47 protein-coding genes and 1 pseudogene are annotated in these 52,396 nt (G+C 68.1%); 21 read left to right on the forward strand and 27 right to left on the reverse strand.

All coding sequences use genetic code 11. The features are described 5' to 3' along the window. The 4 genes and pseudogenes from A5688_RS00020 to A5688_RS00035 all read right to left on the reverse strand — a co-directional run. On the reverse strand, nucleotides 1-286 hold a 286-nt coding region (locus tag A5688_RS00020; RefSeq protein WP_242663189.1), incomplete at its 3' end, for an AAA family ATPase. Nucleotides 287-447: 161 nt separating this feature from the next. Further along, a complete protein-coding gene (gene ripB, locus A5688_RS00025) occupies nucleotides 448-1,185 on the reverse strand; it encodes an NlpC/P60 family peptidoglycan endopeptidase RipB (protein WP_067909391.1) in 738 nt (245 codons plus the stop codon). A 25-nt stretch (nucleotides 1,186-1,210) separates the two neighbouring features. Further along, nucleotides 1,211-2,659, reverse strand: coding sequence for an NlpC/P60 family peptidoglycan endopeptidase RipA (gene ripA, locus A5688_RS00030; protein ID WP_067909388.1), 1,449 nt, complete (start codon nucleotides 2,657-2,659; stop codon nucleotides 1,211-1,213). 250 nt (nucleotides 2,660-2,909) lie between these two features. Continuing rightward, nucleotides 2,910-3,448 (reverse strand): annotated as a pseudogene (locus A5688_RS00035) (DUF6676 family protein); the annotation flags it as partial. A 263-nt stretch (nucleotides 3,449-3,711) separates the two neighbouring features. On the opposite strand from A5688_RS00035, the gene A5688_RS00040 reads away from it, so the two are divergent. Together A5688_RS00040 and A5688_RS00045 are read left to right on the forward strand one after the other, a co-directional pair. Next, nucleotides 3,712-6,543: an aconitate hydratase gene (locus A5688_RS00040; RefSeq protein ID WP_067836165.1), complete on the forward strand. Its 2,832-nt coding sequence runs from the start codon at nucleotides 3,712-3,714 to the stop codon at nucleotides 6,541-6,543. A gap of 9 nt (nucleotides 6,544-6,552) precedes the next feature. Continuing rightward, nucleotides 6,553-7,134 (forward strand): TetR/AcrR family transcriptional regulator, encoded by a 582-nt coding sequence (locus A5688_RS00045; RefSeq protein ID WP_067836162.1) that lies wholly within the window; start codon nucleotides 6,553-6,555, stop codon nucleotides 7,132-7,134. Between the two features lie 38 nt (nucleotides 7,135-7,172). Here the strand turns inward: A5688_RS00045 and A5688_RS00050 are convergent, their stop codons facing one another. From A5688_RS00050 to trxA, 4 genes are all read right to left on the reverse strand, one after another. Continuing rightward, the gene (locus tag A5688_RS00050) at nucleotides 7,173-7,370 is read right to left on the reverse strand and encodes a helix-turn-helix domain-containing protein (RefSeq protein WP_120312426.1); all 198 of its coding nucleotides are present in this window, start codon (nucleotides 7,368-7,370) and stop codon (nucleotides 7,173-7,175) included. 103 nt (nucleotides 7,371-7,473) lie between these two features. Next, nucleotides 7,474-9,111: an ABC-F family ATP-binding cassette domain-containing protein gene (locus A5688_RS00055; RefSeq protein ID WP_067836158.1), complete on the reverse strand. Its 1,638-nt coding sequence runs from the start codon at nucleotides 9,109-9,111 to the stop codon at nucleotides 7,474-7,476. Nucleotides 9,112-9,135: 24 nt separating this feature from the next. Next, complete coding sequence (locus A5688_RS00060; RefSeq protein ID WP_067836156.1) at nucleotides 9,136-9,945, reverse strand: enoyl-CoA hydratase; 810 nt, start codon at nucleotides 9,943-9,945, stop codon at nucleotides 9,136-9,138. Nucleotides 9,946-10,000: 55 nt separating this feature from the next. Then, on the reverse strand, nucleotides 10,001-10,354 hold the full coding sequence (gene trxA / locus A5688_RS00065) for a thioredoxin (RefSeq protein WP_067836154.1): 354 nt from the start codon (nucleotides 10,352-10,354) through the stop codon (nucleotides 10,001-10,003). A gap of 194 nt (nucleotides 10,355-10,548) precedes the next feature. Here trxA and A5688_RS00070 point away from each other — a divergent pair, with 194 nt between their 5' ends. The 3 genes from A5688_RS00070 to A5688_RS00085 all read left to right on the forward strand — a co-directional run bounded on the left by A5688_RS00070 (nucleotide 10,549) and on the right by A5688_RS00085 (nucleotide 14,104). Next, nucleotides 10,549-12,375 (forward strand): acyl-CoA dehydrogenase, encoded by a 1,827-nt coding sequence (locus A5688_RS00070; protein WP_067909381.1) that lies wholly within the window; start codon nucleotides 10,549-10,551, stop codon nucleotides 12,373-12,375. A 74-nt stretch (nucleotides 12,376-12,449) separates the two neighbouring features. Next, nucleotides 12,450-13,229, forward strand: coding sequence for a DUF5666 domain-containing protein (locus A5688_RS28380; protein ID WP_207546572.1), 780 nt, complete (start codon nucleotides 12,450-12,452; stop codon nucleotides 13,227-13,229). A gap of 128 nt (nucleotides 13,230-13,357) precedes the next feature. After that, the gene (locus A5688_RS00085) at nucleotides 13,358-14,104 is read left to right on the forward strand and encodes a DUF5666 domain-containing protein (RefSeq protein ID WP_067836146.1); all 747 of its coding nucleotides are present in this window, start codon (nucleotides 13,358-13,360) and stop codon (nucleotides 14,102-14,104) included. Nucleotides 14,105-14,234: 130 nt separating this feature from the next. Here the strand turns inward: A5688_RS00085 and A5688_RS00090 are convergent, their stop codons facing one another. Genes A5688_RS00090 through A5688_RS00120 form a run of 7 tightly spaced genes read right to left on the reverse strand, consistent with a single transcriptional unit; the run spans nucleotide 14,235 to nucleotide 20,615 of the window. Next, a complete protein-coding gene (locus A5688_RS00090) occupies nucleotides 14,235-14,582 on the reverse strand; it encodes a metal-sulfur cluster assembly factor (RefSeq protein ID WP_067909373.1) in 348 nt (115 codons plus the stop codon). Continuing rightward, nucleotides 14,557-15,057: a Fe-S cluster assembly sulfur transfer protein SufU gene (sufU, locus tag A5688_RS00095; RefSeq protein ID WP_120312420.1), complete on the reverse strand. Its 501-nt coding sequence runs from the start codon at nucleotides 15,055-15,057 to the stop codon at nucleotides 14,557-14,559. Before sufU ends, A5688_RS00090 begins: the two co-directional genes overlap by 26 nt. Beyond that, a complete protein-coding gene (locus tag A5688_RS00100) occupies nucleotides 15,054-16,316 on the reverse strand; it encodes a cysteine desulfurase (protein WP_067909370.1) in 1,263 nt (420 codons plus the stop codon). The genes sufU and A5688_RS00100 overlap by 4 nt, the downstream gene beginning before the upstream one ends. A 1-nt stretch (nucleotide 16,317) precedes the next feature. Next, nucleotides 16,318-17,100 (reverse strand): Fe-S cluster assembly ATPase SufC, encoded by a 783-nt coding sequence (sufC, locus tag A5688_RS00105; RefSeq protein WP_067836138.1) that lies wholly within the window; start codon nucleotides 17,098-17,100, stop codon nucleotides 16,318-16,320. Further along, nucleotides 17,097-18,296, reverse strand: a complete 1,200-nt coding sequence (sufD, locus tag A5688_RS00110; RefSeq protein ID WP_067836136.1) for a Fe-S cluster assembly protein SufD — start codon at nucleotides 18,294-18,296, stop codon at nucleotides 17,097-17,099. The genes sufC and sufD overlap by 4 nt, the downstream gene beginning before the upstream one ends. A 49-nt stretch (nucleotides 18,297-18,345) precedes the next feature. Then, complete coding sequence (sufB, locus tag A5688_RS00115; protein WP_067836134.1) at nucleotides 18,346-19,794, reverse strand: Fe-S cluster assembly protein SufB; 1,449 nt, start codon at nucleotides 19,792-19,794, stop codon at nucleotides 18,346-18,348. Further along, nucleotides 19,791-20,615, reverse strand: coding sequence for a helix-turn-helix transcriptional regulator (locus A5688_RS00120; protein ID WP_120312419.1), 825 nt, complete (start codon nucleotides 20,613-20,615; stop codon nucleotides 19,791-19,793). The genes sufB and A5688_RS00120 overlap by 4 nt, the downstream gene beginning before the upstream one ends. A gap of 161 nt (nucleotides 20,616-20,776) precedes the next feature. On the opposite strand from A5688_RS00120, the gene mptB reads away from it, so the two are divergent. The 4 genes from mptB (at nucleotide 20,777) to A5688_RS00140 (ending at nucleotide 25,336) form a co-directional block, all read left to right on the forward strand. After that, nucleotides 20,777-22,483: a polyprenol phosphomannose-dependent alpha 1,6 mannosyltransferase MptB gene (gene mptB / locus A5688_RS00125; protein ID WP_067909366.1), complete on the forward strand. Its 1,707-nt coding sequence runs from the start codon at nucleotides 20,777-20,779 to the stop codon at nucleotides 22,481-22,483. After that, nucleotides 22,480-23,451 (forward strand): ABC transporter ATP-binding protein, encoded by a 972-nt coding sequence (locus A5688_RS00130; protein WP_067836128.1) that lies wholly within the window; start codon nucleotides 22,480-22,482, stop codon nucleotides 23,449-23,451. The genes mptB and A5688_RS00130 overlap by 4 nt, the downstream gene beginning before the upstream one ends. 77 nt (nucleotides 23,452-23,528) lie before the next feature. Then, nucleotides 23,529-24,239, forward strand: coding sequence for an ABC transporter permease (locus A5688_RS00135; protein ID WP_242660234.1), 711 nt, complete (start codon nucleotides 23,529-23,531; stop codon nucleotides 24,237-24,239). A 161-nt stretch (nucleotides 24,240-24,400) separates the two neighbouring features. Continuing rightward, nucleotides 24,401-25,336, forward strand: a complete 936-nt coding sequence (locus A5688_RS00140) for a COX15/CtaA family protein (protein WP_120312433.1) — start codon at nucleotides 24,401-24,403, stop codon at nucleotides 25,334-25,336. On the opposite strand, the gene A5688_RS00145 is transcribed toward A5688_RS00140, so the two are convergent. After that, entirely contained in the window at nucleotides 25,286-25,948 is a 663-nt protein-coding gene (locus tag A5688_RS00145; RefSeq protein WP_068268007.1) for a hypothetical protein, read from the reverse strand. The two genes, A5688_RS00140 and A5688_RS00145, sit on opposite strands and share 51 nt — an antisense overlap. 19 nt (nucleotides 25,949-25,967) lie before the next feature. Between A5688_RS00145 and A5688_RS00150 the strand changes: the two genes are divergently transcribed. Next, complete coding sequence (locus A5688_RS00150; protein WP_067836120.1) at nucleotides 25,968-26,942, forward strand: quinone oxidoreductase family protein; 975 nt, start codon at nucleotides 25,968-25,970, stop codon at nucleotides 26,940-26,942. Nucleotides 26,943-26,957: 15 nt separating this feature from the next. Here A5688_RS00150 and A5688_RS00155 read toward each other — a convergent pair whose 3' ends face one another. Both A5688_RS00155 and A5688_RS00160 read right to left on the reverse strand, forming a co-directional pair. After that, nucleotides 26,958-27,359, reverse strand: a complete 402-nt coding sequence (locus A5688_RS00155) for a hypothetical protein (protein WP_067836118.1) — start codon at nucleotides 27,357-27,359, stop codon at nucleotides 26,958-26,960. A 112-nt stretch (nucleotides 27,360-27,471) separates the two neighbouring features. Further along, nucleotides 27,472-28,398: a heme o synthase gene (locus A5688_RS00160; RefSeq protein ID WP_067836116.1), complete on the reverse strand. Its 927-nt coding sequence runs from the start codon at nucleotides 28,396-28,398 to the stop codon at nucleotides 27,472-27,474. A gap of 255 nt (nucleotides 28,399-28,653) precedes the next feature. Here A5688_RS00160 and tkt point away from each other — a divergent pair, with 255 nt between their 5' ends. The 7 genes from tkt to A5688_RS00195 all read left to right on the forward strand — a co-directional run bounded on the left by tkt (nucleotide 28,654) and on the right by A5688_RS00195 (nucleotide 36,605). After that, the gene (gene tkt / locus A5688_RS00165) at nucleotides 28,654-30,753 is read left to right on the forward strand and encodes a transketolase (RefSeq protein WP_067836114.1); all 2,100 of its coding nucleotides are present in this window, start codon (nucleotides 28,654-28,656) and stop codon (nucleotides 30,751-30,753) included. 16 nt (nucleotides 30,754-30,769) lie between these two features. Next, a complete protein-coding gene (tal, locus tag A5688_RS00170) occupies nucleotides 30,770-31,891 on the forward strand; it encodes a transaldolase (protein ID WP_067836112.1) in 1,122 nt (373 codons plus the stop codon). Beyond that, a complete protein-coding gene (gene zwf / locus A5688_RS00175; RefSeq protein ID WP_067836110.1) occupies nucleotides 31,888-33,432 on the forward strand; it encodes a glucose-6-phosphate dehydrogenase in 1,545 nt (514 codons plus the stop codon). Before tal ends, zwf begins: the two co-directional genes overlap by 4 nt. 51 nt (nucleotides 33,433-33,483) lie before the next feature. Then, nucleotides 33,484-34,395 carry a glucose-6-phosphate dehydrogenase assembly protein OpcA gene (gene opcA / locus A5688_RS00180; RefSeq protein ID WP_067911656.1) on the forward strand — a complete coding sequence of 304 codons (912 nt, stop codon included), beginning with the start codon at nucleotides 33,484-33,486 and terminating at the stop codon, nucleotides 34,393-34,395. Next, nucleotides 34,392-35,147 (forward strand): 6-phosphogluconolactonase, encoded by a 756-nt coding sequence (pgl, locus tag A5688_RS00185; protein WP_067911659.1) that lies wholly within the window; start codon nucleotides 34,392-34,394, stop codon nucleotides 35,145-35,147. The genes opcA and pgl overlap by 4 nt, the downstream gene beginning before the upstream one ends. Nucleotides 35,148-35,257: 110 nt before the next feature. Beyond that, nucleotides 35,258-35,656: an ATPase gene (locus A5688_RS00190; protein WP_067836104.1), complete on the forward strand. Its 399-nt coding sequence runs from the start codon at nucleotides 35,258-35,260 to the stop codon at nucleotides 35,654-35,656. Between the two features lie 19 nt (nucleotides 35,657-35,675). Next, nucleotides 35,676-36,605, forward strand: coding sequence for a histone deacetylase family protein (locus A5688_RS00195; RefSeq protein WP_067911662.1), 930 nt, complete (start codon nucleotides 35,676-35,678; stop codon nucleotides 36,603-36,605). A gap of 34 nt (nucleotides 36,606-36,639) precedes the next feature. Here the strand turns inward: A5688_RS00195 and A5688_RS00200 are convergent, their stop codons facing one another. The 9 genes from A5688_RS00200 to A5688_RS00240 form a co-directional block, all read right to left on the reverse strand. Then, a complete protein-coding gene (locus A5688_RS00200; protein WP_068268010.1) occupies nucleotides 36,640-37,431 on the reverse strand; it encodes a DUF4239 domain-containing protein in 792 nt (263 codons plus the stop codon). Between the two features lie 74 nt (nucleotides 37,432-37,505). Then, nucleotides 37,506-40,313: a phosphoenolpyruvate carboxylase gene (ppc, locus tag A5688_RS00205; RefSeq protein WP_067911303.1), complete on the reverse strand. Its 2,808-nt coding sequence runs from the start codon at nucleotides 40,311-40,313 to the stop codon at nucleotides 37,506-37,508. Between the two features lie 52 nt (nucleotides 40,314-40,365). Next, nucleotides 40,366-40,599 (reverse strand): preprotein translocase subunit SecG, encoded by a 234-nt coding sequence (gene secG / locus A5688_RS00210; protein WP_067132831.1) that lies wholly within the window; start codon nucleotides 40,597-40,599, stop codon nucleotides 40,366-40,368. 30 nt (nucleotides 40,600-40,629) lie between these two features. Next, nucleotides 40,630-41,415, reverse strand: coding sequence for a triose-phosphate isomerase (tpiA, locus tag A5688_RS00215; RefSeq protein ID WP_067836096.1), 786 nt, complete (start codon nucleotides 41,413-41,415; stop codon nucleotides 40,630-40,632). 14 nt (nucleotides 41,416-41,429) lie between these two features. Beyond that, nucleotides 41,430-42,659 (reverse strand): phosphoglycerate kinase, encoded by a 1,230-nt coding sequence (locus A5688_RS00220; protein WP_067836094.1) that lies wholly within the window; start codon nucleotides 42,657-42,659, stop codon nucleotides 41,430-41,432. Nucleotides 42,660-42,662: 3 nt separating this feature from the next. Continuing rightward, nucleotides 42,663-43,682 (reverse strand): type I glyceraldehyde-3-phosphate dehydrogenase, encoded by a 1,020-nt coding sequence (gap, locus tag A5688_RS00225; RefSeq protein ID WP_067836092.1) that lies wholly within the window; start codon nucleotides 43,680-43,682, stop codon nucleotides 42,663-42,665. A gap of 125 nt (nucleotides 43,683-43,807) precedes the next feature. Next, nucleotides 43,808-45,232: a phytoene desaturase family protein gene (locus A5688_RS00230; protein ID WP_067911300.1), complete on the reverse strand. Its 1,425-nt coding sequence runs from the start codon at nucleotides 45,230-45,232 to the stop codon at nucleotides 43,808-43,810. Then, complete coding sequence (locus tag A5688_RS00235; protein WP_067836088.1) at nucleotides 45,229-47,043, reverse strand: DUF3556 domain-containing protein; 1,815 nt, start codon at nucleotides 47,041-47,043, stop codon at nucleotides 45,229-45,231. Before A5688_RS00235 ends, A5688_RS00230 begins: the two co-directional genes overlap by 4 nt. Nucleotides 47,044-47,192: 149 nt before the next feature. After that, entirely contained in the window at nucleotides 47,193-47,678 is a 486-nt protein-coding gene (locus A5688_RS00240) for a hypothetical protein (protein ID WP_067911297.1), read from the reverse strand. 245 nt (nucleotides 47,679-47,923) lie between these two features. Here A5688_RS00240 and A5688_RS00245 point away from each other — a divergent pair, with 245 nt between their 5' ends. From A5688_RS00245 to A5688_RS00260, 4 genes are all read left to right on the forward strand, one after another. After that, nucleotides 47,924-48,664, forward strand: coding sequence for a lysophospholipid acyltransferase family protein (locus A5688_RS00245; protein WP_120312434.1), 741 nt, complete (start codon nucleotides 47,924-47,926; stop codon nucleotides 48,662-48,664). Nucleotides 48,665-48,667: 3 nt separating this feature from the next. Beyond that, on the forward strand, nucleotides 48,668-50,299 hold the full coding sequence (gene fadD12 / locus A5688_RS00250; RefSeq protein ID WP_067911665.1) for an acyl-CoA ligase FadD12: 1,632 nt from the start codon (nucleotides 48,668-48,670) through the stop codon (nucleotides 50,297-50,299). Continuing rightward, the gene (locus tag A5688_RS00255) at nucleotides 50,299-51,573 is read left to right on the forward strand and encodes an alpha/beta hydrolase (RefSeq protein WP_067836080.1); all 1,275 of its coding nucleotides are present in this window, start codon (nucleotides 50,299-50,301) and stop codon (nucleotides 51,571-51,573) included. Before fadD12 ends, A5688_RS00255 begins: the two co-directional genes overlap by 1 nt. A gap of 104 nt (nucleotides 51,574-51,677) precedes the next feature. Further along, on the forward strand, nucleotides 51,678-52,396 hold a 719-nt coding region (locus A5688_RS00260; protein WP_120312435.1), incomplete at its 3' end, for a DUF222 domain-containing protein.

Raw genomic sequence — 52,396 nt, forward strand, 5'->3', positions numbered from 1 at the left:
CGCCCACCACCTTGGCGAACGTCTCGACGGCCAGCGTCTTGGCCACCCCGGGGACACCCTCGAGCAGCACGTGTCCCTTGGACAGCAGGCCGACCAGCATGCGCTCCACCAGCTGGTCCTGGCCGACGATGATGCGTTTGACCTCGAAGATGGCGCGTTCCAGGGTCTGAACCTCGGCGGCCAGTCCATTGCCGCCGCCCGCCGGCGCTTCGTGAGCCGGGCCGGATTGCCCGCCCGGGCCCGAGTAACCGCTGGCGCCTGGCGGCGGCCCACCTGCTGCTGTCATGAACTGCTACCTTCCACCGCTCTACCAATCGGACACGACTGCTGGCACGACCAATGTCGTGGGGCAGCGACGTGCCCGCGTCCAACTATTCCAGGCCCGCCGAGTTCCGTCGACGCTGGTGCACCCGCCGCGGGCCCGCGCCCGCCCGAACGCACCCGGCGTCAGTACTCGATGATCCTGGTCAGGAACGGCGTCATGCCGGGCTTACGCACCGGGCTGACCGTCACCTTGGCGGCGCTGCCCGATGCCTCCAGCATCTGGCCGTTGCCCAGGTACATCGTGACGTGCTGGCTGCCGCCCGGGCCGTAGAAGATCAGGTCGCCGCGCCTGGCCTGGTCCGGCGGGATGTGGCGCCCGGCGTTGTACTGGTCACCGGAGAACCGCGGGATCAGCACGCCGACGCCGGCGAAGCCGTAACGCATCAGACCCGAACAGTCGAAACCGGTGATGTTGGCGCCGTCGCCGACGCCCTTGCTGGGACCGTCCAGCGAGCCACCGCCCCACGAGTACGGCACGCCCATCTGCGATCCCATCCGCTTGATCACGTATTCGATCGCCTGCCGGCCGTAGACCCGCGGGATCTTGCCGCCGGGGTTGGTGGGCGTGGCGGCGGTGGGGGCGGGATCACCCAGGATGTTGATGCCGAGACCGCCGAGGAACTGCCGGCCCAGATCCATCGTGGTCTGGGTGGCCTGGGCGGTGGCCTGCAGCGAGGCGTTGGCGACGGCGAGCGGATCTCCCGGCGCGCCGGCACTGATCTGGGCCGGCAGGGTGGGGTCCCACGCGCCGGGGTCGGCCGCGGCAAGGGGAGCCGGGCCGGCAGGAGAAAACATCAGCCCGGCGGTCACCACAGCGGTGATCCAGGCGAGGTTGATCAGACGAAACCGATTGCGGCGCATGGCTCCTCGTTCAGTACTCACTCGATCACCACTCGATGTATCGGACCACGTAGGGCGTCATGCCGCTGGTGCGCACCGGGGCGACACGGACCTTCAACCCGATGTCGGGGGCCTCGAGCATCTGGCCGTCGCCGAGGTAGATCGTCACGTGCTGGGACCCGCCCGGTCCGTAGAAGATGACGTCGCCGCGGCGCATCTGCGAGGACGGGATCTTGCGGCCCAGGTTGTACTGCGAACCCGAGTAGTGCGGCAGCTTGATGCCCACCCCGGCGAACGAGTACAGGACCAGACCCGAACAGTCGAAACCGGTGATGCCGGCCCCGGAGTCGATGCCCTTGCTCGGGCCGGCCGCGTTGCCGCCGCCCCAGGAGTAGGGCACGCCGATCTGCGACATGCCGCGCCGGATCACGTACTCGGAGGCCTGCCGCCCATAGACGCGGGGAATGCGTCCCCCGACCCCGCCCGGCGCCGCGTTGGTGATGCCAGTGTCGTCGGGCTTGAGGATGCCCATCTGCTGCAGGAAGTTTCGGCCCAGGCCGGCGGTGACCTGCGTCGAGGTGGCCGAAATGCCCAGCACCTGGTTGATCACCGCGATCGGGTCGCCGGGAACGTTGGCGCTCGGGATCATCGGCAACGTGGGGTCCCAGGCGCCGTCCCACTGACGGCCCCCGCCCGACGACGCCGGCGCGCCCGGCGATCCGGTCTCCCACCGGTCACCCGACGCCGGGGCCGCGGGCCCACCCGGACTTGTGGACCATTGCCGCGCGGCCTCGCGCTTGGCCGCCTCGAGCTTGATCTGAGCCTGATCCCGTTCGGCGGCAAGGCGAATGATGTCTTCGCGTTGCTGGTCGAACTTCTGCTTGGAGTTGGTCAGCGCCGCCACGGCGGCATCCTGGCTGGACTTGGCGTCGGCGGCGGCCTTGTCGGCGTTCTGCTTGGCCAGCCGCGCCGCCGACTCCTTGTTCACCTGCTCGGTGCGGGCCTGCCGCAGCTTGGCCATCACGGTCTGCGAGCTCGTGGTCAGGTTCTTGGCGGCGGCTTCGGTGGCGATGATGTCGTCGGGGCTGCTCGCCGTGAGGTAGCTGTTCGACGGACCGTTCATATAGGTGGCGGCGGCGAACGTGTCGAAGCGGCGCTGCGCCCCGGCGATGGCGATGTTGGCGTCCTTGACCGCCTGCTGGCTGGCCTCCAGGTCGTGTTGGGCGGTGGCCGCGTTGTCCCGCGCGGTCTCCACGTCGACGAGGGCCTTGTTGACACTTTCCTGCTCGGTCTGGATTTCGGCGCTCAGATTCTGCAACCGCTGGTTGGCCTTGGCGACGTTGGCGATGAGTCCGGCCAGGTTGTCGGCAGTGGTATCGGCCTCCGCAAGCCCGGACGTCCCGATCAGCAGGGCCAGGCTCAACACGGATGGGACGACGGGCCGCACCAGCCTTGCGGCCGGTCGCGCAGAAGACCCCCAGCGTGTGCGTCTCATTCGACTCAGGTCTCCTACGGCTCAACACGACGGGTGGCGCCAGCCACAGATTCCCCGAAAGGCGCCAAAGACAACACCAGCATCATTTGCACCGTACGTCACACCGATGGGCGTGCAAACGCTCCATCGAAATCGCACTCTCTACGTGCGTTTAATGTGACCGAACGGTGACCTGCCGTGTTTGCCGCGAAGCCGAAGCGATACCGCCCTCAGCCACCCGAAGGTTGGGATGCCGCGTGGCTAGGCCGTGTTGGTGGGCGTCACTTCCTGCGCCCCCGCCGACTCGGCCGAGGTTGCTGCGCGCTTACTGCGCACCTGCAACAGCCGGGTGCCGACGGCCGCCGCGAAGACGGCGATCAACAGGAAAATCGTCAGCCCGGTCCAGGGAAACTCGGGCGTGTCCAACTCGTGCAGAAAATGCTGCGCGGAGACCACCGGGTTGCCCGTCTTGGCGTTGTCCTCGCCGGCCTCGAGAGTGACGCGCGGGAATTGCGTGCTGTAACTCCCGACATAGCTCGGGCTGAGTGTCAGCACGGTCGCGTCGTGATAGTCGGCGCCGACCACCGTCGAGATGTCGCGCAGCGGGGTGTCGTTCGGCGGGTTGTGGTCGAGCAGCACGATCTTGAGGTTGATGCCCTCGGCGTGCGCGTGGTTGACCACGTCGAGCAGGCCCGGCATCGCCGCCGGCGCGGCGCTCACGCCGTCCGCGGCCACCTGTGCCTTGATCACGGACATGTCAACGTCCTGCGGAATGTAGAGCGGCAGGACGAAGGAATCGTGCCCGGTCATTTCGCGGTCCTTCCTGCTGCGCGGTCACGCTGGCGTGTCCCCCGCAAGCGGGCGGTACCCCCAGCTCGGTCCACGGCGGTCACTCTAGCGTGACTGTCGGCGCGCATTCGGGGTACGCGAGGGGTTTGAACCGGGGGGCCACCGCGATAAGACTGAAATCAGGTGTGCCCGCCGTAATGCAGGACAAACGTACTGTTAAAGTTGGCACGGCACCGCCGACACGGCCCGTCGCGGTGGGAGAACTAAAGACTCTGGGAGTTGAAGTGACTGATTCTGTGAATTCGTTCGGAGCCCGCGACACCCTCAAGGTCGGCGACCAGAGTTACCAGATCTATCGTCTCGACGCCGTTCCCAACACCGAAAAACTCCCCTACAGCCTCAAGGTGCTGGCGGAGAATCTGCTGCGCAACGAAGACGGCAGCAACATCACCAAGGACCACATCGAGGCAATCGCGAACTGGGATCCCAAGGCGGAACCCAGCATTGAGATCCAGTACACCCCCGCCCGCGTCGTGATGCAGGACTTCACCGGCGTGCCGTGCATCGTCGACCTGGCCACGATGCGCGAGGCCATCGGCGACCTGGGCGGCAAGCCGGACAAGGTCAACCCGCTCGCGCCCGCCGACCTGGTGATCGACCACTCGGTGATCGCCGACCTGTTCGGCACCGCCGACGCGTTCGAGCGCAACGTCGAGATCGAGTACCAGCGCAACGGCGAGCGCTACCAGTTCCTGCGCTGGGGCCAGGGAGCATTCAAGGACTTCAAGGTGGTGCCGCCGGGCACCGGCATCGTGCACCAGGTCAACATCGAGTACCTGGCCAGCGTGGTGATGACCCGCGCAGACGCGCACGGAACAGTGTCGGCGTACCCCGACACCTGCGTGGGCACCGACTCGCACACCACGATGGTCAACGGCCTGGGCGTGCTGGGCTGGGGCGTCGGCGGTATCGAGGCCGAGGCCGCGATGCTGGGTCAGCCGGTGTCGATGCTGATCCCCCGCGTCGTCGGCTTCAAGCTGACCGGCGAGATCCAGGCCGGCGTCACGGCCACCGACGTCGTGCTGACCGTGACCGAGATGCTGCGCAAGCACGGCGTGGTCGGCAAGTTCGTCGAGTTCTACGGCAAGGGCGTGTCGGAGGTGCCGCTGGCCAACCGCGCCACGCTGGGCAACATGAGCCCCGAATTCGGTTCCACCGCAGCGATTTTCCCGATCGACGAGGAGACCATCTCCTACCTGAAGTTCACCGGCCGCACGGACGAGCAGCTGGCACTGGTCGAGGCCTACGCCAAGGAACAGGGCATGTGGCACAACCCCGACCACGAGCCGGCGTTCTCCGAGTACCTCGAGCTCGACCTGTCCACGGTGGTGCCGTCGATCGCCGGGCCCAAGCGTCCGCAGGACCGAATCCAGTTGTCGGAAGCCAAGTCCACGTTCCGTGATCAGATCCTCAGCTACGTCGAGGGCGGCGACGACGGCCAGCAGGGCTATTCGAAACTGGACGAGTCGGTGGACGAGACCTTCCCGGCCAGCGATCCGGGGGCGGTGTCGAACGGACACGCCGACGACCGGCCCGTCGTGCAATCGGCCGCCACACACGCCAAGGGCCGGCCGAGCAACCCGGTGACGGTGCGCTCCGACGATCGCGGCGAGTTCGTGATCGACCACGGCGCCGTAGTGATCGCCGCGATCACCTCGTGCACCAACACCTCCAACCCCGAGGTGATGCTGGGCGCTGCGCTGTTGGCCCGCAACGCCGTTGAGAAGGGTTTGGCGTCCAAGCCGTGGGTGAAGACCACCATGGCTCCCGGCTCACAGGTGGTCAACGACTACTACGACAAGGCCGGCCTGTGGCCCTACCTGGAGAAGCTCGGCTTCTATCTGGTCGGCTACGGCTGCACCACCTGCATCGGCAACTCGGGTCCGCTGCCCGAAGAAATCTCGAAAGCGATTAACGACAACGACCTTTCGGTGACTGCCGTGCTGTCGGGCAACCGGAACTTCGAGGGCCGCATCAACCCGGACGTGAAGATGAATTACCTGGCGTCCCCGCCGCTGGTGGTGGCCTACGCGCTGGCCGGGACCATGGACTTCGATTTCGACGAGCAGCCCCTGGGCAAGGACAAGGACGGCAACGACGTCTTCCTCAAGGACATCTGGCCGTCGCAGAAGGATGTCTCGGACACCATCGCCTCGGCGATTAACTCCGAGATGTTCACCAAGAACTACGCCGACGTGTTCAAGGGCGACGAGCGGTGGCGCAACCTGCCGACGCCGAGCGGCAACACCTTCGAGTGGAATGCGGATTCGACCTACGTCCGCAAGCCCCCGTATTTCGAGGGCATGCCGGCCGAGCCGGAGCCCGTGGCCGACATCACCGGCGCCCGGGTGCTGGCGCTGCTGGGCGATTCGGTGACCACCGACCACATCTCCCCCGCCTCCAGCATCAAGCCGGGCACCCCGGCGGCGCAGTACCTCGACGAGCACGGCGTGGAGCGCAAGGACTACAACTCCTTCGGCTCGCGGCGCGGCAACCACGAGGTGATGATCCGTGGCACGTTCGCGAACATCAGGCTGCGCAACCTGTTGCTCGACGACGTGTCCGGCGGCTACACCCGCGACTTCACCCAGGACGACGCACCGCAGGCGTTCATCTACGACGCGGCGCAAAACTATGCGGCACAAGACATTCCGCTGGTAGTGCTGGGCGGCAAGGAGTACGGATCGGGCTCATCACGCGACTGGGCCGCCAAGGGAACGCGACTGCTGGGCGTTCGCGCGGTGATCGCCGAGTCGTTCGAGCGGATCCACCGCTCCAACCTGATCGGCATGGGCGTCATCCCGCTGCAGTTCCCCGACGGCAAGTCGGCCAAGGATCTGGGACTGGACGGCACCGAGGTGTTCGACATCACCGGGATCGAAGAGCTCAACGACGGCAAGACGCCGAAGACGGTGCACGTCAAGGCAAGCAAGGAATCGGGCGATCCGGTCGAGTTCGACGCCGTGGTGCGCATCGACACCCCGGGGGAGGCCGACTACTACCGCAACGGCGGCATCCTGCAGTACGTGCTGCGCAACATGCTCAAGTCGGGCTAACCCCAACCCGTGCCCAAGGTCAGCGAGGACCATCTGGCGGCTCGACGCCGCCAGATCCTCGACGGCGCCCGCCGTTGCTTTGCCGAATACGGTTACGACAAAGCCACGGTGCGCCGGTTGGAGAAGGCGATCGGGATGTCGCGCGGCGCGATCTTCCACCACTTCCGGGACAAGGACGCGCTGTTCTTCGCCCTGGCCCACGAGGACGCCGAGCGGATGGCCGACGTGGCTTCCCGCGAGGGACTCATCCAGGTGATGCGCGACATGCTGGCCGCGCCCGAGCAGTTCGACTGGCTGGCCACCAGATTGGAGATCGCCCGCAAGCTGCGCAACGATCCCGCGTTCAGCCAGGGATGGGCGGAGCGGTCGGCGGAGCTGGCGGCGGCAACCACCGATCGGTTGCGCCGGCAGAAGGAGGCGCACCGGGTGCGTGACGATGTGCCCGGCGACGTTCTGCAGTGCTATCTGGAATTGGTGCTAGACGGCCTGGTGGCCCGGTCGGCCTCGGGCGAGGACCCGCAGCGGTTATCCGCGGTTCTCGATCTGGTGGAAAACTCGGTGCGCCGCAACGACTCTGAGAAGCGGTCGTAACGTCACTGCGAACAAGGGGACGTGATTTCGCAGTGACGCTACGCCCGCGCGGTTTTAGCGGTCCGGTTCGGGCCGCCGCGGCTGCGCATCGTGGTGCCCGACTCCCGCAGCAAGCTGTGAATCGAGCCGTACGACCTGCCGGTCGCGGCGACCAGACTGCGGATGCTGGCGCCGCCTTCGTAGGCGTGGCGCAGCTCGTCCAACATCTGGTCGCGTGTCTTGGCCGACCCTCGCAGTGTTCTCTTCATGGCTCCTCCGACGCCGGGACACGATCGCAAGCACCCAGAGTAAGAAGCCGCTGTCGGCCGCGGGACCGATTTCGCCAAATCGCGTACGAAATCAGGCGAGCTCGATGAGGTCCCGGTACTCGTCGGACCAGAAATCCTCGGTGCCGTCGGGCAACAGCACGACGCGCTGCGGGTCGAGCGCCTCGGCGGCACCCGGGTCGTGCGTGACCAAGACCACTGCTCCCTGGTAACTGCGCAGCGCGTCGAGCACCTGCTCGCGCGAGGCCGGGTCTAGGTTGTTCGTCGGTTCGTCGAGCAACAGCACGTTGGCGGTGGAGGCCACCAGACCGGCCAGCGCGAGCCGGGTCTTCTCGCCGCCGGACAGCGTGCCCGCCGGCTGGTCGAGCTGGGGACCGCTGAACATGAACGCGCCCAGCAGGCCACGCAGATCCTGCTCGCCCGAATCCGGTGCGGCGTGGCGGATGTTCTCCCACACGGTCGAATCGTTGTCGAGCGTGTCGTGTTCCTGCGCGAAGTAGCCGATCCGCAACCCGTGCCCGGGCTCGAGCCCCCCGGTGTCGGGGTCCTCGGTGCCGGCCAGAATCCTCAGCAGCGTGGTCTTGCCGGCGCCGTTGAGGCCCAGCACCACCACCCGCGAGCCGCGGTCGATCGCCAGGTCGACGCCGGTGAACACCTCCAGCGACCCGTAGGACTTGCTCAGCCCGGTGGCCACCAGCGGCGTGCGCCCGCACGGGGCCGGGTTGGGGAACTTGATGCGGGCCACCTTGTCGGCCACCCGCTCGTCGTCGAGCGCGGCCATCATCCGGTCGGCACGACGCAACATATTCTGTGCGGCAACGGCTTTGGTGGCTTTCGCGCCGAGCTTGGCGGCCTGCGAGCGCAGCGCGGTGGCCTTGCGTTCGGCGTTCGCGCGTTCCCGCCGGCGGCGTTGCTCGTCGGTGGCGCGGGCGTCGAGATATTTCTGCCACGTCATGTTGTAGACGTCGACCTCACCGCGCACGGCATCCAGGAACCACACCCGGTTGACGACGTCGGCGAGCAGCTCGACGTTGTGGCTGATGATCACCAGCCCGCCGGTGTGCGCCCGCAGGAAATCCCGCAGCCAGCCGATGGAATCCGCGTCCAGGTGGTTGGTCGGCTCGTCGAGGAGCAGCGTGGTCGACGAACCCGACATGCCCGCGCCGCCCTCCGACGCGGCGAACAGGATGCGGGCCAGTTCCACCCGCCGCCGCTGCCCGCCGGACAGGGTGCGCAGCTTCTGCGTCAGGACCCGTTCCGGCAGGCCAAGACTCGCGCAGATGCGGCTGGCTTCGCTTTCCGCGCCGTAGCCGCCCAGGGCGACGAAACGCTCCTCCAGCTGCCCGTACCGACGGATCGCGCGGTCGCGGGCGTCGTCGTCGGCGACCTCGGCCATCAGCGCCTGCTGCTTTTCCAGGTCCGTCAGCAAAACGTCGAGCCCGCGGGCCGACAGGACCCGGTCGCGGGCCAGCACATCGAGGTCGCCCTCTTTGGGATCCTGTGGCAGATAACCGATTTCGCCGACGCGGTTGATCGCGCCGGCATACGGTTCGGTCTCCCCCGCCAGGATGCGCAGTGTGGTGGTCTTACCGGCGCCGTTGCGGCCCACCAGCCCGATCCGGTCGCCGGGCTGGATGCGCAGGTCGGGACCGTCCGGTGAGAGCAGGATGCGCGCACCAGCGCGGACCTCGAGGTCCGTGGCCGTGATCACGATCGCTCTCCTTTGAAAAGACGCCTATTTGTCGTCGGTGAACACCGGTGGTCGTCGTTCTGCGCGCGCGGCAACCGCTTCTTCGAAGTTGGCGGTGAGCAGGCGGACGAAAAGCTGTCCCAAGCCCTCGGCTTGCATGTGCCCTTCCAGGCTACCGGCGTCCAGTCCACTCCACAGCGTGCGCTTGGTCAACTCGATGCCCGGCCGCGAGAAGGCCGCGATCCGCGCAGCGATGGCGTAGCAGGTGTCCAGCAGCTGCTCCTCGGGCACCTGGCAGGACACCAGCCCGATGCGCTCGGCCTCCTCCGCGGTGATGTCGCGGCCGGTCAGCATGATCTCGAACGCGCGTGACGAGCCGATGGCCCGCGGCAGCAGGTAGGACAGGCCCAGTTCGCTGGCGGTGAGCCCGTTGTTGATGCCCGCGGCCCGAAAGTACGCGCTGGTGGAGGCCACCCGGATGTCGGCGGCCAGGGCCAGGCACAACCCGCCGCCGATGGCGGGGCCGTTGACCGCGGCGATCACCGGTTGGTGCAGCTTGCGCAGCGCCAGGATGACCTCGTCGAGGATCTCCATGGAGCGCAGCGCGTAGGTGGGGCGGGTCAGCCCCTCGACGTGGGGCACCGAGCCCGCGGACTTGTGGTCGGCGCCGGAGGAAAAGCCCCGACCGGCCCCGGTGAGCACCACCACCCGCACCGAATTGTCGTAGGTGACCTCGTCCAGGGCCTCCTTGAGCGGGAGCATGACGTCGAACGCCATCGAGTTCATCCGCTCGGGCCGATTCAGGGTTATCAGCGCGACGCCGGGCCGCGGGTGGTCTACCAGTACCAAACTCACCCATGCAACCTAGCGCGTAGCCGACCGAGGCTTTGCGCGCAGCGCGGCGCGGTGCTTATTCGCCCTGCCCGGCCTCGGCGGCGTCGACGTCGAAGGCGCGGACTTGCTGGACCAGGTCCTCGAGGGCCGCCGGCGGCAGGGCTCCGGGTTGGTTGAACAGCAGTTTGCCCTTCTTGAAGGCCATCAGCGTGGGGATGGACCGGATCTGGGCGGCCGCCGCCAACTGTTGTTCGGCCTCGGTGTCGACCTTGGCGTGCACGATGTCGGGGTGCTTGTCCGACGACGCCTGGAAGGTGGGACCGAACTGGCGGCACGGACCACACCAGGACGCCCAGAAGTCGACGAGCACGATGTCGTTGCCCTCGATGGTTTCGTTGAACTTCTCAGCGGTGAGATCAAGTGTTGTCACAGTTTGCTCAACGCCCGGCGCCGACGCGATGTTCCCCGATCCGCGAGCGGTTCGCCCCGTGGCTATCGCCGGACGGGTCCCGTTCGCTGTAGCGTCCGTCACGACCGTCGCTGGTTACGGTTGCGTACGTTTTCCCGCGTCCGACAGACTGGGCCTGACGATCCGCCGCCTCGAGGACCAGTGAGGGAATCGCGTTGGGCCACTACATCGCTAACGTCCGTGATATCGAGTTCAACCTCTTCGAAGTTCTCGATGTCGGCGCCGTCCTGGGCACCGGCGGCTACAGCGACCTCGACGAGGACACGGTCCGAACGATCTTGGCCGAAGCCGCCCGCCTCGCCGAAGGTCCGGTGGCCGAATCCTTCGCCTTCGCCGACCGCAATCCGCCGGTATTCGACCCGGCCGAGCACAAGATCAGCGTGCCCGACGAACTGGCCAAGACGGTGGCGGCGCTCAAGGAGGCCGGCTGGTGGCGGCTGGGCATGGCCGAGGAGATCGGCGGCATGCCCGCCCCACCGCCGCTGGCGTGGGCCGTCAACGAAATGCTCATCTGCGCCAACCCCTCGGCGAACTTCTTCTGCCTGGGCCCGTTCATGTCTCAGGCGTTGTTCGTCGAGGGCAACGAGCAGCAGCGCCGGTGGGCCGCCGAGGGTGTGGAGCGGGGCTGGGCGGCCACCATGGTGCTCACCGAACCCGACGCGGGCTCCGACGTCGGCGCGGGCCGCGCCAAGGCCGTCGAACAGCCCGACGGCACCTGGCACATCGAGGGCGTCAAGCGCTTCATCTCCGGTGGCGACGTGGGCGACACGGCCGAGAACATTTTCCATTTGGTGCTGGCCCGTCCCGAGGGCGCCGGTCCGGGCACCAAGGGGCTCAGCCTGTTCTACGTGCCCAACTTCCTGTTCGACCCGGACACCTTCGAACTCGGGCCCCGCAACGGGGTTTTCGTCACCGGGGTGGAGCACAAGATGGGCATCAAGTCCTCCCCCACGTGCGAATTGACTTTCGGCGCAACGGATGTGCCCGCTGTCGGTTACCTGGTCGGCGACGTGCACCGGGGCATCGCGCAGATGTTCACCGTAATCGAGCAGGCGCGCATGACGATTGGCGTCAAGGCCGCCGGCACCCTTTCCACGGGCTACCTGAACGCGCTGGCCTTCGCCAAGGAGCGGGTGCAGGGCGCGGACCTGACGCAGATGTCCGACAAGACCGCGCCGCGCGTCACGATCATCCACCATCCCGACGTGCGTCGCAGCCTGATGACCCAGAAGGCCTACGCGGAAGGCCTTCGCGCGCTCTACATGTATGCCGCCGCCCATCAGGATGACGCGGTGGCCCAACGGGTTTCGGGTGCCGACCCCGAGATGGCGCACCGGATCGACGATCTGCTGCTGCCGATCGTCAAGGGGGTGAGCTCGGAGCGGGCCTATGAGGTGCTGACCGAGTCGCTGCAGACGCTGGGCGGTTCCGGCTTCCTGGCCGACTATCCGCTCGAGCAGTACATCCGCGATTCCAAGATCGATTCGCTGTATGAGGGCACCACCGCGATCCAGGCCCTCGACTTCTTCTTCCGCAAGATCGTGCGCGACCGGGGTCAGGCCCTGCAGTTCCTGACGACGCAGATCACGGCGACCATCGACGACTGTGACGAGGCGCTCAAGCCGGTCGCGCAACTGGTGCAGACCGCCTACGACGATGTCACGGCGATGACCGGTGCGCTGACCGGCTACCTGATGTCCGCGGCGCAGCATCCCACCGAGATCTACAAGGTGGGGCTGGGATCGGTCCGTTACCTGCTCGCGGTCGGCGATCTGCTGATCGGTTGGCGGCTGCTGGTGCAGGCCGTCATCGCGCACCGCGCGCTGGCCGATGGAGCCGGCGACGACGAACCGTTCTACCGGGGCAAGATCGCGACCGCGCAATTCTTCGCCAAGAACATGCTGCCGAAGCTGACCTCGCTGCGCGGGGTCCTCGAGGGCCTCGACGACGACATCATGAAGGTGTCCGAACAGGCGTTCTGAGAACACACAGGTTGGACACAGTTTAAACGGGTAAACCAGGACGTTGGCTTTAACCGACGAATGGAGAAACGTTGATGTCTGCCAGCGTGCCCCGGCTCACTCGCTTCGCGGTATTCGCGGTCGCGGGAGCCACCGCCTTGTCCCTGTCTGCCTGTGGCTCTTCGAACAAATCCAGCCCCACGTCCACCTCGACCTCGACCTCGACGTCGGTCGTGACGTCGACGACCACATCGTCCACCCCTAACGCCGAAGCGCGGGTCAGCGGTCTGATCGCCTCGGTGGCGGGCAATTCCATTCAGGTCACCAAAGAGGACAACGCGACCGCGTCGGTGAACTTCACCTCGACCACCAAGATCACCGAGGCCGTTCCGGCCGGGCTGCCGGACGTCACCCCCGGCAGCTGCGTCAGCGTGAAGCCGACGGAGGGATCGGCGCCCGGCCAGGCCGTCACCGCCGCGTCGGTGAAGATCAGCGAGTCCGTCAACGGCGCCTGCCCGAAGCCGAAGTCCGCGCCGGGCGCTTCGACCACCACGCCGCCGTCGCTCCCGCCCACGCAGGCACCCGCCAAGCCGGCCATGGTCCGGGGCTCGGTGGCGTCGGTTTCCGGTAACACCATCAACGTGACCAACACGGATCCCAGTGGCAACACCACGCAAACGACCGTGACGGTCGATGACAAGACCAAGTACAGCAAGCAGACGCCCGCCAACACCGACGCGATCACGCCGGGCAAATGCCTGTGGGCGCGCGGAACCCAGGACAAGGGCGGCGCGCTGCAGGCGACGAGCATCAACGTACGACAGGCCGTCGACGGCAAGTGCGGCAAGCCCAAGCAGCCCGGCCACGGTGGCTGACCCCGGCCGGGGCTGACTGAGATTGCCGTCACTCCCGTGGGGCGCGGCGTGAAAACCGCGCCCGACGGGGGTATTTGCTGGGGACGGCGAGCGTGTGATCGGAGATGAGTTCTGTGCCTGCCTTATCGTTGAAGACCCGGCGGACACAGATCGCGCTCGGCGTCGTGATCGCCTTCATCGCGCTGTGCGTCGCCATGTGTGGCCCCTCGCACGACTCGTCGAACAGCAGCGCGCCACACGCAATCACCGCGGTCCCGCCGAGCGCGGCACCCGGCGCCCCGCCTAGCGCGGCGCCACCGCCGGGACCCCCGCCACCTCCGGTCGGCAAGGACTACGTCGAGGGCATGGTGCAGTCGAATTCGGATGGCACGATCGCACTTCGAACGCGGACCGGCTCGGCGACGGTGAGCTACACACCCCAAACCAGGGTCGTCGACGTCACCCCGGCGAAGCTGACCGATGTGACGCCCGGCAGTTGCGTGAATGTCCGCGCCACCCCGCAGAGCGCGCCACCTCCCGGTGCGATCACCGCGCAGGCGGTGACGGTCACCCAGTCCACGGACGGCAAATGTCCGCCGCCCGCCGGCTTCTACGGCACGGTCGCCTCGGTCTCGGGCAACACCATCGCCGTCAACGGCCTGGGCCCCGGCGGACCGGGCGCCTCCACCAACGTGACCGTCGCCGACTCGACCTCATATCAGCGGCAGACGCCCTCGGACACCCAGGCGATCACGAACGGCAAATGCATTGGGGCACAGGGAACTCAAGACGGCGGCGTACTGCACGCGACGATGATCAGCGTGGAGACGTGCCCGCCCATGGGGCACCCGCACCACCACCTGCATCTGCCCCATCTCCCCCACATCCACCTCTAGTGGGGATCGCCAGCGCGGCGGAGCCGGGCGCAGCGGGTCGCCACCATCTGGTCTAGTGGGGATCGCCAGCGCGGCGGAGCCGGGCGCAGCGGGTCGCCACCATCTGGTCTCGTGGGGATCGAGCCCTGGCTCAGACGGTGAAGCCGAGGGCGCGCAGTTGTTCGCGGCCTTCCTCGGTGATCTTGTCCGGGCCCCACGGCGGGTTCCACACCCAGTTGATCCGCAGGTCGTCGACCAGGCCGGCGCCCACCAGCGCGCTGCGTGACTGGTCTTCGATGACGTCGGTCAGCGGGCAGGCCGCCGAGGTCAGCGTCATGTCGATCAGGGCGACGGTCCCGTCGTCGCCCGCCTCGACGTTCAGCCCGTAGACGAGCCCCAGGTCGACGACGTTGATCCCGAGTTCGGGATCGACCACGTCGCGCATCGCCTCCTCGAGGTCGGCGAGGAATTCTTCATCCTGCGCGGTGGTTTCGCTCATCTGTAGCCTCCTCGAAGTCCGCTTCTTTGCCCGAATAAGCCTTGGCCAAAGCATCTTTGAACGCCATCCAGCCCAACAGCGCACATTTGACCCGTGCCGGGTACTTGGCCACCCCGGCGAAGGCGATCCCGTCGCCCAGCACGTCCTCGTCGCCCTCGACGGTGCCGCGCGAGGACACCATTTCGGTGAACGCGGTGATGGTCTCGAGCGCCTCGCCGACGCTTTGGCCGATCACCTGCTGCGTGAGCACCGAGGTCGCCGCCTGGCTGATCGAGCAGCCCTGCCCGTCGTAGGAGACGTCGGCGACGGTTTCGCCGTCCTCGGACAGCGCGACCCGCAGGGTCACCTCGTCACCGCAGACCGGGTTGACATGAAAAACCTCGGCGCCGAACGGCTCCCGCAGCCCGCGATGCTGCGGGTGCTTGTAATGGTCCAGGATCACGTCCTGATACATCTGCTCGAGACGCAAGGTCAGCCTCTCCCAAAGAAATCCAGCGCGCGGCGCACGCCGCCCACCAATCGCTCGACCTCTTCGGCGGTGTTGTACACCCCGAAGGACGCCCGAGCGGTGGCCGCCAGACCGAACCGGCGGTGCAGCGGCATGGCGCAGTGGTGACCCACTCGTACCGCGACCCCCGCGTCGTCGAGCACCTGCCCGACGTCGTGCGCGTGCACGCCGTCGACGACGAAAGACACCGGCGAGGCGCGGTTCTCCATGGACGTCGGTCCGATGATGCGCACGGCATCGATGCCGGACAGCCCGTCGATGGCCGCGGCGACCAGCGCATGCTCGTGGGCCTGCACGGCTTCCATGCCGATGGCGGCGAGATAGCGGGTGGCCGCGCCTAATCCGACCACCTGGGACGTCATCGGAGTGCCCGCCTCGAACCGCTGCGGCACCGGTGCGTAGCTGGATGACTCCATGGTCACGGTCTCGATCATCGAGCCGCCGGTTAAAAACGGTGGCAGCGCCGACAACACCTCGCGGCGTCCGTACAGGACACCGATACCGTTGGGGCCCAACATCTTATGTCCCGAGAACGCGGCGAAGTCTACGTCGAGGGCGTGGAAGTCGACAGGCTGGTGCGGCACCGACTGGCAGGCGTCCAGCACGGTGAGCGCGCCCACGGCCCGGGCCCGGCCGACCAGTTCGGCCACCGGGGCCACCGCGCCGGTCACGTTCGAATGATGGCTGAAGGCAACGATTTTGACGCGTTGGTCGAGTTCGAGCGAGTCCAGGTCGATGCGCCCGTCGTCGGTGACGCCGTACCAGCGCAGGGTCGCCCCGGTGCGCCGGGACAGTTCTTGCCAGGGCACCAGGTTGGCGTGGTGTTCGAGCTCGGTGGTGACGATAACGTCGCCCGGCCCGACGGCACGCTCGAAACGCTTGTCCCCCAGCACATATGACACCAGGTTGAGCGCCTCGGTGGCGTTCTTGGTGAACACCAGTTCGTCGGGGTCGGCCCCGACGAATGCGGCGACGTCGGCACGCCCCTGCTCGTAGGCGTCGGTCGCCTCCTCCATCAGCTGGTGCGCGCCGCGGTGCACGGCGCCATTGGAGGTCAGCAGGAACTCCCGCTCGGCGTCGAGCACCTGCAGTGGCCGCTGCGACGTCGCGCCGGAATCCAGGTACGCCAACGGGTTTCCGCTGCGCATGACGCGCTTGAGGATCGGGAAGTCGGCGCGGATGGCCACGACGTCCAGGGGTGAGACCGCCGCCGAAGGTGTAGCCATGTCAGGCCCCGGTTGCCGCCGCTTGAGTGAAGCGGACGTAGCCGTTCTGCTCGAGTTCGTCGGCCAGCTCAGGACCGCCGGATTCGGCGATCCGGCCGCCGACGAACACGTGCACGTATTCGGGGTGGATGTAGCGCAGGATGCGGGTGTAGTGCGTGATCAGCAGGATGCCGCCGTGCTCGGCCTCGGCGTAGCGGTTCACGCCCTCGCTGACCACCCGCAGCGCGTCGACGTCGAGCCCGGAGTCGGTCTCGTCGAGGATGGCGATCTTGGGTTTGAGCAGTTCCAACTGCAGGATCTCATGGCGCTTCTTCTCACCACCGGAGAAGCCCTCGTTGACGCTGCGCTCGGCGAACGCCGGGTCGATTTCCAGCGAGCCCATGGCCGCCTTGACCTCTTTGACCCAGTGCCGCAGCTTCGGGGCCTCACCGCGCACGGCGGTCGCCGCCGAGCGCAGGAAGTTCGACACCGAGACGCCGGGCACCTCGACGGGATACTGCATGGCCAAGAAGATTCCGGCGCGGGCGCGCTCGTCGATGCCCATCGCGAGCACGTCCTGACCGTCGAGCGTGATGGAGCCGGAGGTCACCGTGTACTTGGGGTGGCCGGCGATGGCGTACGACAGCGTCGACTTGCCCGAACCGTTGGGACCCATCAAGGCGTGTGTCTCACCGGATTTCACCGTCAGGTCGACCCCGTTGAGGATGGGGATCTCGCGCTCGGACTCGGCGGCGTTCGGGTTGACGACGCTGACGTGCAGATCTTTGATTTCCAGAGTGGTCATGAGGCTGTTGTTTCCGTCTTTTCGGTTAAGGCCAGTTCGTGTTCGATGGCTGCGGTCAGGCGTTCCCGTATCTCGGGCACCGCGATCTTGGAGATGATTTCGGCGAAGAAGCCGCGGATGACCAGGCGGCGCGCCTGCTCCTCGGGGATGCCGCGGGAGCGTAGGTAGAACAGTTGCTCGTCGTCGAAACGTCCGGTGGCACTGGCGTGCCCGGCGCCGACGATCTCGCCCGTCTCGATCTCCAGGTTGGGCACCGAGTCGGCGCGCGCGCCGTCGGTGAGCACCAGGTTGCGGTTCACCTCGAAGGTGTCGGTGCCGGTGGCGTCGGCGCGGATCAGCACGTCGCCGATCCAGACCGTGTGCGCGTCGGGCAGTGAAGAGCCTGGATCGCCTTGCAGCGCACCCTTGTACAGCACGTTCGACTTGCAGTCGGGCTGGGCGTGATCCACCAGCAGCCGCGACTCCAGGTGCTGCCCGTCGTCGGCGAAGTACAGGCCGAGCAGCTCGGCGTCGCCCCCGGGGCCCAGGTACCGCACGTTGGCGGTCATCCGCACCACCTCGCCGCCGAGCGTGACGGCGACGTGACGCAGCACCGCGTCCTTGCCCAGCCTGGCGTGCTGCATGCTGACGTGCACGGCGTCGTCGGCCCAGTCGGCCAGCCACACCACGGTGAGCCGGGCGGCGTCCTCGACGACGAATTCGACGTTGTCGGCCAGCGTTCCGCTGCCCCGGTTGTCGATGACGACGACGGCCTCGGCCAGCTCGGAGACCCGGATCTGCAGGTGTCCGTAGGCCACCGCGCCCGCACCGGGGCCGGTGACGGTGACGGCAATCGGCTCGGCGATGCGAGTGTCGCGCTCGACGGTGATCAGGGTTGCGGAGTTGAACGACGAAAACGCTTGCGCGGCAACACGGTCGGTCGGCACGCCGCCCTGGCCGAGGCGCTCGTCGCCGCGGCGGACGGACTCGACCCGCAGACCGGGCTGCTCACTGACGCTGATCTCGACCTTGCCGGTGGCGCGCGCCGACCCGTCGTGCAGGCCACGCAGCCGGCGCAGCGGGGTGAACCGCCAGATTTCGTCGCGACCGTGCGGGACCTCGAACGCGTCCACATCGAACGAGGAGAACAGCTCCCCTTTATTCAATGCGGTAAGCGAACTCCCCTCGACGGCCGAAGTCAGATTGTCGGCGGTCATTGGCGCCGCTCCTCCTCATCGCTACGCTCTGCATCGTCGCTGGCGCGGGTCATCCGACAGCGCCCTCCATCTGCAACTCGATCAGCCGGTTGAGCTCCAGCGCGTACTCCATCGGCAGCTCTTTGGCGATCGGCTCGACGAAGCCCCGCACCACCATGGCCATCGCCTCGTCCTCGGTCAGGCCGCGGCTCATCAGGTAGAAGAGCTGGTTCTCGCTGACCTTCGACACGGTGGCCTCGTGGCCCATGGTGACGTCGTCCTCGCGGATGTCGACGTAGGGGTAGGTGTCGCTGCGGCTGATCGTGTCGACCAGCAGCGCATCACATTTCACACTGGAACGCGATCCGTGCGCGCCCTTGTTCACCTGCACCAGTCCGCGGTAGGAGGTGCGGCCACCGCCGCGGGCCACCGACTTGGACACGATGTTGCTCGACGTGTTCGGCGCCAGGTGCAGCATCTTCGCGCCGGTGTCCTGGTGCTGGTCCTCGCCGGCGAAGGCCACCGACAGCACCTCACCCTTGGCGTGCTCGCCGGTCATCCAGACCGCCGGGTATTTCATGGTGACCTTGGACCCGATGTTGCCGTCGATCCACTCCATGGTGGCGCCGGCCTCGGCGCGGGCCCGCTTGGTGACCAGGTTGTAGACGTTGCCCGACCAGTTCTGGATCGTCGTGTAGCGAACGCGCGCATTGGGTTTGACGATGATCTCGACCACCGCCGAGTGCAGCGAATCCGACTTGTAGATCGGAGCGGTGCAGCCCTCGACGTAGTGCACATAGGAACCCTCGTCGGCGATGATCAGCGTCCGCTCGAACTGGCCCATGTTCTCGGTGTTGATCCGGAAGTAGGCCTGCAGCGGGATGTCGACGTGCACGCCCGGCGGGACGTAGATGAACGAACCACCCGACCACACAGCGGTGTTCAGCGCGGAGAACTTGTTGTCCCCGGCCGGGATCACGGTGCCGAAGTACTCCTGGAAGATCTCGGGGTGCTCGCGCAGACCGGTGTCGGTATCGAGGAAGATAACCCCTTGCGCCTCAAGGTCTTCCCGGATCTGGTGGTAGACCACCTCGGATTCGTACTGGGCCGCGACGCCGGCGACCAGGCGTTGCTTCTCGGCCTCCGGGATGCCCAGCCGGTCGTAGGTGTTGCGGATGTCCTCGGGCAGGTCCTCCCAGGAAGCCGCCTGCTTCTCGGTGGAGCGCACGAAGTACTTGATGTTGTCGAAGTCGATGCCGCCCAGGTTCGAGCCCCAGTTCGGCATCGGCTTGCGATCGAAGATGCGCAGCGCCTTCAACCGGGTCTGCAGCATCCACTCGGGCTCGTTCTTCTTCGCCGAGATGTCGCGCACCACCGCCTCGGACAGGCCGCGCTGGGCGCTGGCCCCCGCGACGTCGGAGTCGGACCAGCCGTAGCCGTATTTGCCCAGCGAGGCGATCGCCTCTTCCTGGGTCAACGGCGCGGTAACCGTCTTGCTGGCCTCGGGTGTGAGGGTCATCGAGACGCTCCTTTGATGCTCGTGGTGTCGCGGCGCGGGCTGGGCGCCGTGCTGGTTGCCTGAGTCAGGGGTACGTGCGTGGTGCAGGCACAGTTGCCGTTGACGATGGTCGCCAACCGCTGGACGTGGGTGCCCAGCACCTCGGCCATGGCCTGCTGTTCGGCGTCGCACAGCTCCGGGAATTCCTCGGCGACGTGGGACACCGGACAGTGGTGCTGGCAGATCTGCACGCCGTGGATCGGCCCGCCGACCTGCGTGGTGGTGGTGACATAGCCGGCCTTGGTCAACGCGGTGGCGATCCGGCCGGCGGCCGCCTCGACGTCTTCGTCGGCCGCGCTGTCGGCCGCGGGAACGTCGGCCAATATGGTGTCGATGCGCTGCCGGGCGAACGCCTGCACCGCCTCTTCACCACCGATTTCACGCAACTGCCGCATGGCCGCCGCCGCCAGGTCGTCGTAGGCGTGGTCGAGCTTGGCCCGGCCGGCCGCGGTCAACCGATAGCGCTTGGCGGGACGCCCGCGTCCCGCCTGTTGCCACGCCGCGGGCGCCGTGGACTCGGCATCGCCGGCCTCGATCAGTGCGTCGAGGTGGCGTCGCACGCCGGCGGCCGCCAGGCCCAGCCGGTCACCGATCTCGCCGGCGGTGATCGATCCGGATTCCAGCAGCAGGCGCACGATCGCGCGGCGGGTGTGGCCATCCGGCACCGGCGCGCCGACGTCCGCCACGCCGGCAGCGGCGACGCCGCCCGCGGTGGCCCCATCGAGGCTGGTTCGGATTTTCACAACACCAGTGTGACGCAATTCCGGGGATCGGTCTACCAAGGGTCCCCTGTCTAGGCGTTGCGCTGCTCACACTCGGTGGAACGCGCGGGCCCGGCTGCGCCGCGCTTGCGATCGCGCCGGAACGCGCGGCGACCCGCTGCGCCCGGCTGCGCCGCGCTTGCGATCGCCGCCGGCTCGGGCCGGGCGGCTACGCTGCTCTGATGGCAGCCCGCCACCACACGCTGAGCTCATCGATCGCGAGTCTGCACGGCGACGAGCAAGCAGTGGGCTCGCCGCTGAACGATACCGAGCTCACCGCGCTGCGCCGCATCCGCCTGTTCGGCGCCACCGGCACCGTGGTGATGGCGATCGGCGCGCTGGGCGCCGGCGCCCGGCCCGTCGTGCAGGACCCCACCTTCGGGGTGCGGCTGCTCAACCTGCCGTCGCGAATCCAGACGGTGTCGTTGACCATGACGACGACGGGCGCGGTCATGATGGCGCTGGCCTGGTTGATGCTGGGCCGCTTCGCGCTGGGAAACCGGCGGATGTCGCGCGGCGACCTGGACCGCACCCTGCTGCTGTGGGTGCTGCCGCTGCTGATCGCCCCGCCGATGTACAGCAAGGACGTCTACTCCTATCTGGCGCAGAGCCAAATCTCCCTAGAGGGCCTCGACCCGTATCGGGTGGGCCCGGCCTCGGGGCTGGGCCTGTCCCACATCTTCACGCTGTCGGTGCCGACGCTGTGGCGCGAGACACCCGCACCGTACGGGCCGCTGTTCCTGTGGATCGGGCGCGGCATCTCCGCGATCACCGGGGAGAACATCGTCGCCGCCGTGCTGTGTCACCGGCTGGTGGAGCTGCTGGGCGTGGGACTGATCGTGTGGGCGACACCGCGGCTGGCCCGGCGCTGCGGCGTCGCCGAGGTCAGCGCGCTGTGGCTGGGGGCGGCCAACCCGCTGCTGATCATGCATCTGGTGGCCGGCGTGCACAACGAGGCGCTGATGCTGGGCCTGATGCTGGCCGGGGCGGAATTCGCGCTGCGCGGCATCGATGCACCCCGGCTGCTGCCCGCGTCGTGGAAGCGGCCGGGGCCGGACTGGGAACCGCTGGGGATGCTGGTCGCCGGCGCCGTGCTGATCGTGTTGTCGTCGCAGGTGAAGCTGCCGTCGCTGCTTGCGCTGGGCTTCGTGACGATGGCGCTCGCCTACCGCTGCGGTGGCACCCTGCGTGCCCTGCTGCTGACCGGCGGCGGCATGGCAGCGTTGTCGCTGGCGGTGATGGCGCTGGTGGGCTGGGCCAGCGGCCTCGGCTTCGGCTGGATCTACACCCTGGGCACCGCCAACGTGGTGCGCAGCTGGATGTCACCGCCTACCCTGCTGGCGCTCGGCACCGGACAGGTGGGCATCCTGCTGGGCCTGGGTGATCACACCACCGCGGTGCTGGGGCTGACCCGCGCGATCGGCGTGATGATCATCACGATCATGGTGGCCTGGCTGCTTTTCGCGGTCTTCCGCGGCCGGCTGCACCCGATCGGCGGCCTGGGTGTCGCGCTGGGCATCACGGTGCTGCTGTTCCCCGTGGTGCAGCCCTGGTATCTGCTGTGGGCCATCATCCCGCTGGCCGCCTGGGCGACCCGTACCGGCTTCCGGGTGGCCGCCATCGTCATCAGCCTGGTCGTCGGGATCTTCGGCCCGACCGCCAACGGCGACCGCTTCGCGCTGTTCCAGATCATCGACGCCACCTTGGCCAGCACCGTCATCGTCGTCGCGCTCATCGCGTTGACCTACACCCGCCTGCCATGGCGCCGACCGCCGGTCCAGGCCAGCGACTCCAACGGCCAACCGGTCGCCGATCCGGCGGCAACGCCGCAGACTCCGCCGACCCCCCGGCCGGCCCCGGCACATGACGCCTACGCTGATTCCACGTGAGCTCGGCCTTTCCCGCGCGCGATGCGCGCGAATCCCCTGAAACAGTGGTGCGGCTGCGCGGGGTCACCAAGAAGTACGGGTCCGGGGCGACCGCCGTCGAAGCCGTCTCCAACCTCGATCTCGAGGTGCACGCCGCCGAGGTGCTGGCCCTGCTCGGCCCCAACGGCGCCGGGAAGACGACGACGGTCGAGATGTGCGAGGGCTTCACGCGCCCGGACGCGGGCACCATCGAGGTGCTCGGTCTGGACCCTATCGCCGACAACGCGCGGCTGCGGGCGCGGATCGGGGTGATGCTGCAGGGCGGCGGCGGCTACCCCGCGGCCCGGGCGGGAGAAATGCTGAACCTGGTGGCCGCCTACGCCGCCGACCCGCTGGACCCGGCGTGGCTGCTGGACACGCTGGGTCTCACCGACGCCGCCCGGACCACCTACCGGCGACTCTCCGGCGGCCAGCAGCAGCGGCTGGCGCTGGCCTGTGCGCTGGTCGGCCGCCCCGAACTGGTGTTCCTCGATGAGCCCACCGCGGGCATGGACGCCCACGCCCGGCTACTGGTGTGGGAGCTGATCGACGCCCTGCGCCGCGACGGCGTGACGGTGGTGCTGACCACGCATCAGCTCAAGGAGGCCGAGGAGCTCGCCGACCGGCTGGTGATCATCGACCACGGGGTGACGGTGGCCTCGGGCACGCCGGCCGAGCTGATGCGCAGCGGGGCCAAGGACCAGTTGCGGTTCAGCGCACCGCCGCGCCTCGATCTGTCCCTGCTGTCCTCCGCCCTGCCGGAGGACTACAAAGCCACCGAGGTGACGCCGGGCGAATACCTGGTCGAGGGGCCCGTCGACCCCCAGGTACTGGCGACCGTCACGGCGTGGTGCGCGCGGATCGACGTGCTGGCCACCGACATGCGCGTCGAGCAACGCAGCCTCGAGGATGTGTTCCTCGACCTCACCGGCAGGAAGTTACGGTCTTGACGGACAACGAGATTCAATCGAACGTCTTCCCCGCGGGCACCTTCGCTCCCGATCCGCGGCCCAGCGCGGTGCCGAAAATGCTTGCCGCGCAATTCGGCTTGGAGCTCAAGCTGCTGCTGCGCAACGGCGAACAGCTGCTGCTGACCATGTTCATCCCGATCACGCTGCTGGTCGGGCTGACGCTGCTGCCGCTCGGTTCGTTCGGCCAGCACCGCGCGGCCACCTTCACCCCGGTCATCATGGCGCTCGCGGTGATCTCGACGGCGTTCACCGGGCAGGCGATCGCGGTCGCCTTCGATCGGCGCTACGGCGCGCTCAAGCGGCTCGGGGCCACCCCGCTTCCGGTGTGGGGAATCATCGCGGGCAAGTCCCTGGCCGTGGTCACCGTGGTGTTCTTGCAGGCAATCCTGTTGGGCGCCATCGGTTTTGCGCTCGGCTGGCGACCGGCGCCGGCGGCCCTGGTGCTGGGCGCGGCGGTCATCGCGCTGGGCACCGTGGTGTTCGCCGCGCTGGGGTTGCTGCTCGGGGGGACGCTGCGCGCCGAGATCGTGCTCGCGGTCGCCAACCTGATGTGGTTCGTCTTCGCCGGACTGGGCGCGCTCACCCTGGAAACCGGCATAACGCCGACGGCGGTCAAGCTGGCGGCCCGGCTGACCCCGTCGGGCGCGCTCACCGAGGCGCTCTCGCAGGCCATGACCATGTCGGTGGACTGGTTCGGGGTGGTCGTTCTGGCGGCGTGGGGCGCGGTGGGCGCGCTGAGCGCGCTGCGCTGGTTCCGCTTTACCTGACGGTTTGCAGTAGCCGGGTTCGCGACACGTAAACCACGCACACGACACGCCGCGGCGAGTGTGCGTGGCTTACGTCTCGGCGCCGGCTCGGTGCGACCCGGGCGTACTACGGGCCGTAGTTTTCGGTGCCTTAGGATCGGGCCGTGGTTGGACGGATGCTGATGCGAGTGGTGGACCTGCTCCCCAACCCGAGCCGGCGCGTGCAGCGCCTGATCGCCGCGGCCGTCATCCTCACCCAGGGCGGCATCGCCATCACCGGCGCGATCGTTCGCGTCACCGCCTCGGGACTGGGTTGCCCGACCTGGCCACAGTGCTTCCCGGGCAGCTTCGTCCCGGTGGCCCACGCCGAGGTGCCGCGCATTCATCAGGCCGTCGAATTCGGCAACCGGATGGTCACCTTCGCCGTGGTGATCACCGCCGCGCTGGCGGTGCTGGCCGTAACCCGGGCGCGGCGACGCCGCGAGGTACTGGTCTACGCCTGGCTGATGCCGGTGTCGACCGTCGTGCAGGCGGTGATCGGCGGCATCACCGTGCGCACCGGGCTGCTGTGGTGGACGGTGGCCATCCACCTGCTGACGTCCATGACGATGGTGTGGCTGGCGGTGCTGCTCTACGTGAAGGTCGGCGAGCCCGACGACGGGGTATTGCGCCGGCGCGTGGTCAGGCCGCTGCGCGCCCTGACGGCCCTGTCCGGCCTGAACCTGGCCGCGGTGCTGGTCACCGGCACGCTGGTGACCGCCGCCGGCCCGCACGCGGGGGATCGCAGCCCCACCCGGACCGTGCCACGGCTGAAGGTCGAGGTCGACACCCTGGTGCACATGCACTCGTCGCTGCTGATCGCCTACCTGGCGCTGCTGGTGGGGCTGGGCTTCGGGCTGCTCGCGGTCCGTGCCGCCCGGCCCGTCCTGGCGCGGCTGGCGGTGCTGCTGGTGCTGGTGTTCGCACAGGCCGCCGTCGGCACCGCCCAGTACTACACCGGGGTTCCCGCCGTGCTGGTCGCCCTGCACGTGGCCGGGGCCGCGGCGTGCACAGCGGCCACCGCGGCGCTATGGGCGTCCATGCGAGAGCGGGCCGAGCCCGAACCGCTCGCAGGCTGACTCCACCGCCACGGCGAACCGCCGCTGGGCGAGGTCGCGGGCCGCGGGGTCCAGTCGCCGCCAGCCCAGCGCCGGCGCGACCAGGTCGAGCCCGACCAGCCGCCCGCCGGCCACGTCGGCCCGCGCATAGAGCAGCTCCCGGGCGGGGACGCCGGTGCGGCCGGCGGCCGCGGCCAGCGCGGCGTAGCCGAGGTCCCACGCCTCGAAATCCGGCTCGGCCGGCCAGGCGTGCGACCGCTCTCCGCCCAGAAAGACCAACGCCGCCTCGGGCGCCGCGTCCGGCGCGGTGGGCACCCCGTCGTCCTCCAGGTCGCGCAAACACCGCTCATCGAGGTTCCAGGCGAGCGCGTCGGGCGGGTTGAGCAGGTGGGGCACGCGCCGGGTCCAGGCCAGGAATTCGTCGCGCCGAGCCGGGTAGTCGGCGACGGCGCGCAGTATCACCAGATCGGCGTCCAGGGTGTCCCGATCGTCCCAGGACAACCGGCGCGCATGCAGACCCCGCGTGCGCAGCGCGGCCACCAGACCGGCATCGTCGGCCGTCCGGGCCGCATCGTCGCCGGACCCCGCGAGCACGATGCGGGGATGGAAGACGTCCGGGCGAGCGAGTTTCATGCCCGGGCATGATAAGCACATGCACGCAATCGAAGTCAGCGAAACCGGCGGCCCCGAGGTGCTGCGCTACGTCGAGACGGCCACGCCCAAGCCCGGGCCGGGCGAGGTGCTGATCAAGGCCGAGGCCATCGGCGTCAACTACATCGACACCTATTTCCGCTCCGGGCTCTACGAGCGGGAGTTGCCGTTCATCCTCGGTTCGGAATTGGCCGGCACCATCGAGGCGCTCGGTGACGGCGTGGACGGGTTGCGCGTCGGCGATCGCGTGGTCAGCGCCGCGGCGTCCGGTGGCTATGCCGAATACGCCACGGCCCCAGCGCATCTGACCGCCACCGTGCCCGACGGCGTGGCCGCCGACGTGGTGGCCTCGGCGCTGCTGAAGGGGTTGACCGCCCATTACCTGCTCAAGTCCGTGTATCCGGTGCAGGCGGGCGACACGGTGCTGGTGCACGCGGGTGCGGGCGGTGTCGGCCTGATCCTGACCCAGTGGGCTCACCTGCTCGGCGCGCGGGTGATCACCACGGTCTCGACCCCGGAGAAGGAGCGGCAGTCCCGGCGGGCGGGCGCCGACGAGGTGCTCCCCTATCCTGACGACGCGGCGGCGTTCGGCGAGCGGATTCGTTCGCTGACCGACGGCGCCGGGGTGGCCGCGGTCTACGACGGCGTGGGCGCGACGACGTTCGACGCCAGCCTGGCCAGCCTGGCCATCCGGGGCACGCTGGCGCTGTTCGGCGCGGCCAGCGGACCCGTTCCGCCGTTCGACCCGCAGCGCCTCAACGCCGCCGGGTCGGTGTTCTTGACGCGGCCGTCGCTGGCGCATTTCGTCCGCACCGGCCAGGAATTCAGCTGGCGGGCAGAGGAATTGCTCGCCGCGATCGCCGGCGGCGACATCACCGTCGAAGTCGGCGGACGCTATCCCCTGGCCGACGCGGCCCGTGCCCACCAAGACCTGCAGGGCCGCAAGACCACGGGCTCGATTGTATTGCTGCCCTAAGTAATTCGAGCCGCGTTAGGCGTGCGGGCAGAAGATTCCGAGGATCTGCTGGCAATTGTCTCTATTGATCAGGCCCGGCGGCGGTGGTGGTGGCGGCGCCGGCGGGTTGTCGCCGTCCCAGATGTTCTGCGCGACATTGCCCTGCCCGAACCAGACGTAATAGTAGGTGTGGCAAATGTTGTTGTCCCAGACGACGGGGTTGGTGACATGGTTGCCGGTCGGCGGCAACGGTTGCCCGGGGCACCAGCGGCACGGCCCCTGCGGGTGGTCGTTCGGACAGCCGGGCCAGGCGTCCAGCGGCATCGGCCCGGGGTGAGCTTCGGCGACACCCGTGGTGATGCCCACGTCGCAGAAGGCCAGTCCGGCCGAGAGCAGCGCCCCGGCGACCAACGTCCTGACGATGCGGTGATTTGCCATGCCTGAAGTGTGATCCCGTGGACCGGCTACCGATCCCATATCCGAAATCACTTCTCGAATTCGCAGAACGACGCGTTCTGCGCCACCGCGGTGACGTGACTCGGCGACCGGCTCAGAACAGGTGCGGCAACCCGATGGCCGAGTCGACGGCCAGCGCGCAGAACACCACTGCCAGGTAGTTGTTCGACTGGAGGAACAACCGCAGCGGCTTGACCGGTTCGCCGGCGCGGACCCCGGCGTAGAGCTGATGGGCCATCGCCAGGAACCACACCCCGGCCACCACGGCGACCGCGGCGTACAGCCACCCGGTCGCCAGCGCCAGCGCCAGCGTGGCCAGCACGGTCAGCCAGGTGTAGATCAGGATCTGCTTGGTCACCTGACGCTCGGTCGCCACGGCCGGCAGCATCGGGACGCCCGCCGCCTTGTAGTCGTCCTTATAGCGCATCGCCAGCGCCCAGGTGTGCGGCGGAGTCCAGAAGAAGATGATGGCGAACATCACCAGCGCGGGCCATTGGATGGTGCCGGTGACTGCCGACCAGCCGATCATCACCGGCATGCAGCCGGCGGCGCCGCCCCACACCACGTTCTGCGAGGTGCGGCGCTTGAGCAGCAGTGTGTAGACGAACACGTAGAACGCGATCGTCGCCAGGGCCAGCAGCCCGGACAGCAGGTTCGTCGTCCACCACAGCCAGAAGAACGACGCCACCGTCAGCACGAGGCCGAGCATCAGGGCGTTGCGGGTGGGCACCGCGGCCCGGGCCAGCGGCCGGCGCGCGGTGCGCTTCATCACCTTGTCGATGTCCGCGTCGGCCACACAGTTGAGGGTGTTGGCGCCGCCGGCGGCCAGCATTCCGCCGATCAGGGTGTTGACGATCAGCAGCGGGTTCACGGTGCCACGCTGCGCCAGCAGCATCGCCGGGATCGCGGTGACGAGCAGCAGTTCGATGACCCGCGGTTTGGTCAGCGCCAGATAAGCCAGCACCGTGCCTTGCACTCGGCTTGGCAGTTGGCTCGGCGCGGCGCGCCCGCGAACGCTCACGCAATAACTCCTCGGGGTCGCAGCGGCGCGCAGCATCTACTACACACGATGGTAGACCGCGTGGAGGCAATGGCCCGCCCGCGGGTCCATTCCCGCAGATTTTTCCCAGTTTTCCGAACTGAATGTTAAGCGCTTTCGACCGGCGCGTAATTTTCACATCTGCCGGCGGTGGGTACCCCAAATCCTGCGCTGCAAGAGCCGGCCCTCCCGCACTAGGGTGGGATTGATCAGCTCGATGACCCAAGGACTGAGTCTGTGACGACACTCGAAGAGATCTCCACGCTGACCCAACCGCACCTGCCCGACGACTGGACCGAGCTCGACTCGGCCGCCGTCGACACCATTCGGGTGCTGGCCGCCGATGCGGTGCAAAAGGTCGGCAACGGCCATCCCGGGACGGCGATGAGCCTGGCGCCGCTGGCTTACACCCTCTTCCAGCGGACGATGAGCCACGACCCCAGCGACACCCACTGGCTGGGCCGCGACCGGTTCGTCCTGTCCTGCGGGCACAGCAGCCTGACCCTGTACATCCAGCTCTACCTGGGTGGCTTCGGGCTGGAGCTGTCCGACATCGAGTCGCTGCGCACCTGGGGATCCAAGACACCCGGACACCCGGAGTTCCGGCACACCAAGGGCGTTGAGATCACCACCGGCCCGCTCGGGCAGGGCCTGGCCTCGGCGGTGGGCATGGCGATGGCCGCGCGCTACGAGCGCGGGCTGTTCGATCCCGACGCCGCCCCGGGCACGAGCCCGTTCGATCACTTCATCTACGTGATCGCCTCCGACGGCGACATCGAGGAGGGCGTCACCTCGGAGGCTTCGTCACTGGCCGCCGTGCAGCAGCTGGGCAATCTCATCGTCTTCTACGACCACAACGAGATCTCGATCGAGGACGACACCAACATCGCCCTGTGCGAGGACACGGCCGCGCGCTACGAGGCCTACGGCTGGCACGTGCAGAGGGTCGAAGGCGGCGAGAACGTCGTCGGCATCGAGGAGGCCATCGCCAACGCGAAGGCGGTCACCGACCGGCCGTCGTTCATCGAGTTGCGCACCATCATCGGCTATCCCGCACCCAAACTGATGAACACCGGCAAGGCGCACGGCGCGGCGCTGGGCGACGAGGAAGTGGCGGCCGTCAAGAAGGAACTCGGCTTCGACCCCGACAAGACCTTCGAGGTGCGCGACGAGGTGATCGCGCACACCCGCAAGCTGGTGGACCGCGGCAAGGAAGCGCACGAGAAGTGGCAGGCGGACTTCGACGCCTGGGCGCAGGGCCAGCCCGAACGCAAGGAACTACTGGACCGGTTGACCGCCGAAAAGCTGCCCGACGGCTGGGACGCCGACATCCCGGTCTGGAAAACCGACGACAAGGCGCTGGCCACCCGCGCCGCGTCCGGCAAGGTGCTCAACGCGATCGGCCCGAAGCTCCCCGAGTTGTGGGGCGGCTCGGCCGACCTGGCGGGCAGCAACAACACCACCATGGACAATGTCAAATCCTTTGGCCCGCCGTCGATTTCGACCAAGGACTACACGGCGGACTGGTACGGCCGCACGCTGCACTTCGGCGTTCGCGAGCACGCGATGGGCGCCATCCTGTCCGGCATCGTGCTGCACGGGCCGACCCGGGCCTACGGCGGCACCTTCCTGCAGTTCTCGGATTACATGCGCCCCGCGGTCCGGCTCGCCTCGCTGATGGACATCGACACCATCTACGTGTGGACGCACGACTCCATCGGGCTCGGCGAGGACGGCCCGACCCACCAGCCGATCGAGCACCTCGCGGCGCTGCGCGCCATCCCGAATCTGTCGGTGGTTCGCCCGGCCGACGCCAACGAGACCGCCTACGCCTGGCGCACGATCCTGGCCCGCGGCAACGGCAGCGGCCCGGTCGGACTGATCCTGACCCGCCAGGGCGTGCCGATACTCGAAGGCACCGACTACGACGGCGTGACCCGGGGCGGATACATCCTGGGCTCCGACGGCGAGGATGCCGGTCAAGACCCCGACGTGGTGCTGATCGCCACCGGCTCGGAGGTCCAGCTCGCGGTCGAGGCACAGAAGTTGTTGGCGGACAAGGACATTGTGGCGCGGGTGGTTTCCATGCCGTGCGTCGAATGGTTCGAGTCCCAGCCCGCCGACTATCGCGACAGCGTGCTGCCGCCGACCGTGTCGGCCCGGGTGGCCGTCGAGGCCGGCGTCGCGCAGAGCTGGCACAAGCTGGTCGGTGATACCGGCAAGATCGTCTCGATCGAGCACTACGGCGAATCCGCCGACTACAAAACCTTATTCCGTGAATTCGGCTTCACCGCCGAAGCCGTCGCTGCCGCCGCGGAAGAAGTAGTGGACAACTGAGGAAAGGGTAATTCACATGACCGCTCAGAACCCGAATCTGGCGGCGCTGTCCGCCGCAGGCGTATCCGTCTGGCTCGACGACCTGTCGCGTCAGCGACTGCAGTCGGGCAACCTGCAAGAGCTGATCGACACCAAGAGTGTCGTCGGCGTGACCACCAACCCGTCGATCTTCCAGAAGGCGTTGGCGGAGGGCGATTCCTACGACGGCCAGATCACCGAGCTGGCCGAGCGCGGCGCCGACGTGGACGCGACCATCCGCACCGTCACCACCGACGACGTCCGCAACGCGTGCGACGTGCTCAAGCGAGAGTGGGAGGCCTCCGACGGCGTGGACGGCCGGGTGTCCATCGAGGTCGACCCGCGGCTGGCCGCCGAGACCGACAAGACCACCGCGCAGGCCGTCGAACTGTGGAAGATCGTCGACCGGCCCAACCTGTTCATCAAGATCCCGGCCACCAAGGCCGGCATCCCGGCCATCACCGCCGTTCTGGCCGAAGGGATCTCGGTCAACGTCACGCTCATCTTCTCCGTCGAGCGGCACCGTCAGGTGATGGACGCCTACCTGGCCGGCCTGGAAAAGGCGCGCGAGGCGGGGCACGACCTGTCCAAGATCCATTCCGTGGCATCGTTTTTCGTGTCCCGGGTGGACACCGAGGTCGACAAGCGGCTGGAAAAGATCGGGTCCGAGGATGCGAAGGCGCTGCTGGGGCAGGCGGGGGTGGCCAACGCCCGGCTCGCCTATGCGGCCTACCAGGAGGTGTTCGAGGGCGGCGATCGCTACGAGTCGCTCAAGGCCGACGGGGCTCGCGTGCAGCGTCCGCTCTGGGCGTCCACGGGCGTCAAGAATCCCGACTACTCCGACACCCTGTATGTCACCGAACTGGTGGCGCCCAACACGGTGAACACCATGCCGGAGAAGACGATCGACGCGGTCGCCGACCACGGTGAGATCAAGGGCGACACGGTCACCGGCACCGCCGGGGCCGCCCAGGAGGTGTTCGACAAGCTGGAGCGGATCGGCATCGACCTGACCGACGTCTTCAAAGTGCTGGAAAACGAGGGTGTGGAGAAGTTCGTGGATTCCTGGACCGAGCTGCTGGAGGAAACGCAGAAGCAGCTGGATTCCGCCTCGAAATGAGCCCAGCCCGCACCCCGCAACAATGGCATAACCCCTTGCGGGACAAGCGCGATAAGCGGCTCCCGCGCATCGCGGGGCCATGTGGGATGGTGATCTTCGGCGTGACCGGCGACCTGGCCCGCAAGAAGGTCATGCCGGCGATTTACGACCTGGCCAACCGCGGGCTGTTGCCACCCAGCTTCTCCCTGGTGGGTTTCGCCCGCCGCGATTGGAGCACGCAGGATTTCGGCGAGGTGGTGCACGAGGCCGTCAAGGAACACTGCCGCACGCCCTTCCGCCAGGAGAACTGGGATCGGCTGGCCGAGGGATTCCGTTTCGTGCCAGGCGCTTTCGACGACGATGAGGCGTTCGGCAGGCTGGCCGAGACCCTGGACAAGCTGGACGCCGAGCGTGGGACCGGCGGCAACCACGCCTTCTATCTGGCCATCCCGCCCAAGTCCTTCCCGGTGGTGTGCGACCAGCTGCACAAGTCCGGGTTGGCGCGCCCGCAGGGCGAGCGGTGGAGCCGGGTGGTCATCGAGAAGCCGTTCGGTCACGACCTGGAGAGCGCGCAAGCCCTGAACAAGGCTGTCAACGCCGTCTTTCCTGAGGAGGCGGTGTTCCGGATCGACCACTACCTGGGCAAGGAGACGGTCCGCAACATCCTGGCGCTGCGGTTCGCCAATCAGTTGTTCGACCCGATCTGGAACGCGCACTACGTCGATCACGTGCAGATCACCATGGCCGAGGACATCGGCCTGGGCGGGCGGGCCGGTTATTACGACGGCATCGGCGCCGCGCGCGACGTCATTCAGAACCATCTGATGCAGCTGCTGGCGCTGACCGCGATGGAGGAGCCGGTCAGCTTCAGCCCGTCGGCGTTGCAGGCCGAGAAGATCAAGGTGCTCTCGGCCACCCAGCTCGCCGAGCCCCTCGACGAGACCACCAGCCGCGGCCAGTACACCGGCGGCTGGCAGGGCGGCGAGAAGGTCGTCGGGCTGCTCGACGAGGAAGGGTTCGCCAAGGACTCGACCACCGAGACGTTCGCGGCGATCACGCTCGAGGTGGACACCCGCCGCTGGGCGGGTGTGCCCTTCTACCTGCGGACCGGAAAGCGGTTGGGCCGCAGGGTCACCGAGATCGCCCTGGTGTTCAAGCGCGCGCCACATCTGCCGTTCGACGCGACCATGACCGACGAGCTGGGCGCCAACGCCATGGTGATCCGTGTGCAGCCCGACGAAGGTGTCACGCTGCGCTTCGGCTCCAAAGTGCCGGGCACCGCGATGGAGGTCCGCGACGTCAACATGGACTTCTCCTACGGCTCGGCGTTCGCCGAGGAGTCGCCGGAAGCCTACGAACAGCTGATCCTCGACGTGCTGCTGGGCGAGCCGTCCCTGTTCCCGGTCAACGAAGAGGTCGAATTGGCTTGGGAGATACTCGATCCCGTGCTCGATAACTGGGCGGCTGACGGCAAGCCCGAGCCCTACGACGCGGGCACCTGGGGTCCGGATTCCGCGTTCGAGATGCTGCGCCGCACCGGCCGGGAATGGCGGCGACCCTGATGATCCGCGCCGTGACGATGCAGAGCGCAGCGATGAGGAGGAGCGGCGCCCGTGATCATTGACATGCCGGACGCCACCACCACGGCCGTCAACAAGAAGCTCGACGAACTGCGGGAGAAGGTCGGCGCCAACGCGATGGGCCGGGTGCTGACCCTGATCATCGCGCCGGACAGCGAGGAGATCCTCGAGGAGTCGCTGGACGCGGCGAACAACGCCAGTCACGAGCACCCCAGCCGGATCATCGTGACGATGCGGGGCAATCCGTATGCGGACAAACCGCGCCTGGATGCGCAGCTGCGCGCCGGCGGTGACACCGGCGCCAGCGAGGTCGTGGTGCTGCGGCTGTCCGGACCGTTGTCGGGTCACGCCGCCAGCGTGGTCACCCCCTTCCTGCTGCCCGACATTCCGGTGGTGGTCTGGTGGCCCGACGTCGCGCCCGCGGTCCCCGCGCAGGACCCGTTGGGCCGGTTGGCCATTCGGCGCATCACGGATGCGACCAACGGGGTTGACCCGTTGGCCGCCATCAAGAGCCGGCTGCCCGGATACACCGCGGGCGACACCGACCTCGCCTGGGCGCGCATCACCTACTGGCGCGCGCTGCTCACCTCGGCCGTCGACCTGACGCCGCACGAGCCGATCGAGTCGGCGCTGGTGTCCGGTCTGGGGACCGAGCCCGCCCTGGACATCCTGGCCGGGTGGCTGGCGAGCCGGACCGACGGCCCGGTGCGCCGGGCGGTCGGCGAGCTCAAGATCGAACTGGTGCGCAAGAACGAGACCATCGTCTTGAGCCGGCCGCAGGAAGGAAGGACGGCCACGTTGAGCCGGACGTCCCGGCCGGACGCCCTACTCCCCTTGGCGCGCAGGGAAACCGGTGAGTGCCTCGCCGAAGACCTGCGTCGACTGGATCCCGACGAGATCTATCAATCCGCGCTCGAAGGCATCGAGAAAGTGCAATACGTGTGAGCATCAGCATCGAAGTTTTCCCGCACAGCCAGACCATGGTCGAAGCCGCCGCCACGCGGCTGACCGATACCATCGCGAACGCCGTCGCGGCGCGGGGCCGTGCGCTCGTCGTGCTGACCGGCGGCGGCACCGGCATCGGACTGCTGGAGTCGCTGGTAGAACGCGAGATCGAGTGGTCCAAGGTGCATCTTTTCTGGGGCGACGAGCGCTACGTCCCGGAGGACGATGACGAACGCAACGAAAAACAGGCGCGGGCCGCGTTGCTCTCCCACGTCGACATCCCGTCCAGCCAGGTGCACCCGATGCCGGCCAGTGACGGTGAGTTCGGCAATGACCTGGCCGCGGCGGCGCTGGCCTACGAGCAGTTGCTGGCCGCCAACGCCGCACCCGGGCAGCCGGTGCCGAATTTCGATGTGCACCTGCTCGGCATGGGCCCCGAGGGACACATCAACTCGCTGTTCCCCGACACCCCGGCCGTGCTGGAAACCACCCGCATGGTGGTATCCGTCGACGACTCCCCCAAACCGCCGCCGGAGCGAATCACCTTGACACTGCCCGCTATTGCGCGCTCGCGCGAGGTCTGGCTGATGGTATCCGGCGCCGGCAAGGCCGATGCGGTGGCGGCCGCCATCGGTGGCGCCGCACCCGTTTCGGTGCCGGCCGCCGGGGCGGTCGGGCTGGACACCACGCTGTGGCTGCTCGACGAGGACGCCGCGGCCAAGCTGCCGTCGCGGACCGGCGAGCAAGGCTGAGGGTCACGTCCGGCTCGGCGCGAGTCGTCTGCGCACTGCGCTTGCACATCCGCTAGCGCTTTCGACGTCGCGGGTCCCTTCGGACTCCCGCCGGCCCGGGCCGGGTCATAATGACGGTCATGGCAGACAGAACCGTGCGCGGGGGGCAAGAGCGAAGCCGGATCAAGACGCTCACCCAGGCCGCGCTGAACGCCGACAAGACGGTGGAGCAGGTCGAAGACGTCCTCGACGGTTTGAGCAACACCATGAAGGAGCTCAGCAGTTCCCTGTCCAGCCTGAACGCCACGGTGGAACGCCTGGAGACCGGTCTGGACCACCTGGATGGCACCATGGCCAGCCTGGACGATCTGGCCAAGCGGTTGATCGCGCTGGTCGAGCCGGTGGAGGCCATCGTCGTCCGGGTCGACGAGATGGTGAAGGTGGGCGAGACCATGATGTCGCCGCTGGCGATCACCGAGCACGCGGTGCGCGGCCTGGTGGACAGGCTGCGCAACCGGACGGCGCAGTAGGCGGATCGGCAGGACCCCGATGGCCACGTTGCTGCTGCACCATTCCGCTTTCGCAGCGCATCAGACCGCGCCGGGTCATCCGGAGCGGCCGGACCGCTACCGCGCGGTCGAGGCGGCGCTGAGCCGGCCGCAGTTCGACGCCCTGATGCGCGAGGAGGCCGAACCGGCCGAACTGGCGACGACGCGCTACGTGCACTCCAATCGCTATGTGGACGCGCTGGAAGCGGCGCGACCCGAACACGGGTACGTGTACCTCGACGGCGGCGACACCATGATGGAGCCCTCGACCTGGGAGACGGCGCTGCGCGGCGTGGGCGCCACGTTGCAGGCGGTGGACCGAGTGCTGGCCGGTGACGCGCAGAACGCGTTCGTCGCGTGCCGCCCGCCGGGACACCACGCCGAAACCGAGCGGGCCATGGGCTTCTGCCTGTTCAACAACATCAGCATCGGCGCGCGTCATGCACAGCGCAAACACGGGCTGATGCGGGTCGCCATCGTCGATTTCGACGTGCATCACGGCAACGGAACCCAGCAGGTCTTCTACTCCGACCCGAGCGTGCTGTATGCGTCCACGCATCAGATGCCGCTGTTCCCCGGGACCGGTGCGGCGCGAGAGACCGGAGTCGGCAACATCTTCAACATGCCGCTGGCCCCCGGTGACGGCGGCGCCGAGCTGCGCGCGGCCTTCGAGGATCGGATAGTGCCCGCCTTGCAAGCGTTTTCGCCCGAGCTGATCATCGTGTCCGCCGGCTTCGACGCCCACGAACGTGACCCGCTCGGTTCGCTGACCATGACGGCCGCCGACTTCGCTTGGGTCACCAGGGAATTGATGAAAGCGGCGGAGACACTTTGCGACGGCAGGTTGGTGGCGGTGCTCGAAGGCGGTTATGACCTGCAGGGCCTCACCGATTCGGTCACCGCGCACGTCGGCGAGCTGCTGAAAGGCTGAGCCAGCTCGTTGCCACGGCCCGCACCGTCAATGCTCAGCGCGGGAAGTAGCGGCTGTCGTTGTCGACCGAATCGAAAATGTCCAGTGCGTGCCGAAACGGCCCGGACGTGATCCGTTGATCGGTCGCATACGAGTGGTCGAGTTGGTACACGACGCACAGCAGCAGGCCCAGCAGAACCGCGACGGTGCTCGACACGACCACGTGACCCACGGTGCTGCCCATCCGCAGGAAGCCCGTAAACGCAACCAGCACAACCGCACCGAAGATCAGGCCCGCCCACATCAACGGCGGTATCCGCGGCTTGGTGCCCACGATGCGCTCGTTACGGTCGGAGGCCAGCTCGCTCAACTGGTGGAGAAATTGCTGATTGATCGGCTTGGCCGCGACATTGGGCTGCTGACGGCCGACGGTGCGGTACATCCGGGTGATCGCAGCGCGCGCGCCGTCGTTGTTCTGCTTGTTCCACTCCGGGCCCGCCACGGCGCTCGCGTACTTGCGCAACAGCTCCTGAACTTCGGTTCGCTCGGGTTCGGGCATCGCGACGGTCTGGCGATACATCGTCGTCAACGCCGACGCCTCGCCGGAGACGACGACCTGAGTGGACGAGAAGTGTTCCCAGGTGGTCACCACCGTAAAGCCCAGCAGGGCACCGTAGATGAATCCGACGACGGTGAGGAACGAGGCGATCGCCGGATTGTGCTCCTTCCCATACCGCTGGGCGGGCAGGATGCGGACGCCCAGCCAGATGGAGCCCACCGCGATCGCGATCGCCACCGCGATGACCGAACCCAGAAACAGCCACAGGGGTAGTCCGGATGCGCTCACTGGTCTCCTCGGTCGACGTCGCGTCGATTCAGGGTATTCGCGACCGGGCCGGCCCGGTGACCAATTCGCCGTAATCAGCCGCTGTTTCGCAGCGCGCTGGCCAGCCCGTTCATCGTCAGCAAAATGCCGCGCTGCACCAATTCGTCGTCGTCGCCGGAACGGTAGCGACGGAGCAACTCCACCTGCAGGTGGTTGAGCGGCTCGAGGTACGGGAAACGGTTGAACACCGAACGCGCCAGCGCCGGGTTGTCGGCGAGCAGGTTGTCCTGGCCGGTGATGAGCTTGTGCATGGCGATGGTCCGCCGGTGCTCGTCGACGATCTTGTCGAAGACCCGGCGCCGCAACTCCTCGTCGTCCACCAATTCCGCGTAGCGCGCCGCCAGGCCGAGGTCGCTCTTGGCCAGCACCTGAGCCAAATTCGACAGCACGCTGCGGAAAAACGGCCAGCGCTGGTACAAGTCGTGCAGCACGTCCACCCGCGCGTCTCCGCTTTCCGGGCCCGCCGCGATCCACTGCTCGAACGCCGACCCGGTGCCATACCAGCCGGGCAGCATGACCCGCGACTGACTCCACGCCAGCACCCACGGGATGGCGCGCAGGTCCGAGATGGACTGGGTGGGCTTGCGCGAGGTGGGCCGGCTGCCGATATTCAGCGAGCCGATCTCGCTGACCGGCGTGGATGCCATGAAGTAGTCGACGAAACCCGGTGTTTCATGCACCAATTCGGCATAGGCGCGCTGCGCCAGCACGGCCACTTCGTCGAGCACCGCATACGCCGGTTCCGCGGTGTCACCCAGCCCCTCGACATCCAGCAGCGTGGATTCCAGCGTGGCGGCCAGCAGACTCTCCAGATTGCGTTGCGCCGCTTGCGGTTCGGCATACTTGGCGGCAATCACCTCGCCCTGCTCGGTGAGCCGCAGTGAACCGTTTACCGCTCCGGGTGGCTGCGCCAGGATGGCCTCGTAGCTCGGCCCGCCGCCACGACCGACGGTGCCGCCGCGACCGTGGAAGAGCCGCAACCGGATTCCGGTCTTGCGGGCCACTTCGACCAGGGCCAGCTCCGCCCGGTACACCGCCCAGCTGGACGCCAGATACCCGCCGTCCTTGTTGGAGTCGGAGTACCCGAGCATCACCTCTTGGCTGTCGTCGCGCGCGGCCACCAGCGCCCGGTAGATCGGGAGTTCGAGCATCGCGTGCAGGATCGTGGCCCCGTTGTGCAGATCGTCGATGGTCTCGAACAACGGTGAGATGCCCACCGGGCAGTACGGCGCATCCCCGGACGCGTCGATCAGACCCGCCTCCTTGAGCAGGATCGCGGCCTCCAGCACGTCGGAGACCGAGCGGCACATGGAGATCACGTAGTTGGGTACGGCGGCCGGTCCGTAACGCTTGATGGCGTGCGTGGCCGCGCGCACCACACCCAGCTCTTTGTGAGCCAGCTCGGACAGTTCGGCGCGGTCGCCGACCAGCGGACGGCGGGTACCGAGCTCGGCGGCCAGCAGCTCGACCCGCTCGTCTTCGGGCAGCGAAGCGTAATCCGGGTGCACCCCGGCCCACGCCAGCAGCTCGGCGACCACTTCCTCGTGCACGTCGGAGTTTTGCCGCATGTCCAGGCCACACAGATGAAACCCGAAGACCCGCACGCCTTCTCGCAGCAGCGCCAAGCGGTCGTCGGCGAGCAGTGCGCTGCCGTGCGCGCGCAGCGACGCGTCGATGGTGTCCAGGTCGGCCAGCAGCTCGGCCGGGGTGGCGTACGGCGGCAACCCCAGGTCGAGCTCGTGCTGCGGTCGCCGGTCCAGGATTTCGGCGCTCGTCGCGGTGAGCCGGGCCCGGACCACCCGCACCGCGCGTCGGTACGGCTCGTCGGCGCGCGCCTTCTCGCCGCAACCCTCGGCCAGTTCGGTCAGCTCGGGCGTGACCGCGACCAGGCGCGCCGACATCGACAGCTCCTGCTCGCAAGCGGTCAGCTCGGTCAGATAATGCTGCAGCGCCGTGAACGCCGCGCTGCCGGTGGCCTGGCGCACCACGTCGCCCGTCACGTTCGGATTGCCGTCGCGGTCACCGCCGATCCACGAGCCGGGCTGCAGGATCGGCTGGTTCAGCAGGTCGGCGTCGGGCCAGCGGCTCCGCAGCGCGTCGCGCAGGCCGGCATTGACCTGCGGAATCACCCTGAAGAACGCGGCGGCGTAATAGCGCAGGCCCACCTCGATCTCATCGGTGATCTGCAGCCGGGACAACCGGATCAGCGCGGTCTGCCACAGCGTGAGGACCTGCCGGCGCAGCTCGAGTTCGATGTCGCGGCCGTCGTCGGTCTCCCGATGCCCCTCGGCGTGCAGCCGCATCAGTTCGGTGATCCGGTGCTGGGTGACGAAGACGGTGCGCCGGCGGGTTTCGGTGGGGTGCGCGGTGATCACCGGGGCCACCACGGCGCCCCTCAGCGCATCGGCGACGGTGGCCGAATCCAGTTGTGCCCGGTCGAGTTTGGCGTAGGTCGCGGCCAGGGTGCTGTCCTGCGGCGCTTCGCCGGCGGCGACGTGAATCGCCCGGCGCCGCTCCCGGTGGATGTCTTCGGCGACGTTGGCCAGCAACGCGAAGTGGCTGAACGCCCGGATGACCGGGATCGCCTGGTGGATGTCGATGCGAAAGAACATTCGCGCCAGGTCGGCCCGGTCGATCTCGGAGCGCCGCACGCGAAACGATTCCACCCGGGCACGTTCGACGAGCTCGAACACCCCGTGTCCGTTCTGCTCGCGAACCGTGTCGCCCAGGATGGTGCCCAGCAGCCTGATGTCGGCCCGCATCGGCTCCGTGGCCTCACGACCCACCAGGGTGCGCTGTACGGCGCCGATCGGTTCCAGCGTGCTGTCGGAAGCCTCAACCATGGGAACCAGTATCGATGCGGATGTCAGCATCCGCCCGTCGACAGGTCGGCCGTCAGCGGTACTTGATCATCAGCGCGATGCCGATGATGCACACCAGCCAGATGGCGGTGATGAAATACGTCAGCCGGTCCAGGTTCTTTTCCACCACCGTGGACCCGGACAGGCTGGACTGCACGCCGCCACCGAACAGCGTGGACAGGCCGCCACCCTTGGCGCGGTGCAGCAGCACCAGCAGCACCACCAGGATGCTGGTGACGACCAGGGTGATCTGCAAAGCCAACTGCATGAGGGCCAGCCTACCGGGGTCGAGCCGGCGTTACGGCAGCGGCCCGCCGGCGGCGATCGCCGCCAGCGTGGCGAACTGCTCGCCGTCCAGGGACGCACCGCCGACCAGACCACCGTCGATGTCGTCGCGGGCGATCAGGTCGCCGACGTTCTTGGCGTTCACCGATCCGCCGTAGAGCACGCGCACGCTCTCGGCGATCTGCGGTGAGGCCAGCGCCCCCAGTTCTTTGCGGATCGCCGAGCACACCTCCTGGGCGTCGCCCGCGCTGGCCACCCGCCCGGTGCCGATCGCCCACACCGGCTCGTAGGCGATGACGACCTTGCCGATCTGTTCGGCGGACAGCCCGGCCAGCGATCCGCGCAGCTGCTCCTCACAGTGAATGACGTGGTTTCCCGCCTCGCGGACGTCGAGGTGCTCACCGATGCACACGATCGGGGTCAATTCGTGCTTGAGCGCCGCGGCGGTCTTGGCGGCCACCACCGCGTCGTCCTCGTGGTGATAGGTCCGCCGCTCGGAGTGCCCGACCACGACGAACGTGCAACCCAGCTTGGCCAGGAAGGCCCCGCTGATGTCGCCGGTGTAGGCACCCGAGTCGTGCTGGGAAAGATCCTGCCCGCCGTAGGTCAGCCGCAGCTTGTCGCCGTCGACAAGGGTTTGCACGCTGCGCAGATCCGTGAACGGCGGCAGCACCGTGACGTCCACCTTGTCGTAGTACTTGTCCGGCAACGCGAACGCGATCTTCTGCACCAGCGCGATCGCCTCGAAATGGTTGAGGTTCATCTTCCAGTTGCCGGCGATCAGCGGTTTGCGGCTCACGACTCTGGGCCTCCCTAGTTGTGGTCGGGCTGGGGTCGGCTCAACACCTCGATACCCGGAAGCGTCTTGCCCTCAAGGTATTCCAGCGAGGCTCCCCCGCCGGTCGAGATGTGCGAGAAGTCGCCCTCCGGGATGCCCAGCGCGCGCACCGCGGCCGCGGAGTCCCCGCCGCCCACCACGCTGAACGCGCCCTTGCCGGTGGCCGCGGCGATCGCCTGGGCGACGCCCTTGGTGCCCGCCGCGTACGCCGGGAACTCGAACACGCCCATCGGACCGTTCCAGAACACGGTCTGCGCGTTGGACAGCAATGTGGCGAACCGCTTGACCGAACCCGGACCGATATCCAGCCCCATCAGGTCGTCCGGAATGGCGTTGGCGGCCACGAACTGTGGTGGCGAATCGGCGGCGAAGTTCTCGGTCACCACGATGTCGCCGGGCAGCCGCAAGACGTCGGCGTAGGTGTCGAGCAGGTTGCGGCAGGTTTCCACCATGTCGGTTTCCAGCAGCGACTTGCCGACCGAGAAGCCCTGCGCGGCAAGGAAAGTGAAGCACATGCCACCGCCGATGACGATGCTGTCGGCCTTGGTGGCCAGCGACTCGATGACACCGAGCTTGTCGGACACCTTCGACCCGCCGAGCACCACCGCGTAGGGGCGCTTGGTGGAGCTGGTCAACTGCTCGAGCACCTGGATCTCCTCGGCCACCAGCGTGCCGGCGTAGTGCGGCAGCAGGGTGGCGATGTCGTACACCGAGGCCTGTTTGCGGTGCACCACACCGAAGCCGTCGGAGACGAAAGCGCCCGTCGGCCCGACCAATTCGGCCAGCTGCCGGGCCAGCGCCAGCCGCTCGCCGTCGTCCTTGCTGGTTTCGCGGGCGTCGAAGCGGATGTTCTCCAGCAGCAGGACATCGCCGTCGGTCAGGCCCTCGGAGCGCGCCAGGGCGTCGGTGCCCACGACGTCGCCGGCCAGCTGGACGTGCCGGCCGAGTTGCTCACCGAGCGCCGCGGCGACGGGCGCCAGCGACAGCTTCGGGTCGGCTCCGCCCTTGGGCCGTCCGAGGTGCGCGGCGATCACCACCTTGGCGCCCGCCTCGACCAGCGCGCGCAGCGTCGGCACCGACGCGGTGATGCGGCCGGGGTCGGTGATTTTCCCGTCGTCGAGCGGCACATTCAGATCGGAACGCACCAGCACGCCGCGCCCCGAAACCCCCTCGGCGAGAAGGTCTTTCAGGTTGTGGATAGCCACGGTTTACAGCGACTTGCCGACCAGGGCGACCAGGTCGACGAGGCGGTTGGAGTAGCCCCATTCGTTGTCGTACCAGGACACCACCTTGGCCTGGTTGTCGATGACCTTGGTCAGGCCGGAGTCGAAGATCGAGCTGTGCGGGTCGGTGACGATGTCGCTGGACACGATCGGCGCGTCGTAGTACTTCAGGATGCCCTTCATCGGTCCCTCGGCGGCGGCCTTCATCGCGGCGTTGATCTCGTCGGCGGTGCCGGACTTCTTCAGCTCGACGGTGAGGTCGGTGACCGAGCCGGTGGGGATCGGCACCCGCAGCGCGTAGCCGTCCAGCTTGCCCTTGAGCTCGGGCAGCACCAGGCCGATGGCCTTGGCCGCGCCGGTCGAGGTCGGCACGATGTTCAGCGCGGCGGCGCGGGCCCGGCGCAGGTCCTTGTGCGGTCCGTCCTGCAGGTTCTGGTCCTGGGTGTACGCGTGGACGGTGGTCATCAGGCCCTTGACGATGCCGAACTCGTCGTTGAGCACCTTGGCGATCGGGCCGAGGCAGTTGGTGGTGCACGACGCGTTGGAGATGATGTTCTGGCTGCCGTCGTACTTGTCGTCGTTGACGCCCAGCACGATGGTGATGTCCTCGTCGGTGGCGGGGGCGGAGATGATCACCTTCTTGGCGCCGGCGTCCAGGTGCCCCTTGGCCTTGCCGGCGTTGGTGAAGATGCCGGTGGACTCGACGACGACGTCGACGCCCAGGTCACCCCAGGGCAGCGCCGCCGGGCCTTCCTTGACCTCCAGCGCCTTGATCTTCTTGCTGCCGACCACGATGGTGTCGTCGCCCTCGAGGCTCACGTCGTAAGGCAGGCGGCCCAGGATGGAGTCGAATTTCAGCAGGTGCGCCAGGCTGGCGTTGTCGGTGAGGTCGTTGACCGCGACAACTTCGATATCAGCGCTGCCTTGCTCCTGTTGAGCCAGTAGGGCCCGGTAGAAGTTCCGCCCGATTCGACCGAAGCCGTTGATACCTACTCGGACCGTCACTTGTCTCTCCTCTGTCTTCTTTCCTGTGTCCGCTGATTTGCGCTCGTCGCCAGCCTAGATCAGGGACGTCCGCCGTTGCCGCGCTGGTACAACGGCCGTGACGTCGGCCACACGCGGCCCCGGGGCTACCGGCGACGCTTGCGCGCCCAGCCCAGCGCAGCCTCGGCGGCGTAGTAACCGCACAGGCCGTGGATGCCGGCTCCCGGCGGCGTGGACTGCGAACACAGGTACACCCCGGGCACGCCGGTCGCATACGGGTTGACCGCGATGCGCGGCCGCAGGATGACCTGGAGCCCGTCGTTGGCGCCGCCGATGATGTCGCCGCCGATGTAGTTGGGGTTGTAGGCCTCCAGATCGGCGGTGCCCAAGCTGGCGGTCGCGACGATGCAATCGCGGAATCCTGGGGCGAACCGCTCGATCTGCTCGATGATGACCGCGGTGGCGTCACCGGTGTAGCCGAACGGCACGTGCGCGTACGCCCAGATCGGATTGACGCCGCCGGCCGAGCGGGTGGGGTCGGCCAGGTACTGCTGGCCGACGAGAATGAACGGCCGCTGCGCCATGTTGCCCTGCGCGCGTTGGCGTTCGGTGTCGGCGATCTCGGCGAAGCTGCCGCCGAGGTGGACGCTGCCGGCGCGCCGGCAGTCGGGGTTGGTCCAGGGGATGTCGCCCCGGACGGCGAAGTCGACCTTGAACGCCGAGGACCCCTGGCGGTAGCGCCGGTAGGAGCGTTTGATGCGGCCGGGCATGGCGTCGCCGTAGATCTGCAGGGCCGCGGCCGGGCTCAGGTCGAGCATGACGATGTCGGCGTCCGGGATGTCGCGACGGCCGGTGACGGTCACGCCGGTGGCGATGGCGCCGCCGTGCGCTTCCAGGGCCGCGGCCAGGGCGCGGGTGATCGACCCGGAACCGCCTTCGGCGACGGGCCATCCGTAGCGGTGCCCGCCGGCCAGGAAGAGCAGCCCCATGGATGCGGTCAGCGGACGGTCCAGCCGGGTGTAGATGTGCGCGGCGGCGCCGCCGTACAGCGCGCGGGCCTGCTCGGTGCGAAACCACCGGGCCATCACGGTCGCCGGCAGCAGCGCGCGCGGCCCGAAGCCGGCCAGGCGGACCGGGTGCCGCGGGATGTGCAGCACCGGGCGCAGCAGATCCTGTGCCAGCTGATCGAATCCGGCGGCGAGGTCCCCGACGGCGCGGCGCCACCGGGTGGCGTCGGCGCCCATGCCGGCCATCGTCCGGTCGATCGATTGGTACAGCACCCCGGCGGTGCCGTCATCGAGCGGATGCGCGCAGTCGATCTCCGGCCACTTCCAGACCAGCCCGTAGCGCGGCAGGTCGATCTCCTGCCAGAACGGCGAGCCGACGCCGAACGGGTGGGTGGCCGAGCAGACGTCGTGGATCACCCCGGGCACCGTCAACTCGGCCGAGCGCGCTCCCCCGCCGACGGTCTCGCGGGCCTCCAGCACCTGCACGTCGACGCCGTTGCGGGCCAACTGGATCGCCGCGGCCAGGCCGTTGGGTCCGGCGCCGACGACGACCGCGGTGGTCATCGAGCGCTGCGCCGGGTCGTCCGCGGCGATCGCGAGCGCGGCGAAGCCGGGCGCGGCGGGTCGCCGCCATCGATGACGTGCACGGGGTAGTCGTCGCCCGGCTCGGGCCAGGGCTGGCGACTGAGCATTCCCGCGACGTCGACGTAGCCCTCCTCGATCAGACCGGTCTTGGCGTCGACGATGCGGTAGGCCTGCGTCTGTCGCTGGATCGGCTGGGCTTCCAGGATGATGACCCGCACCTCGCCCTCATCGAAGCCGCAGCGCCGCTGCACGGCGGCCAGGAGCTGTTCGTTGTGCAGGTGGCCTTCGCCGAAGTTCCACCCGATCAGCGGCCCGGCGATGATCTCGCCGTCCCGCAACAGGTAGTCGGCCTCGTCGGCACCCTCGGGCAGGGCCCGGGGCACCAACCCGCCCAGCGTGCGCCCATGGGTGTGCATGGATCGCCACGCCATCAACTTGTCGATCATGAGTTCGGCCGTCTGCGGATCGTAAAGCCGGGCAAGCTGATTGGGCGCCAGCGCCGACGCTTTGGTGACGCCGGCCTCGATCTTGTCCTCGGCGCCCTTACGCAGGCACCAGGTACTGGTGGCCCAGTTGCCCGCGTAGTAGCGCATCGCCGGTAGGAACGAAATTTGTTGCGGGAAGAGGTTTCCCAGGATCGGCACCACCGCGAGTGCGGCGATCAGGATGATCAGCAGCAGCGGTGAGCGCAGCCCCGTGGCCGTGACGCCCGCGTAGTGCCCGAACAGATAGAACAGCGAAAAAATGAAGAAGACGTTCCACTCCAACGGAACTCCCATCGGAATGGTGGACGTGATGTTGAGGTGGAACAGCACCATGAAGGCGATCAGGAACCACGCCCACCGGTGGCCGTCGGCGACGAACACCAGAACCAGCGGCACCAGGAATTCCGCCGTCGTCCCGCCGACGTGGGCCATGACCTTCGGTATCCACGACGGGCGCAGGTCGTTGACCGGGTCGAGGTAGAGCCGGCGCTTGAACCAATTGAATGCCCGACTGCGCAGCACCGGGCTGTTGCTCATCATGACCGCCACGACATACGGGAAATGATGGTTGAGCTTGGAGGTCGCCGCGCCCCACCACAGCGCCAGCATGATGATCTTGAAGGCGGCGATCTGGTCGGTGAACCCGAAGAAGAACACCAGCAGGGTCAGCCCGTAGTGTTCGCCGCGCGCCGCCAGGAAGACGGTCTTGTCGCGCAGGCCCAGCAGCACCAGCGCGATGATGGCGGGCACGACCAGCATGGGATCGATCAGGCCGACATCGCCTGCCGGGGTGACCGGACCGCCCCGCCCCGGAGAGAGCAGCGCCCAGACGCCCGAGCCCAGCACGACGAGATACAACGCCACATCGACGACGGTGCGGCTGTCGCCACGGGTGAACGGGACCTTGTCCGGCCAGGCGGGCAGCCGAATGGTGTTGGGCCGCAACCAATACAGGAAACCCCCGAACGGCGGCCAGAACCGCGCGGTCAGCGGGCCGGATCCGCAGCCCAGGCCCAGGATCTCGAACAGCAGCGTGAAGACGACCAGCTTCTGGTACACGATCGGCTGGGTCCACCACTCGGTGAGGTGACCGAGGCCGCCCAGTCCCGGCGTCAGTGAGATCACCGCGGCGGCGCCGGCGGCGTAGCCGGCGATCTTGAAGACGTAGAACAGGTAGACGGCGTACGGGGAACCGAAGCCGTGTTCGACCCAGTGCCGGGTCATGATCTGGCGCCTGGTCGAACGCGGCAAGGTGAGCCACGTCTGCGGGTCGACGTCGGGAAACTCCGGAGCCATGAATCCCATGGGCGGCCTCGTTCCTATCTAGAAACCAGCTGGCCCATTGAATGTATCGGCACCGTCATTCCGGTGTGCGCGTTTGTGCGCCCTAGGCGATGCGGGCCGACCAACCCGCCGGTCAAGCGAGGACGAAACCCGTTGCGGGAAGCGATGATTCAGTGTGGAGCTTTGGTTGCCCGGCGGACCACGGGGCGCGCCTGCGGGGATGTCGCCGGGGCCGCGACCGGAATCCGGTGCACAAAGCGCCGGCACAGCTTGTCGATCAGGGCGTCCAGGGTCTGCCGATCCTGCTCGGCGATGCGCAGCTGGCGGCGGAGGTTCACCACGGCATCGACGTCGCCCTTGACTTCCGCGGTCGCGATCTTGCGCTGACACTCGTCGATGCGCAGATCGATGAGGCCGCGCCGGCCGGTGAGCAGCCGCACGAAGTAGTCGGCCTGCAGTTGGTCCGCCGTATCCGGAGCGGACGCAGCGGCGGCACGCTCGACGGCCAGCGCGGGCCGGGGCGGTCCTTGGCGGGTCGCTTCCGCGCGGACCGAAGCGGCCGGGGAGGGCCGCCCGCGCCGGTCCCGGGTGCTGGCCGGTCTGTGGGTAGCGCTCGCGCGGGCACCACGCTCGGGTGACAGACCGGCTACGTCCATCGGGTCCCCTCTACTCGCGGATCACGTAGGGCGCCGTAACAATAGCGCCCACCAGCGTGCCGCACCACATACCCGTAATCAATAGAGTGAAACACCGTGACAGCAGCGGGTGTCCGGTCGCTACCATCGAGGGACTCGACCGGGCGAAGCCGCCTCGCGAGCGTCAAGGGAGGAACGTGACCGACAAGGGCAACCCCGACGGCGGGGACATCGGCAAATTCGACCCCGGCCTGACCCAGCGCCTGATGGCGGTGATGCGCCCGTTCCTCAAGACCTACTTCCGGTCCGAGGTGCACGGCCTGGATGCGTTCCCGCCCGGCGGAGCGCTGGTGGTCGGAAACCACTCCGGCGGCATGTTCCCCATGGACGTCCCGATCTTCACCGTCCACTTCTACGACAAGCTCGGCTACGACCGGCCGGTCTACACGCTGAGCCACGACATCCTCATGACCGGCCCCACCGGAGAGTTCTTCCGGCGCACCGGATACATCCGCGCCAACCGGGAGAACGCGGCCGCGGCATTGCGGTCCGGCGGGGTGGTGATCGTGTTCCCTGGCGGCGACTACGACGCCTACCGGCCCACGCTCTCGGAGAATGTCATCGACTTCAACGGCCGCAAGGGGTACATCCGCACGGCGATCGACGCCGGCGTCCCGATCGTGCCGGCGGTGTCCATCGGCGGACAGGAAACCCAGCTCTATCTGACCCGCGGCACCTGGCTGGCCGAGCGGCTGGGGATCAAGCGCCTGCTGCGCAGCGCGATCCTGCCCTTGTCGTTCGGCTTCCCCTTCGGCCTGAGTGCGGTCATCCCGCCGAACCTGCCGCTGCCCACCAAGATCGTGACCCAGGTGCTCGAACCGATCGACATCGCCAAGCAGTTCGGCGACGACCCGGACGTCGACGAGGTCGACGAGCACGTGCGGTCGGTGATGCAGACGGCCCTGACCGAGCTCGCCGCCAAGCGCCGCTTCCCGATTCTGGGCTGAGCCATGGCGAATCCCTTGAGCGAGACCCTCGGCCTGATCACCACACTGCGCCGCGCCGGCATGATCGCGCCGATGCGGCCCGACCGCTACCTCAAGATGGCGGCGGCAATGCGCCGCGAGGGCATGGGCATGACCGTCGGCTTCGCCGGCGCGGCGCAGCGCTGCCCCGACCGCCCCGGGCTGATCGACGAACTCGGCACGCTGACCTGGCGAGAGCTCGACGAACGGATCAACGCGTTCGGCGCGGCGCTGCAAAACCTGCCCGCGGGCCAACCGAAGGTGGTGGGCATCATGTGCCGCAATCACCGCGGCTTCGTCGAGGCGGTGGTGGCCACCAACCGGATCGGTTCCGACGTGGTGCTGCTCAACACGTCGTTCGCCGGGCCCGCGCTGGCCGAGGTGGTCAACCGCGAGGGCGTCGACGCCGTGGTCTACGACGAGGAATTCACCCCGACCGTGGACCGCGCGCTGGCCGACAAGCCGGACGCCAGCCGCATCGTGGCCTGGACCGACGGGCCGCACGAACTCACCGTCGAGAAGATGATCGCCGACCACGCCGGGCAACAGCCGCGGCGCTCCGGCCGCAAGGGCAGGATGATCCTGCTCACCTCCGGTACCACCGGAACACCCAAGGGCGCCAACCAGACCGGTGGCAACGCCGGGATCGGCACGCTCAAGGCGATTTTGGACCGTACGCCGTGGCGGGCCGAGGAGAACATCGTGATCGTGGCGCCGATGTTCCACGCCTGGGGTTTCTCGCAGTTGATCTTCGCCGCCTCCATGGCCTGCACGGTGATCACCCGGCGCAAGTTCGACCCCGAGGCCACGCTGGATCTCATCGACCGCCACAAGGCCACCGGGCTCGCCGTGGTGCCGGTGATGTTCGACCGCATCATGGAGCTGCCCGCCGAGGTGCGACGCCGCTACAGCGGACGGTCCCTGAGATTCGCCGCGGCATCGGGGTCGCGGATGCGGCCCGACGTCGTCATCGCGTTCATGGACGCGTTCGGCGACGTGATCTACAACAACTACAACGCCACCGAGGCCGGCATGATCGCGACCGCCACACCGCAGGACTTGCGGGCCGCCCCCGACACCGCGGGCCGGCCCGCGGGCGGAACCGAAATCCGAATCCTGGACCCGGAATTCAACGAGTTGCCCACCGGTGAGGTCGGCAGCATCTACGTGCGCAACAACACCCAGTTCGACGGCTACACCTCGGGCAGCACGAAGGACTTCCACGCCGGATTCATGTCGTCGGGCGATGTGGGGTATCTCGACGAGGCCGGGCGCCTGTTCGTCGTCGGCCGCGACGACGAGATGATCGTCTCCGGCGGGGAGAACGTGTACCCGATCGAAGTGGAGAAGACCCTGGCGGCACATTCCGACGTGGCGGAGGCGGCGGTGATAGGCGTGGACGACGAACAATACGGGCAGCGGCTGGCGGCCTTCGTGGTGCTCGAGCCCGGCGCCGCACTCGACGCGGGCGCCGCCCCCGAGGCGCTCAAGCAGCACGTGCGGGAGAACCTGGCCAACTACAAGATCCCCCGTGAAATCACCGTGCTGGACGAACTTCCCCGCAGCAGCACCGGCAAGATCCTGCGCGCCGACCTGCAAGCGCGGGTGAACGGCTGATGCGGCTGCCCCGGACGATCCGAAAGCCCCGTCCGCTGGCCCGGGCCGCACTCGAATTGGCCAACGCCGCCAACGGATTCCGCCCGCTGGCCCGCAAGGGCTACAGCACCGTACTGGTCTTCTGGTTCGGCTGGCCGGCCTCCGAGGTGCCGGGGGTCTACTTCTCCGCCTCGCTGCTCGACGCGCTGCGACGGGGTCGCCGCGGCGACTTCGCCGGCCGGCGCGGAAAGGCCGCGCTGGCCCTGACGGCGGCGTCCTGGGCCATCCTGGGCGCGATCCGCTACCGCGGCATCACCACTCCCGGCCCGGTGCTGGAGGCGGGGCTGCGCGACCAACTCGGCGACGACTACCAGGAGGCGCTGAACAAGCTGCCCCAGGCCGAACCCACGCGCAGCGGCCGGCGCACCCTGCCGCTGGGTGGTAATACCGTGGCGCGCCGCCGTTACGTCGAGAAGACCAACGTGGTGTCCTACGGTCCGCACGGCCGCGCCAACCTGGCCGACATCTGGCGCCGCCAAGACCTGCCGCGCGACGGCAAGGCGCCGGTGCTGCTGCAAGTGCCCGGCGGTGCCTGGATGATCGGAATGCGCCGCCCCCAGGCCTACCCGCTGATGAGCCACCTGGCCGCGCGCGGCTGGGTGTGCGTGTCGATCGGCTACCGGGTGTCGCCGCGGCACACCTGGCCCGACCACATCGTCGACGTCAAACGCGCGCTGGCCTGGGTCAAGGAGAACATCTCCCGCTACGGCGGCGATCCGGAATTCGTGGCGATCACCGGCGGATCGGCCGGCGGTCACCTGTGTTCGCTGGCGGCGCTGACTCCCAACGACCCGAAATTCCAGCCCGGCTTCGAGCACGCGGACACCTCGGTGGTGGCCGCGGTACCGGTGTACGGGCGCTACGACTGGTTCACCACCCACGGCGAGGGGCGTCCCGAGTTCATCGGGTTGCTCGAAAAGTTCGTCGTCAAAAGGAAATTCGCCACCCACCGGCACGTCTACCTCGACGCCTCGCCGATCCGCGAGCTGAGGGCCGACGCACCGCCGTTCTTCGTCCTGCACGGCCGCGACGATTCACTCATCCCGGTCGGCGAGGCCGTAGAGTTCGTCGAGGAACTGCGAGCGGTGTCCAAGTCCCCGGTCGCCTACGCCGAATTGCCGCACGCCCAACACGCTTTCGACATCTTCAGCTCCCCCCGCGCGCACCGGTCCGCCGAGGCCGTGGCGCGATTCCTGTCGTGGGTGTACGCGACGAATAGGCCCGAGCGCGACTAGGCCGCTGCTCGATCCACATGCACCACTGTAATCCCCTGCGTCGCTTTGGTTTCACGGGTCACAGAGTGGCGGTTTTTGTCGGTGGGGGTGGTTAGTTTGGCGGTGTGAGTCCAAGTGGTGCCCAGGAGGTCGACGCGGTGTTCGACGCGCTCGATGCCGACTTGGATCGTGCCTGCGGGTTGTCGTTGGAGGCGTTGAGTCCGCGGCAACAACTGGCGGTGTTGGAGCGCTGCGAGAAGGTGCGTCGGCGCCTCCCGGCCCTGGAGCATCCGCTGATCAATTCCCTTGCCCGCCAGGCCCCATCGGAGGAACTCGGCGGCACGCTGACCCATGCGCTCACCGAGGCGACGCTGATCAGCCGCGCCGAAGCGTCCCGGCGCGTCAAGGAAGCGCGCGATCTGGGCCCGCGCCACGGCCTGACCGGGGAGCCCGTCGCACCGGCACTGGCCGCCACCGCGGCCGCCCAACGCGACGGCACACTGGGGGCCGGCCAAATCGCGGTGATCCGCACGTTCTACCACCAGCTGCCCGGCTGGATAGATGCGACCACCCGCGAGCACGCCGAAGCGCGATTGGCCAAGGAGGGCACCCGGTATCGGCCCGAACAACTGGCCGGGCTCGCCAAGACGCTCGCCGACTGCCTCAACCCCGACGGCCGCTATACCGACCAGGACCGGGCGCGGCAGCGTGGCCTGACGCTGGGCAACCAGCAACCCGACGGCATGTCGGCGCTGCGCGGCTGGCTGACCCCCGAGGCCCGCGCCACCCTCGAGGCGGTGCTGGCCAAACTCGCCGCCCCGGGCATGTGCAACCCCCTCGACGA

The sequence above is a fragment of the Mycobacterium mantenii genome (genome assembly GCF_001667865.1).
Lineage (GTDB): Bacteria > Actinomycetota > Actinomycetes > Mycobacteriales > Mycobacteriaceae > Mycobacterium > Mycobacterium mantenii_A.

Excerpts from the sequence above, each read along its gene's own strand:
- sufC (WP_067836138.1), bottom strand. The coding sequence starts at position 17,100 with ATGACCACTCTGGAAATCAAAGATCTGCACGTCAGCGTCGTCAACCCG.
- mptB (WP_067909366.1), top strand. The coding sequence starts at position 20,777 with ATGGCAGCCCGCCACCACACGCTGAGCTCATCGATCGCGAGTCTGCAC.
- zwf (WP_067836110.1), top strand. The coding sequence starts at position 31,888 with ATGAGCCCAGCCCGCACCCCGCAACAATGGCATAACCCCTTGCGGGAC.
- A5688_RS00150 (WP_067836120.1), top strand. The coding sequence starts at position 25,968 with ATGCACGCAATCGAAGTCAGCGAAACCGGCGGCCCCGAGGTGCTGCGC.
- fadD12 (WP_067911665.1), top strand. The coding sequence starts at position 48,668 with ATGGCGAATCCCTTGAGCGAGACCCTCGGCCTGATCACCACACTGCGC.
- sufD (WP_067836136.1), bottom strand. The coding sequence starts at position 18,296 with ATGACCGCCGACAATCTGACTTCGGCCGTCGAGGGGAGTTCGCTTACC.
- tal (WP_067836112.1), top strand. The coding sequence starts at position 30,770 with ATGACCGCTCAGAACCCGAATCTGGCGGCGCTGTCCGCCGCAGGCGTA.
- A5688_RS00255 (WP_067836080.1), top strand. The coding sequence starts at position 50,299 with ATGCGGCTGCCCCGGACGATCCGAAAGCCCCGTCCGCTGGCCCGGGCC.
- A5688_RS00190 (WP_067836104.1), top strand. The coding sequence starts at position 35,258 with ATGACGGTCATGGCAGACAGAACCGTGCGCGGGGGGCAAGAGCGAAGC.
- ripB (WP_067909391.1), bottom strand. The coding sequence starts at position 1,185 with ATGCGCCGCAATCGGTTTCGTCTGATCAACCTCGCCTGGATCACCGCT.
- A5688_RS00100 (WP_067909370.1), bottom strand. The coding sequence starts at position 16,316 with ATGGCTACACCTTCGGCGGCGGTCTCACCCCTGGACGTCGTGGCCATC.
- A5688_RS28380 (WP_207546572.1), top strand. The coding sequence starts at position 12,450 with ATGTCTGCCAGCGTGCCCCGGCTCACTCGCTTCGCGGTATTCGCGGTC.
- secG (WP_067132831.1), bottom strand. The coding sequence starts at position 40,599 with ATGCAGTTGGCTTTGCAGATCACCCTGGTCGTCACCAGCATCCTGGTG.
- A5688_RS00235 (WP_067836088.1), bottom strand. The coding sequence starts at position 47,043 with ATGGGATTCATGGCTCCGGAGTTTCCCGACGTCGACCCGCAGACGTGG.
- A5688_RS00245 (WP_120312434.1), top strand. The coding sequence starts at position 47,924 with ATGGCGGTGATGCGCCCGTTCCTCAAGACCTACTTCCGGTCCGAGGTG.
- sufB (WP_067836134.1), bottom strand. The coding sequence starts at position 19,794 with ATGACCCTCACACCCGAGGCCAGCAAGACGGTTACCGCGCCGTTGACC.
- A5688_RS00155 (WP_067836118.1), bottom strand. The coding sequence starts at position 27,359 with ATGGCAAATCACCGCATCGTCAGGACGTTGGTCGCCGGGGCGCTGCTC.
- A5688_RS00090 (WP_067909373.1), bottom strand. The coding sequence starts at position 14,582 with ATGAGCGAAACCACCGCGCAGGATGAAGAATTCCTCGCCGACCTCGAG.
- A5688_RS00135 (WP_242660234.1), top strand. The coding sequence starts at position 23,529 with ATGCTTGCCGCGCAATTCGGCTTGGAGCTCAAGCTGCTGCTGCGCAAC.
- A5688_RS00240 (WP_067911297.1), bottom strand. The coding sequence starts at position 47,678 with ATGGACGTAGCCGGTCTGTCACCCGAGCGTGGTGCCCGCGCGAGCGCT.
- A5688_RS00140 (WP_120312433.1), top strand. The coding sequence starts at position 24,401 with ATGCGAGTGGTGGACCTGCTCCCCAACCCGAGCCGGCGCGTGCAGCGC.
- ripA (WP_067909388.1), bottom strand. The coding sequence starts at position 2,659 with ATGAGACGCACACGCTGGGGGTCTTCTGCGCGACCGGCCGCAAGGCTG.
- A5688_RS00230 (WP_067911300.1), bottom strand. The coding sequence starts at position 45,232 with ATGACCACCGCGGTCGTCGTCGGCGCCGGACCCAACGGCCTGGCCGCG.
- ppc (WP_067911303.1), bottom strand. The coding sequence starts at position 40,313 with ATGGTTGAGGCTTCCGACAGCACGCTGGAACCGATCGGCGCCGTACAG.
- A5688_RS00145 (WP_068268007.1), bottom strand. The coding sequence starts at position 25,948 with ATGAAACTCGCTCGCCCGGACGTCTTCCATCCCCGCATCGTGCTCGCG.
- A5688_RS00195 (WP_067911662.1), top strand. The coding sequence starts at position 35,676 with ATGGCCACGTTGCTGCTGCACCATTCCGCTTTCGCAGCGCATCAGACC.